The organism is Prevotella sp. P6B1 (assembly GCF_000702825.1).
Lineage (GTDB): Bacteria > Bacteroidota > Bacteroidia > Bacteroidales > Bacteroidaceae > Prevotella.
This window is the reverse complement of the sequence record NZ_JNKF01000012.1, coordinates 57,672-115,342: the sequence shown is the minus strand read 5'-3', so window position 1 is coordinate 115,342 and position 57,671 is coordinate 57,672. Positions and strand designations below refer to the sequence as shown.

The window sequence follows — 57,671 nt, the reverse complement described above, 5'->3', positions numbered from 1 at the left end:
CGGGTGACTTCGGCTATACCGAACCACTTACTGTTACTTTCGGATTCGGAGCCATGATACGTCCGCGTACAAATTCGTGGAATGTAGGCCTCTTCTTCCGTAACTACGACGATTTCTATTATGAGAACTGGAACATCAACTGGGGATTGAACTTTTACGGGCGCCTGAACAAACAGATGTATCTCTTCGGTGAGTTTAATGTGCGTCCAGCAGGTAGTATGAGCCAGTTGGCCAGTAAATATGAGACATCAGGGAAATTAGGACTTAAATACGTATGGTAACCATGAAGACTACACATTATATATTATCAGGAACTGTCCTGCTATTGCTTTCGGCTTGCGATAAAGTGAGTCCGATAGGAGTGTTGGTAAGTGGCACGGGTGTTGAGGACCGTGTCAAAATGTCGAATGCCTATTATCAGGATCATAAGGGTGAAGGTTCTATGCTCGCTGGTTATGATGGGGATGAATACACCTTCTTAGTGGGAGCCGACAGTCATCTGACAACTGACGATGGGCGTATGCGGGAAATGCTGCAGATTGCACTCGATAACAACGATCTGCTGATGGCGCATTTGGGAGATATTGCCGATACCAAAGCAGAATACTATATCACGCTCGAAGACCTGATAGATGAGTATCGATGGAAATATGCCAGGAAAAATTTCGTAGAGCATTTCAAGGGCAATGAAGAAGATTACGAATATCTGAAGGATCTGCCGGATTATTTTGTATATGAAGATACGGTATATCATAAAGACTACCTCCTTAATCAGGTGAAGTATCCTTTTTATCCTGTGGTGGGTAATCACGACATTACACACAACGGGTGGGCTTTGTGGTCGAGTATATTCCACTCATCGTTCTATGATGTTTACGTCTTAGTAAATCTCTATCCTCCTCAGTTGGATCATTTTATTTTCCTTGACTCTGCCAGTGGTACATTGGGACGTGAACAGGTCAAGCTGTTGGAACAAGGTGTATTGAATGATTATCATCATGAATCAGGTGAGCGAATTATCCGTCATACCTTTGTTTTCAGTCATACCAATATCTTCCGTCCACGGTCGGTAGAGTTTGCCTCTACTTTCCCTCGTGAGGAGATGTTCTTCCTGTTGAACAAGTTTACGGAGTGGGAAACGGATATGGTGTTCTTGGGGCATGTGCATAAATGGGACTATCAGAAAGTGGGCAATACAGAGTATCTGACTCTCGACTCGATGTGTGAGGCCAATAATCCCAATCCAGGCGATTATCTGATACGTGTGCATGTGAAGAAAGACGGTACCATCAGCTGGGAGAAGGTCAGAATGAACTATACTAAAAAGTAACGATATGAAAATGAAAACTTTATTTGCTTTGATGGCCATGCTGACAGTATGCAGTCAGGTCAGGGCAGAAAACAGGGATTATACCAATCAGGAACCCCTGAAACTGGTGACTCCATCCATTGATATGAAACTGGATATGAAGGCAGCCTATACCTACCGGCCTGAGTTGGAACTGCCTATGGCGCCCTTGCTATCCGGAAGTCAGAAGTACCAGCTGACATGGATGCGTACCAATTCCGACGTGAAGCCCTATCAGGTGATGGACGACCTGACGTTTGCCGGCGTGCCTTTGTTCCTGGCTGGTATCATAGCCAAGAGTGAGAAGAAATCCTTCCGCCAGAATACGAAGTTGAACCGTCATACACTGGTGACCGATTTCAAGACCGAGATAGATAACTACACCCAGTTCTTTGGTCCTGTATTATCGACAGGCTTGAAGATAGCCGGTGTAGAAGGCCGTAGTGATTGGGGACGTTATCTGGCATCGACAGGTATGTCGTACGGATTTATGGCTTTATTTGTGAACAGTATTAAATATACCGCAAAGGAGATGCGTCCCGACGGTTCGACCCGTAATTCATGGCCCAGCGGACATACTGCAACAGCGTTCGTAGGTGCTACTGTGCTGCATAAGGAGTATGGACTGACCCGTTCGCCCTGGTACTCGGTAGCTGGTTATGGCGTGGCAACGGCCACTGGAGTGATGCGTGTGTTGAACAACCGCCACTGGGTGAGCGATGTACTCTCGGGAGCCGGTATCGGTATCATGTCGGGAGAGTTAGGTTATGCCTTGAGCGACTTGATCTTCAAAGGAAAAGGACTGCTCCGTGGCGATGCCGTGAGCGAGCGTAGTATCATCTACCATCCGTCGTTCTTCTCGATTTCAATGGGACTGGGACTCGGTTCGCGTAATCTGGATTTCGGTGTTGAAACCAACGATGCCCACGATAACTTTAATCTGAAGTTCGGTGCTTCAACCGCTGTATCGGCCGAAGGTGCCTACTTCTTCAATAAGTACATCGGTTTCGGTGGTCGTCTGCGTGTGAACAGCTCGCCTATCAAAGGCTGGGACCGTGTACTCGACTTTGCCGACCAGGATGTGAAGGAGATGTTTGCTGGTCTGTCAAGTGATGCCGATCTGAGTTCTCTGAATGATATCGTGTTCAATACACCAGATAAGAGACCGGAGTTTAATATTGAGAGTGATCACCTGACGGAGTTTGCTGCTGATTTGGGTTTGTACTTCAATCTGCCCCTTTCAAAACGTTTTGCCTTAGGTGCTAAGCTGGTGGCTGGTCGTAGCATCATGCAGGAACTGAATCTGTCGGCGCGTTATCAGGGTAGAGTGAAAGAAGTTGACCTGTTCAGTGACAATATGTTTGTTGATGCTGGTAAGACATACGATACGAAGTGGGATTACTTCACGCTTAGTGCTAATAACAGTAATAAGTGGGGAACAGGTATTTCCTTGACCTATGCCTACAAGGAGAACTATGCCTGGCGTTTGTTTATCGACTACGATATGAGTCGCAAGACCTATACGCTGGAGTATAACCCCGCCCAGTTCATGAAATCAGCGATGCCATCATTCTTTGATTTCCTGGATTTTCTGGATGAGGCATACCAGTCAGATCCAACTGATATGGAGTTGAAGGAGGCTGCTGAGGCAGCAGCGGAAGCTCGTGCCAATTTAGTGCCTCTTACCACACATGTAAAAAAGAACCGCCATACTTTCGTAATTGGCGGCTCTTTAACCATATCGTTCTAAAAAAGACTTCTGCTGACGCTTACTTCTTGAGCAGATTCAGTTTGTGCTGAGGTGCCAAAGCGTTACTGGTCTTTTCGGTATATTCACCCAATTTGAGAGTAGCAGTCGCAGCAATGTTGCGGCTGCTATTTCCTATACGGAAGGTATAGGTGCCTGCCTCGGTGAGCCACTGGCTACCAGCCTCGTCGAAGCTGGCCAGCATGCGAACGGGGATAGTCATGGTGAGTACCTGACTCTCACCGGGCTGCAACTCACGGGTCTTGGCAAAGGCTTTCAGCTCCTGAGCGGGCTTTTCAAGCTTGCCGTTGGGGGCCTGCACGTAAACCTGAGCTACCTCCTTACCGCTGACGCTTCCAGTGTTCTTGACGGTGATGCTGACCTCGACAGCCTCCTTGCCCTTGGCCTTAACCACGGGTTTTGTGAAGGTGAAGGTGGTATAGCTCAGACCGAAGCCGAAGGGGTAGGCAACATCGCGACCAAAGCTGTCGAAATAGCGATAGCCAACGTAGATGTCCTCCTCGTGGTTGGTATAGGCATGTCCGGGGATGGGCGCCTTGCTGCCAATCATCATCTGCAGCGAGTAGTCGTCTATCTGACCAGGGAAGTTCTTGGTCGAAGCATGATCGGTAGCAGCGATAGGCCATGTCATGGTGAGCTTACCCGAAGGATTAACCTTACCGGTCAGCAGGTCGGCAATCGAGTTACCGCCCTCCATACCAGGCTGCCATGCACACAGGATAGCATCGGGGTAGCCACTCCAAGAGGCTGTCTCGATGACACTGCCCGAGTTGATGATGACGATGACGGGCTTACCCTCTGCATGGAAGGCATTGCATACGTCGGTGATGAGTGCGCGCTCCTCGGGGATGAGGTTGAATTCGGTGTTCAGGTCGCGGTCTACACCCTCGCCAGCCTGACGGCCAATGGTGATGATGGCTGCATCGGTAGTCTTCACCTCGTTGTTGATAGCGATAGGATCGATACCGATCTCTGGATATTTCTGCTGTCCGAAGTATTCACGCTGATACCACTTGGCAGGATGACGCTCGGCCTGGAACTTGACACGGGCAAACTCGATGTACTTACGATAGATATCGGTGAGTACGGGTGATGAGCTGATGCCGGCATTCTTCAGACCCTCGAGCATGTCAACCACGTAAGGTGGGTGAACGCAACCAGAACCGGTACCACCCGACAGGAAGTCGTACGAGTTCTCGCCAAACAGGGCAACGGTCTTGATGGCACCGTTCTTCCAGGGCAGCGAGCCATTGTTCTTGAGCAGTACAATACCCTCGTTGGCACTCTGACGGGTGATGGCTGCATGGGCCTTGAAGTCGGGATTGTTAGATGCTGGGTACTGATGGAAGCTGGGGGTCTTGACGATATACTCAAGCATACGGCGCACGTTGCGATCCACATCCTTGATATCGAGTTTGCCACTCTTCACGCCTTCTATGATCTCGTTCACCTGAGCAGGCTGTCCTGGCTCCATCAGGTCGTTGCCGGCATGTACCTCGCTGATAGTGGTCAGACCATCGCGGATGCCAATCCAGTCGGTCATCACAATGCCCTTGAAGCCCCAGTCGTCGCGCAGAATCTTGGTGAGCAGGTCGTGGTTACCCATTGAGTACTGACCGTTCACCTGATTGTATGAAGCCATGATAGTCCAAGGATCGCTCTCACGGACGGCAATCTCGAAACCACGCAGATAGAGTTCGCGAGCAGCGCGCTGGCTGACACGCTCGTCTACAGCAGTACGATCTGTCTCCTGTGAGTTGATGGCATAGTGCTTAGCTGATACGCCGGCACCCTGGCTCTGTACGCCCTGGATATAGGCTGCGGCAATCTTTCCGGTGAGCAGCGGGTCTTCAGAGTAGTACTCGAAGTTACGTCCACACAAGGGATTGCGGTGCAGATTCATGCCAGGACCTAAAATCACGTCGCAGCGGTACTCCTTGGTCTCGTTACCAATGGCCTGACCTACTTTGTTTACCAAGTCGGTGTTCCAGGTTGAAGCCAGACACGAGCCGATAGGGAAGGCTGTGGCATAGTATGTCTTAGTGGTTCCCTTACGGGTGGGATCGATACGTACACCGGCAGGTCCGTCGGTGAGCACAGTTGCAGGAATGCCCAATCGGGGGATGGCAGGCGACGTGCCGGCAGCTCCAGCTACCAGGTCGGCCTCGCCACCAACCACGGCATTGTCACTAAAGAAATTGTTTGCACCGCCAACCAGTAGTTTGGCTTTCTCTTCAAGGGTCATTGCCTTGAGCACCTCGTCGATATTATCGGGACGGAGCTGGGGTTGGGCATTTGTCGTCATTGCGAATGTTGTTGCTAATAAGCAAGTGGTTAGAATTCGTTTCATTGTTATTATTTTGGGGTTCTAAGGGAATATCCTGAACTCGTAGCCTTGGTCCTTGAGCCATTGCAGACTCTCGGGTAGGGCGGTCTTCAGTTTGTCGATACTCTTCAGCGAGTCGTGGAAGGTGATGATCGAACCGTTTCGCGCGTACCTCTTTATATTATAGACCACATCTTCGGCGGTCAGCCACTTGGAGTAGTCGCGTGTCACGAGGTCCCACATCACAATCTTGTATTTCCTGCTCAGCCAGGCATACTGTGCCATACGCATCCAGCCATGTGGCGGACGTACATAATGACTGTGGATATAGGCGTTGGCCTTCTCCACATTATAGCTGTATTCCTTGATGGAGTGACGCAGACCGCCAATATGGTTGTGGGTGTGATTGCCCACCTGATGCCCTTCGGCCAGAATGCGTTGGTAGAGTTCGGGGTATTTGCGTACATTATCGCCTACCATGAAGAAGGTGGCGCGCACACCAAATTCCTTCAGCGTGTCGAGGATAAAAGGCGTAGCCTCTGGGATAGGGCCGTCGTCGAAGGTCAGGTACACTGCCTTCACACGACGGTCCATTCGCCAGTATGCTCTAGGGTAGAGCCAGCGTAGAAATTTTGCCGGTTGCTCTATAAACATATCTTAATTTCCGTAAGTTCCTCCCTTAGCTTCGTAAATCTTGCTGATGCCTTGGAACTGCTGCTCCTTCTCCTTGCCCTTCTTCTCATCTACAACCTGCTGCAGGTTGAGTACCTGATTCAGGATGTACATATGGAGCAGACAATCCTGCTGTGAGCTGGCGAAGCGCTGACCATCGAGCGAACAATAGAAGATCATGTATTCGGCCGACTTCTTCCACAGCTGGTCGATCAGTTCCTGAGCCTTCTTGGTCTGGCCAATCAGGGCATAGGCACGGGCCAGCTCCATCGAACCGCTCTGATAATCGTGAGGGATATTGTAACTTGGCAATTCCTTCTCTGCCTTGTCGAGTACCTCCTTGGCTTGCTTGTCCTTACCCTCCTGAATGAGGTTCATGGCCAGCAGCGACATCAGGCGACGGTGGGTGTAACACATGCGCATCACGGTCTCGTCGAGATAGATGCCGGGCTTATCCACACCACCGAACTTAAACTTCTTCATCACGTTATTATAAGTCTTCTCTGTGTCGAAGTTCTTTGCACCTGGGGCGTTGGTGGTGAAGGGTGAGATACGGTTGGCCAAGCCCTCCTGGATAAAGTTGTCGCCCAGGTTCATGTAGTTCTCAGCACCTACGGTGGTGGCTACGTAGATAGGACGTGTCCAGTTGCACTGATCAATCATCTCGAGCATCATCAGGTCGCCCTTATAGAGCGCGCTCTTGCCTTTCAGTGAGATGACCATCCGGTCAGGGATACTGTCAGCTGCCATCATCATACCGCTCTTGCGTACCGCCTCTTTGTCGATGGTCATGTAGACCGTGTCGGTAGGAATGACGTGGAGCTCCTTATTAGTGTTGCGAACCCAGTACTTCAGGATGTTCTTCAGTTCGAATGGGTGCTCGCCGAAGTTCTTCTTGGCTTCCTCTGGATTCTCGCGGTACAATTTCTCCACTTCGCTCTTCAGTGAGGGATCAATCTGCACATACTCGTTGGTGCCTGCACAATACTCCAGACGGCTCCAGGTGATGGGGACTGAAGGCGACTTAAACGCAGGACGGCGCATCTGGTCGATATACCAGTCGGTCTGCAGGTAAGAGAGGTTGCAGACGCGTGCGTCGGTACGGAATCCCTCAGTATCCTGATTGTACCAGAGCGGGAAGGTATCGTTGTCACCATTGGTGAAGATGATGGGGTTGCCCTCTTCCTGCAGGGTCATGAGGTAGTTCTGTCCGAAGTCGCGACAGCAGTAACGGCCTGAACGGTCGTGGTCGTCCCAGGTCTGTGATGCCATCTGAACAGGAACCAGCAGACAAACGATGCCGACAACGGCAGCTACCACCAGGTTCTCCTTCTTCAGCTTGCGGTTCAGCCAGTCGATGATGGCTGCTACACCCATACCACACCAGATGGCGAAGGCATAGAATGAACCGGCATACGCATAGTCACGCTCACGGGGCTGCATAGGTGTCTGGTTCAGATAGATCACGATGGCCAGTCCTGTCATGAAGAACAGGAAGAATACCACCCAGAACTGCTGGATGCCTATCGGCTCATCGACTAACTTCTCCTGACCATTCACCATCGCCTTACGCTTGCGGGTGTACCATGCCTGCCAGAAAAGACCCAGCAGACCGAGTATCAGAGGCATGCAGTAGAACACATTGTGACCCTTGTTCTCCTTCAGATCGGTAGGAAGCAGACTCTGGTCGCCCAGACGTGCATCGTCGATAAACGAGAAACCGGTAATCCAGTTGCCGTGCTCCAGTTCGCCGTTGCCTTGGATATCATTCTGTCGACCGGCAAAGTTCCACATGAAGTAGCGCCAGTACATGAAGTTGCACTGATAGCTCAGGAAGAAGCGGAGGTTCTCCAGCTGTGTAGGAACCTTCACGGTCATCTGCTCACCACAACGGTCGTAAGGCACTTCTGTGCCATCTACACCGCCCATCCACGACTCATAAGCCTGGGCATGACCGGCATCATACATACGTGGGAAGAGCATGTTCTGAGCATACTTATATTCATCTTTGGTGCGTACAACAAAGTAAGAGTCCTTCTCTTCGGCCGAGGCTTTCTCTTTACGCTGGTAAACGGGCTTACCCTTCGTCATGACGGGTTTGCAGTAGTTGCCTTCCTGCTCCAGAGCTACCTGTGAGGTATAGGCCTGACCATAGAACAGAGGACGCTGACCGTACTGCTCACGTCCCAGGTAGTCGCCCAGTGTGAAGATATCCTCAGGTGAGTTCTGGTCCATAGGCGGGTTGGCCGATGAACGGATCACGATGAGGGCATAGCTTGAATAGCCAATCATCAGCATCAGCATGCAGAGCAACATGGTGTTCTTCATACGGGCAGTGATGAGTGCCTGCTTGTTCACCGTGTACTTCAGCAGGAACCAAAGGGCAGCCAGTACGATGACACCGATGAAGAATGCCGACCATCCCCAACCGTAGAAGGGGATACCCAGCATGCCTACCGACAGCAGGAAGGCTATGTTCTGGATGGTGAGCGAGTGCTGCTGTGTCTGGGTTTCATAAACAGCCCAGATTACACAGGCTACCAACAGGATGAGATAGATGATCTCGCCCGTATTGAATGGCATGCCGAGGGTGTTCACGAAGAACAGCTCGAACCAGCCTCCCACGGTGATGATGCCGGGAACGACACCATAGAGCACGGCGGCCAGGATGACTATCGACACAGCCAATGCAATGAGTGAACCCTTGAGGTTGGCATCGGGGAAACGACGGTAGTAGTAAACCAATACGATGGCTGGTACACAGAGCAGGTTCAACAGGTGAACGCCGATAGACAGACCTGTCATATACATGATCAGGATCAGCCAACGGTCGCTATGAGGCTCGTCGGCGTGATCTTCCCATTTCAGAATCAACCAGAATACCACAGCGGTGAATGCTGAAGAGTAAGCATAGACCTCACCCTCAACAGCCGAGAACCAGAAGGTGTCGCTGAAGGTATAGATGAGTGCTCCAACCAATCCTGAGGCCTCGATGGCAATCGTCTTGGGCCATGTCAACTCGTTCCAGTTGCTGATGAGCAATCGACGCGTCAGATGCGTGATGGTCCAGAACAGGAACAGAATACAAGTGGCCGACAAAAGGGCGCTCATGGTGTTGACCATGCGTGCCACTTGCGTTGGATCGCTTGCAAAGTGTGAGAACAGATTAGCTGTGAGCATGAAGAAAGGTGCCCCTGGTGGGTGACCGATCTCCAATTTATACCCCGTGGTGATAAATTCCGGACAGTCCCAGAAACTGGCTGTCGGTTCAATGGTAGAACAATAGACAATGGCAGCCACTAAAAAAGCGAACCAGCCCAATGCGTTGTCTACTAACCTGAATTGTTTCATTACACAAATATTTTCTTTAACGTTAAAATTCGAGTTTGGTGGTGCAAAGGTACAAATTATAATTGATAATTTACAATCGACAATTGATAATTAACTTACATAAACAATCCTGCACCATAGATTAAGACCACATAACGGAATAACTTGCCTAATGTGATGGCGATAAACGTGATGATGACGTTCGATCGCATCAGTCCCAAGGCTATCGTGATGGCGCTACCCAGTACAGGCAGAAAGGCAAAGAAGCCCATCCAGGCGCCATGTCCTGCCAGAAAACGGTGGGCTTTGTCCAGATCTTCCTTCTTCACGTGCAGATAGGTCTCAATCCACTCCAACTTACCCATTCGGCCCACGCCGTAATTGAATACCGAGCCCAGTACATTTCCTATAGTGCCATAGATCATCAGCAGCCAGGGGTCCAGTCCGGTAGCCATCAGACCAACCATCACGGCCTCGCTTGAGAACGGGAAGAAACTGCCGGCCAGGAATGCTGCCAACAACATGCCCCAATAGCCGTACTGTGTGAGAAAACTGATGATTACATCCATAGGTTCATGCCGGTTAGGAACAGAACAACCGCTGTCACCACGATAAAGAAGATGTTCGACATGCGGGTTCTGGTGAGTGAGATGAAGTGGGCGATAATGGGGCTTACGGTAATGGTGAGCACCTGTATCCACACCTCGTATGCCTGTGGCTGAATGGCCATCATGACAAAGCTGTAGAGAGTGAGCAGGTTCAGACTGGCATAGATATTACGTACACGGATCTTATCCATATAACTGGTCAACCAGAAATGGATGGCTCCTACCACGAACAGCACCACCAGCAGACCGAAATAGATGAGCTGTGGAAGTGTCAGTGCTGTATAGTCCGGACTCCAGCTCATATCCTTGAAATGCGACAGGAAACTCAGCATGGTGCTGGGTTCCTTGATATGAGTGAACAGCTGCCACCCCATGTAGAACCAATAGGGGGTGATCAGGCCTAACACCGTGGCCAGGAAGGAACGGATACTCATGGAGTAGACCGTGGTGCCCATGAGCAGATAGATGATCGGGGTGAATAGCAGGAAGTAAGGCTCAGCCAAGCTCACCAGACTGATGAGCAGGAAGACGTAGTACATCTTTCCGATAGCCCTTGTGTCCTGATAACTGGCAAACAGTAGCAGTAGGATGAGGATGGTGCATACCTGCACAATGCTGGCGTGGACCGAAGAAAAAAGCCATACAGCCGAACAGCCCAGCATGATATAAGCTACTGATACCATGCGGCTATAGACGCGTATCAGCATGTTGATGTTGTTCAGATGAATCATCGCATAGACTGCGGTGAAGAAACAGGCGAACTGAAACCACCAATGGTGCTGTACCATCCCTGACGCCAGCCAGATGCCGATGCCATACAGGATGGCTATCGGCAACGTGCGGCGACTTTCTGCTATTCTATTCTGTAATCTTTTCACTATTTATATCTTACAGATCTGCTCCGATATCACGACGGAAATACTTGTCGGTAAATCCAACCTTCTGAGCCTCCTCGAATGATTTCTGCAGGGCTTCGGCCTTATCCTTACCATATGATGATACGGCAATGACGCGTCCACCATTGGTTACAACCTCACCATCCTTCATCGCGGTGCCTGCGTGGAACACCATAGAGCCTTCTACGTCCTCAATACCCTTGATGGGGTAGCCTTTCTTGTACTCCTGGGGATAACCGCCGGAAACCAGCATCACGCAGACGGCGGCACGCTCATCGAATGCGATGGCACGCTCGTTCAGGTTGCCCTCAGCCACACCTTCAAACAGGTCGACGATGTCGCTCTTCAGGCGCAGCATGACGCTCTCTGTCTCTGGGTCGCCCATACGGCAGTTATACTCGATGACATATGGCTCAGCCTCTTTGCTGGGGGTGTTAGTACGGTTGATGAGTCCGAAGAAAATAAATCCTTTGTAGTCGATGCCATCAGCGGCCAGTCCCTCTACGGTAGGACGGATGATACGGTCCTCTACCTTCTGCATCCACTCCTTGGTGGCAAAAGGCACGGGTGTAACGCTACCCATTCCACCAGTGTTCAAACCAGTGTCGTGCTCACCGATACGCTTGTAGTCCTTGGCCTCGGGCAGAATCTTGTAGTTCTTGCCGTCGGTCAGTACAAATACCGAGCACTCGATACCACTCATGAACTCCTCGATGACCACGCGACTTGAAGCATTGCCAAACATACCGCCTAACATCTCCTTCAGCTCTTTCTTGGCCTCGTCGAGGGTAGGCAGGATCAGTACGCCCTTACCAGCGCAGAGACCATCGGCTTTCAGCACGTAAGGAGCTTCGAGTGTCTCCAGGAACTTCAAGCCTTCTTCCAGATGCTCTCCGTCGAAAGTCTGATAACGTGCGGTAGGGATGTTGTGGCGCTCCATGAAGGCCTTGGCAAAATCCTTCGAGCCTTCAAGTACGGCACCGGCCTTTGACGGACCGATGACAGGGATGTCTTTGGTACGCTCGTCAGTCTTCAGATTGTCGTAGATGCCCTTGACCAATGGATCCTCAGGACCCACCACCACCATGTTGATGCCTTTCTCTACCACGAAAGCCTTGATGGCTTCGAAGTCGTCGGCCTTCATGGCAACGTTCTCGCCACACTGGCCTGTACCGGCATTACCTGGTGCGATGTAGAGTTTCTCGCATTTATCACTCTGAGCAATTTTCCAAGCTAAGGCGTGCTCACGTCCGCCGCTTCCTAACAGTAAGATTTTCATCTTTGAACTTTGAACTTTATGATTACTTTAAATAGTCTTCGAAGTATTGGGTGATGCGCTCATGCAGATGCACTGAGGCATGCCCTCGCATGTTATGCTCCTCGCCGGGGTAGGCAAAGAAGTCGGGCTGGGTACCGGCTTTGATGCAGGCATCGAGGAACGAGAGACAATGCTGTGGTACCACCGTGTTGTCATTATAGCCGGTGATAATCTGCAGCTTGCCTTTCAGGTTCTTGGCCTTGCTGATGAGGCTGCTCTTGGCATAGCCCTCAGGATTGTCCTGTGGGGTGCCCATATAACGCTCGCCGTACATCACCTCGTACCACTTCCAGTCGATGACAGGTCCACCTGCCACACCCACCTTGAACACGTCGGGATAGTTGGTCATCAGCGAGATGGTCATGAATCCGCCGAAGCTCCAGCCATGCACACCCAGGCGGTTCATATCTACATAGGGCTGCTGGCGCAGGAAATCCACACCTTTCATCTGGTCCTGCATCTCAATCTGACCTAACTGGTGCCAGGTGGCCTGCTCAAAGTCACGACCACGGTTTTCCGAACCACGGTTGTCGATGATGAAGCAGATATAACCCTTCTGTGCCATGTAGGTCTCCCATGGACGACTCAGCCAGTGCCATGAGGCATCTACGTTGTGGGCATGAGGACCACCATAGACATAAACCACGGTGGGGTATTTCTTGTTGGGATCGAAATCGTGGGGCTTCACCATTCTATAATAGAGGTCGGTCACGCCATCGGCTGCCTTGATACTGCCGCTGGTATAGATGGGCTGCTGGTAGTCCTTCCAGGGGTCGGGGGCATCCAGCAGATTCAGAGATGACTGTTTGCCGGTTGTCACGATGTCAATCAGACGGGGCTTGTTGGGTGTCGAGAGCGTCAGACAGGCTTTCTGACCTGTGGCCGACAGTTGGGCGCGCTGAATCACACCGATGCCACGGTCCAACAACTGGCGCTTGCCTGTCTTCAGGTTCAGACTCCACAGGTTGCAATAGCGTGGATCTACCTCGTTGCTGGTATAGACAATGCTCTTAGTCTTCTCGTTGAATCCCACCAGCTCCATCATTACCCATGTACCACTGGTCAGCTGTTTCAGCTCCTTGCCGCTCTGATCAAAGAGGTAGAGGTGGTTGTAACCGTCCTTCTGGCTCTGCATGACGAACTTAGAGGCATCCCAGGGCAGGAACACAATGGGGTTCTGAGGCTCCACATATTTGTTCGAGGTCTCACGATACAACTCGGCAGTCTTCTGACCCGTTGCTGCATCATACGCTACCAACCGGCAGTCGTTCTGCTTGCGGTTCAGTTCGAACATGTAAACGGTCTTGGCATCGGGACTCCAGGTGATATTGGTGAAATAGCGGTCAGTAGGATCGCCGGCTTGCAGATAGACGGTCTTGTCTGTCTTCAGGTCGTACACTCCCACCGTCACCTTGTGCGATGTCATGCCTGCCATCGGATATTTGTCAGGCTCGTGCTGGGCATTGCGAGGGAAGATGTTCACCTGTGGATAGTCGGTTACCATGCGCTGGTCCATGCGGTAGAAAGCCAGCTTCTGACCGTCGGGACTCCAGAAGGTACCCTTGCGGATGCCGAACTCATTGCGATGTACGCTCTGACCATAGACGATTTCACGGCTACCGTCAGTTGATAGCTGGTGCTTCTTGCCTTGTCCGTCAACCACGAACAGCTGATCAGCCTCTACGTAGGCTGTGGCGCGCGATGCGGCATGCCAGTCGTTGGCCTGCTGACCAGCGATACTGTCTTGCCATACAATCTTCTTCTGGACAAAGTCTAACAGGATCACCGACTTGCGGTTGCCTAACAGGACCAGCGACTTGTTGGGGTAGGGGAACGAGGCGTTCATCAGGTGGCGTACGTACTTGGTGTCGTTGCTGCCTGCCCATTTGTTGATGTCGTCGAGGGTAAAAAGGGTGCTCTTCTTGCCTGTCTTCGTGTCAATCTTATAGCATGCCTCCACATCGGTCTGAATCAACTGCTCACCCCACCATGTCAACCACATGTTCTGTGGTCGAAGGTTTGCGTAGTTCCTACCGCCGAAGTTAAGGTCCTCCAATGTGAAAAGTTTATCCTGAGCACTCATGGTTATTGCGATTGCCATCATGGCCATGGTGGCCACCATCTGTTTAATCCTCATCATCGTCGAATCTCTTTTTCTTGCCGAAGTCCTTTTTGCCGAATTCTCTTTTGCCGCCGCGTTTGAAGTCCTTACGGTCTCTGCCGCCTTTGCCGAAGTCCTTACGGGCTCTGTTGAACTCCTTGCGGTCCTTGCCGCTGCGGTCAAAGCTCTCGTGTCCACCACGGTTTCTGTTGATATCGTGTTTGTGGAATGTGAAGTTCAGAATGTCGGCCTCTTCATTCTCTTCTTTCTCCTCCAGACGCTTCTTGAACTCGCGCTCCTTCTTGAAACGATGCTTCTCAGCCATCTGGCGCTTCTCTTCTTCGGTCTTCACAACACCACCTTCCGAGCGGAAGTCCTTCAACTTACCGTCAAACATCTGATACTTGCGGAACTCGCACTCCAGACTGCCGTTGTAAAGGGGAATCTTGATACTGGGCTTCAGACCAATCTGGTCGAAACACTCCTCGCGATAGCTCAGAATCCAGGCGTCGTTGCCCTTGAACTGATGCTTCAGACGCTCACCAATCATCTTATAGGTGCCTAACAGGTCGGGCGTTGAGATACGCTCGCCATAGGGGGGATTCGAAATCATGATACTCTTGTTGGCAGGCTGGGTGAAGTTCTTGAAGTCCTGCTCCTCAACCGTGATCACGTCGCTCAGTCCAGCTGCTTTGACGTTCATACGGGCAGTGTTGACAGCCTTGATGTCAATATCGTATCCGTAGATCTTGTGGTTGAACTCACGCTCATGACTCTCGTCGTTGTAGATCTCATCAAACAGGTCGGCATCGAAGTCGGGCCACTTCTCAAAGGCAAACTCCTTGCGGAAGAGTCCTGGTGCCATGTTCTTGGCAATCAGGGCAGCCTCAATCAACAGGGTACCGCTACCACACATCGGGTCGATAAAGTCGGTATCGCCCTGCCAGCCGCTCAACAGGATCATACCTGCAGCCAGCACCTCGTTGAGGGGTGCCTCTACACTCTCCTGTCGGTAACCACGACGATGCAGACTCTCACCGCTCGAGTCCAGACTCAGTGTACACTTGTCCTCGGCAATGTGCATATTCAGACGGATGTCGGGGTTGGCCACCGAGATATTGGGGCGTTTGCCGGTCTTCTCGCGGAACTGGTCCACGATAGCATCCTTTACCTTATACGAAACAAACTTGGAGTGGCGGAATTCTTCTGAGAAGACTACTGAGTCAACGGTGAATGTCTTGTCCGTTCCCAGATATTCGGTCCAGTCAATCTTCTTGATTTCCTCATACACATCGTCAGCGCTTTTCGCTTTAAAGTGACGTATCGGCTTCAGAATCCTGATAGCCGTGTGCAACTGAAAGTTGGCACGATACATCATTTCCTTATCACCCGTAAACGATACCATTCGTCTACCGATCACTACATCATTAGCCCCCAGTTGGGTCAGCTCTTTCGCCAGTACAGGTTCCAGTCCCATAAACGTTTTGGCGATCAATTCATACTTTTGTTCCATTACATTAATGTTTACAGGCTGCAAAGTTAATGCAAATCGGCCTAAAAATGTACTTTTTTTCTGTTAATCTAATAAAAAAGCTTTGTTTTTATGAAAAATCAGCCTAAAAATGTTCGTTTTTTAATTTTTATGGTTACTTTTGCACATGAAATTAAGAACCTATGGTTAGATTGTTGCTCTATACTCAGTCGGATAATCCGTATCTCATTCAGGCGTTGTGGATTGGCAGCGTCTTGGTGGTGTTGTGGCTCATGGTGATGATTGTCTATCAGCGTCGCACACGTCGTCGTTTGCAGACTGAGCTTGAGGAACTGACCAAGGTCCGTCAGAATAATATTGAATCGGAGTTCGTGCTCAAGGCCATGAAACTCAGTACGTGGCATATCGATGTGCCCAGCAGGATACTGTATGTGGATGCCGATTATCGTGAGACCAAGGGTGGTCTGGTAGGCCCTCCCGATTTCCCCCTCGATGTTCTCCCTGAGATTCTTGATAAGAGTGATGGTCAACGTGTCAAGATGGCCCTTGAGAATGTGTGCTTGGGAAAGACACAGTCGTACCACGAGGTCTATCGTGTGTCGTTAGGTAAAGGTGCGCTTTATTATTGGGAGGAGAGTTTCGGTACCATCGCAGCTCGCGATGAGGAAGGTCTGCCTTTGCGTGTTGTGGGCACTTCCATGCGTATCGATGCCCAGAAGGAGATGGAGGCGGCACTGATTACTGCACGTAATAAGGCTGAGGAGAGCGACCGCTTGAAGACGGCTTTCTTGGCAAATATGGGTCATGAGATTCGTACGCCGCTCAACGCCATCGTGGGCTTTGCCGATTTGTTACCGATGATTGAGGATGCCGAGGAACGTAATCAGATTATCACCGAAATCCAGAAGAACAACTATAAGCTGCTTAATATTATCGATGGTCTGGTAAGCATGTCGAAGGTTGAGGCTGAGGCTAAGAGTCTGGTTAAGTCGCAGACCGATGTGGTGCCTGTGCTTCGTCAGATTGCCGACTCCTTTGCACCGATGGTCGATTCGTCGGCTGTCACACTGGTCACCCAGTTCCCGATTCCCGAGCTGATGATGAATACCGATATAGGCAAGCTCAAGGAGATTATGTCCAATCTCGTTCAGAATGCTGTCAAGTTCACCACGCAAGGTTCTATCACCCTTGGCTTCGATCTGCCTCAAGGCGATCGTCTCTGTCTGTGGGTTCTCGATACCGGTAAGGGTATTGCCGAGGCCGACCGTCAGCGTATCTTCGAGCGTTTCGTCAAGGTCGATGAGTATATTCCTGGTACGGGTCTGGGCTTGTCGGTGGCCAAGAGTCATGCAGAGAGCTTAGGTGGCTCTATTGGTGTCGACTCTATCCTGGGCGAGGGCTCTCGTTTCTGGGTTGAACTGCCGTTAGGTTGATTTTTTTAGGTTGTGTTTGCAACTTTTTCCTGTTTGTTTGCGTCTAACGGGTATAAGTTGAAACATATAAAGCGTATTTACTGTTATGAAAATGAAGTTATTTCTATCGATGTGTGTGCTGTTGGGTATCACCTCGTGTGCTTGTAATACCAATGGGTTTAATGGTTCCATCCAACTGAGTGGCGAGCAGGCCATGGAGTCGCGTTCGCTCAAGGGGTTCGAACGTGTTGAGATCAATGGTTCGCCCACGGTCTATTATACCCAGGCCGATTCGTTCTCTGTACGTGTCAGTGGTCCTAAGGAACTGGTTTCTGATATTCTCACCGAAATGTCGGGGAACACCCTTACAATCCGTAACCGTGGCAAACATGGATTGTTCAATGTGCGCTTTGGTGGCGATGACGAACTCTGTGTCCGTATTTCTTCACCCGATCTGATTGGTGTGACGCTCAATGGCTCTGGCGATTTCTTGAGTGAGGGCCGTGTTGATACCGATGTGATGACGATTCGCCTGAAAGGTTCCGGTAATATTGATTTCGCTGACCTCCTTTGCGACCGTGCCGACATTGAATTAGTAGGTTCTGGCGATGTGGATATCGAGCGCCTTGAAGGACGCCGGACCGATGTCAGTCTGGTTGGATCAGGCGACGTGGATATCCGTCAGCACCAGGTCGATACTACTAATCTCTCGCTCCGTGGTTCGGGTGATATTGTAGTGGATTTTCGCGATGGCTGTGGCTTTGTGAATGCCGAACTGATGGGTTCGGGCGATATCTCGCTCAAAGGCAGTGTACGTACGATGAGTAAGCACAAACGTGGTTCGGGCGATATCGACACCGATGGCTTAAAAATAGTTGCCCCATGAGTCGTGATGTAGCCTTGGTGCTGTCCAGTGGCGGCGCCCGTGGATTGGCGCATATCGGTGCTATCCAGGAACTGCTGTCGCAGGATTACCGCATCACCTCTGTTGCCGGTTGTTCTATGGGCGCCCTCATTGGGGGCGTCTATGCTGCTGGTAAACTCGATGATTTCCGCGAGTGGATGAAGACTATCGACCGTAAGAAAATGCTCGAGCTGACAGATTTCTCGTTCAGTCTTAACCACTTGGTCAAGGGCTCCCGCATTATTGAGGCCATCATGGAGTTTGTGCCCGATGTGCCCATCGAACAGCTACCCATTCCTTATTGTGCCGTGGCTACCGACTATCTGTCGGGGCAGGAAGTGGTCATCCGTGAAGGCAGTCTGTTCGAGGCTATCCGTGCCTCTATCTCGTTGCCTACCTTCTACGAGCCCGTGCGTCGTGGCGATATGCTCCTGATCGATGGTGGTGTCACCAATCCCATTCCCCTCAATCGGGTCGTGCGCCAGGAAGGCGACCTGTTGATTGGTATCGATGTGAGTGGGCATGATTACAAGGCGCAATGGCTGATGCATCAGGAACTCCATGAGAAGCGCAAGCGCAGCACCTCGCTGTCGCAGCAGATCCTGAACCGTTTATTACCTGATAACCTCGATTTCAACTATTACACCATGCTCTCGCGCACCAGCTCCATCATGATTCGTCAGAACTCGTTGCTGATGGCGCAGCTGACCCATCCTGATGTCCTGGTCGATATCCAGATGAGTCGTTTTAGTGGATTCGACTACGATAAGTCAGAAAAAATTATCGCTGTCGGTCACCAGAAAACCCATCAGGCATTGATGGCTTATACCACCCAGTGAAGGGTCTTTTTAAGCAAATAAAACCTAAATATATAGCCGAAGTTTCCGTACTTTCAACAAAAATGCGTAATTTTGCAGCCAGAAATGGGACAAAAACAGGAAAATCAGGTTAGGATATTTAAGTATGAAGTATGCGATAATAGCAGCGGGCGAGGGCTCGCGACTGGCTCAGGAGGGCGTAGCTGCGCCGAAACCACTGGTGAAAGTGGGGGGTGAACAGCTGATCGACCGCCTGATTCGTGTGTTTATGGCGCAAGGTGCCAGCGAGATATGTGTGATATGTAATGAACAGATGACCGATGTGGCTGCTCACCTGAAGGCTGTTGCCGAGGCAGGGCAGGTACCCTTGAGATATAAGGTGAAGAGCACCCCCAGCTCAATGCATAGCATGTGGGAACTGAGTGCTTGGTTGAAGGATGAGCCTTTTGTACTGACTACCGTGGATACCATCTTCCGTGAAAAGGAATTCTCAACGTATGTAAAGACATTCGAACAGCTGGTCGATACCAACGAGGTAGATGGCCTGATGGGCGTGACCGACTATATCGACGACGAGAAACCACTTCATGTGGCTGTTGATGAGGCGCAGCGCATCACCGCGTTCCTGGATAGTTGCGACCATCCACAGTATATCAGCGGCGGCATCTATGGACTCACCCCTAAGGCTATCCCTGTACTGGAGCGCTGCATAGCCCGTGGCGAGAGTCGTATGCGTAACTTCCAGCGTGCCTTGGTGAACGAAGGCCTGCAGCTGAAGGCCTATGCCTTCTCGAAGGTGCTCGACATCGACCATGCCAGCGATATTGAGAAAGCGGAAGACTTTTTGAAATGAAGATACTGTTGATATATAGAGCAGAGCAGTTCTCTCCTAACTCTGTAGAGAAGGACCGGGCGATACTGGATGCTGTGGGTACTAAGCTCGTGGCAGCCGGGCATCAGGTGGATGCCATTGGTGAACAGCAACTCACCCATGTCGATGGCTACGACTGGGTGCTGACCATGGGGCGCTTGCCTGAGACACTGGAGAAACTGCAGAGCAAAGCTGGCGTGATCAACACCTCTGCGGCTATCCGTAACTGCGGGCGTTGTCAGCTGGCAACCATCATGCAACTGTCCGATACGCCTGTACCTCCACAGGAGGGCAGCCATGGCTACTGGCTGAAGCGTGGCGATGCAGCTGCACAGAGCAAGGATGATGTGCAGTATGTGGCCGATAAAACAGAACTGGCTGCGAAGATAGCTGCTTTCGAACAGCGTGGCATCACGGCCTATACGGTGAGTGCGCATGTACCTGGCGATCTGGTGAAGTTCTATGGAGTGAGCGGTTCCGGTTTCTTCCGCTATTACTATCCCACCGACGATGGTGATACCAAATTCGGCGATGAGGCGCGTAATGGCTCAGCCCGTCACTATCCGTTCCAGGAGGTTGTGCTGCAGCATACGGCTGAGACCCTCGCTCAGGCTGTGGGTATCCAGGTGTATGGAGGCGACTGTATCGTACGTGAGGATGGCTCGTTCTGTGTCATCGACTTTAACGACTGGCCCAGTTTTTCGCGTTGTCGTGACGAAGCCGCTGAAGCTATCGCGGGGTTAGTGAATAGTGATTAGTTCTATACGAAGTATTAAATTGCAAACTAAAATAATGTCAAGTTTTAAGGAATTACTAAAATTATCATTTAAGTCAGAGGATACTGAAGAGTGGTTGGACGTGCACTTTACACGTCCTATAGGATTGGTGTTTGCCCTGTTGTGGAACAAACTGGACATCCACCCCAATGTCATTACCATCGTATCCATCTTCTTAGGCGTGGGCGCTGGTTGGATGTTCCATTACACCGACCTGCTGCATAACATCTATGGTGTACTGTTGCTGATGTTTGCCAACTTCTGCGATAGTACCGACGGTCAGATGGCACGTATCACCGGCAAGAAGACCCTGATTGGTCGTATGCTGGATGGTTTCTCAGGCGATCTGTGGTTCACCAGTATCTATATCGGTATCATCGCCCGTCTGTGGAACCAGCACATCCCGGGAACGGATATCGAGTGGGGCTTCTGGGCTTTTGTGCTCTGTGCGATTGCAGGTATTGGCTTGCATGCCAAACAGAGTTCGCTGGCCGATTACTACCGTCAGATCCACCTCTTCTTCCTGTTGGGTAAGGAGGGTAGCGAACTCGATAACTACAAGCAGCAGCGTGCCCACTACGAGTCGTTGCCCAAGAGCGACTGGCTGTCGCGTTTGTTCTTCTACAACTACGCCAACTACTGTAAGAGTCAGGAACAGCGCACCCCGCAGTTTCAGCAGTTCTTCGCCCGTTGGAAGGCACAGCCCTCTGAGGAGGTCCGTCAGCGCTTGTTGGCAGGCAGTCGTCCGTTGATGAAGTACACCAATCTGCTCACGTTCAATACGCGCGCCATCACCATCTATGTCACCTGTCTGCTGGATTGCCCCTGGGTATATCCTCTGGTGGAGATCACGGTCTTCCAGGCCATGTATATGTACATGCACAGCAAGCACGAGGCCCTCTGTAAGGAGATTAGTGATTAGTGAAGAGTGAATAGTGATGATAAAGGGTTATATATTTGATTACGGTGGGACCTTGGATACCGGTGGACACCACTGGGGTAAGGTCATCTGGCACGCCTACGAGCGTCAGCAGGTACCTGTAAGCGAGTCGGAGTTCCGTGATGCTTACGTGGTAGGTGAGCGTACTTTGGGCAAGAATCCCATTATCAAGTCCGATTTCACGTTCCGTCGGACGCTGGAGGAGAAAATCCGCATTCAGTTCGAGTGCTTCCGCGACAAGTGGAGTGAAGCTTGTGGCAAGGCCTATGAGCAGGCGGTAGTGGATGATCTCTATGCTCGGACACTTGCAGAGACCGACAAGAGTCGCGAGGTGCTGTTACAGCTGAAGCAGCAGTTCCCCCTGGTGCTGGTGAGCAATTTCTATGGTAATATCGCCACTGTACTGAAGGAGTTTAAGCTCGATGGCATTTTTGAATCGATTATTGAGAGTGCCGTCGTAGGTGTGCGCAAGCCCGACCCGCAGATTTTTACCTTAGGCGTCGAGGCCTTGGGGCTGCAGCCCGACGAGGTGGTGGTCGTAGGCGACAGCATGGATAAGGATATCATCCCAGCTGGTAAGGCGGGATGTCACACGATATGGTTTAAAGGCGAAGGCTGGACGGACGATCCCGTCGATGAGTCAGCCGCCGGGAAAGTAATAACAGACTTGCGTCAGATAGTGAATAGTGAAGGCCTCGATTAAGCGAGGGCAGAGCCAAGCTCGCTTGGGCTATGCCGAGCGTGAGAGGGCTCGATACAAAGTATCAATAATGAATAGTGATGAAGAGAAATATTGATTGGAAAACGCAGTGGATGCTGAGGGTGATAGTGATACTATTCACTATTCACTGTTCACTGTTCACTGCACATGCACAGCATGTGATCAGCGGTCAGATCGTGGATGCGAAGACCGGTGAACCGATACCATTTGCCAGTGCCCAGTATCTGGGTCACGGGGTAGGAGTGGCATCGGATATCGATGGTAATTTCTCCATAGCCCGTCATAACGGTTGGCAACTGACGTTCACCTCCGTGGGTTACGTAGCCCATACCATACAGGTGAACTCGGGCATCAAGAGTGTCATCAAGATTGCCCTGAAAACGGATAACCGTATGCTGAAGGAGGTGACCATCAAGACCAAGCGTGGCCGCTATAGTCGTAAGAACAACCCGGCGGTCGAGATGATGCGCAAGGTGATTGCCGCTAAGAAGAAGACCGATCTGGATAATCGCGACTTCTATCAGTACAACAAATATCAGAAGATTACCCTGGCACTCAACGATTTCCGTCCGGAGGTCCTCGACTCGCCTAAGTTCAAGAAGAAACAGTGGCTGATCGACCAGATAGAGGCTTGCCCGTATAACAACAAGCTCATCCTGCCTATCAGTGTGGATGAGACGGTGTCGCAGAAGATCTACCGTAAGAAACCGCACGACGAGAAGACCATCATCAAAGGCATGAACTCGCAGGGTATCAACGACCTGTTCCAGACAGGTGACATCCTGAATACGGTGATGAAGGAGGTGTTTACCGATGTGAACATCTACGACGACCAGATCCGTTTGTTGCAGTACCCCTTCACGTCGCCTATCGGTAAGGATGCCATCGGGTTCTACCGCTATTATATCGAGGACACGCTGATGGTCGACCGCGATCTGTGCTACCATCTGCATTTCCTGCCCAACAACCAGCAGGACTTTGGTTTCCGTGGCGACTTGTATATCCTGGCCGACTCAAGCTGGCAGGTGAAGCGTTGCGAGATGACCATCCCCAAGAAGAGCGATGTGAACTGGGTGGAGAACATGCAGGTGGTGCAGGAGTTCACGCAGTTGCCCGATGGCGAGTGGGTGCTCAGTGTCGATGACATGTTCACCGAGCTCAAGCTGGCCAGCTTCCTGCAGAAGTTCGCGGTCATCCGTAATACCCGTATCAATGATTATGCCTTCGACGAACTGCCCCGACAACTGTTCAAGGGCTCGAAGAAGGAGGTGAAGGATGTGAATGCCATGATGCGAAGCGATGAGTTCTGGAATCAGTATCGTCAGGTGGAGCTGACTAAGGGCGAGAGTCAGATGGACTCGTTTATCAGCGGATTGCAGAATATTAAGGGCTTCAAGTGGATTATCTTCGGTCTGAAGGCTTTTGTCGAGAACTTTGTGGAGACAGGTAGCAAGGGCCATCCGAGCAAGGTGGATATTGGTCCTATCAACACCATGATCACCAAGAATTTCATCGATGGTATCCGTACCCGTATCTCGGCGCAGACCACCGCCAACCTGGATTCAAACCTCTTCCTGAGTGGTTACGTGGCCCGTGGCTGGGACTCTCATAAGTGGTATTATAAAGGTGATGTCATCTGGTCGTTCAATAAGAAGGAGTATCTGCCACGCGAGTTCCCCAAGCGCACGCTCACCTTCTCATCGACCTACGATGTGATGTCGCCTTCGGATAAGTTCATGCATACCGATAAGGATAATGTGTTCACCGGTATCAAGTGGTCGAAAGTCGATAAGATGATGTTCTACAACCGTCAGTCGCTCACCTTCGAACGCGAGGAGGACTGGGGCTTCCGCACCACCTTGTCAATGAAAGTCGAAGAGAACGAGGCGGCTGGTAATCTGTTCTTCGTTCCCATGACGATGTCCGCGAATCCTGACGATTGGACCAACTGGTCTCATCCTCTTCCGCGCATCAACGACTCGGAATATCGTTTTGTCACTCCTGCTCCCTCGCAGAAGATCCGTACCACCGAGCTCCGCGCAGAACTGCGTTTCGCGCCTGGTGAGACCTTTATCAACACCAAGCAGCGCCGACTGCCCATCAACCTCGATGCACCGGTGCTGACAGTGAGTCATACCTTGGGATTGAAGGGCGTGCTGGGTGGTCAGTATAGCTATAACTACACCGAGGCGTCGCTCTATAAGCGCTTCTGGCTGAAGTCATGGGGTAAGATGGACTGGTATGTAAAGGGTGGCATCCAGTGGGAGAAAGTACCATTCCCATTGCTCATCATGCCCGAGACTAACCTCTCCTATATCATCCAGGACAACACCTTCGAGCTCATCAACAATATGGAGTTCCCCACCGACCGTATGCTGTGGGGACAGGTGAGCTGGGATATGAACGGTAAGATCCTGAACCGCATCCCGCTGATCCGTAAGCTGAAGTGGCGCGAGTGGGTGGCCTTCCGTGTACTCTGGGGTGAGTTGAGCGATAAGAACAATCCTTATCTGGCACACAACGTGGGCAATTCCATCGTGATGTACTTCCCCGAGGGCTGCTATGTCATCGATAAGAACCGTCCCTACATGGAGCTGAGCTTAGGTGTGCATAACATCTTCAAGATTGTGCATGTGGAATATGTGCGTCGCCTCAATTACAACGAGTTGCCGACGGCAAACAAGTGGGGCATCAGGTTCATGGTGCGTGCCACCTTCTAAGTGGGAAAACATAAAAAAGATAGGCTGTCATCACGACAGCCTACCCCTCATTTTCTAACTAACTTATTATCAACTATTCATTACTCATTTCTGATTTTGCTGCTGCAAAGGTACGACGATTTTGTTTGAAATCAGTGGTTTATAGTGAAAAAACACACGTAAACGTTTGCAAATTTCAAAAAAAGATGTACCTTTGCATCGTCACTTTTTTACTATTAACAATATGGGTACTACTAAACGTCGGACATCGTTGAAAGATCTCGCTCTGAAACTGGGTGTCAGTATAGCTACTGTCAGCAGGGCACTGCGCAGTTCGCCCGAGATAGGACAGGAGATGCAGAAGAAGGTGAAGGCCTTGGCTAAGGAGATGAACTACCGTCCCAACCCCTTTGCTCAGAGCTTGCGTAAAGAGGCTCCGAGGGTGATTGGTGTGGTGGTGCCTAACCTGGTGACTCATTACTATGCAGCCGTTCTCGATGGTATCGAGGATGAGGCGCGTAAGGCTGGCTATTCGGTGATTAGTGCCAATACCCACGAAGATAGTGAGGCAGAAGTGAAGGCCATCGACAATTTTATCAATCTGCATGTGGAGGGCATCATCGCCTGCCTGTCGCAGAACACCCGCGATTATAGTCATTTCGAAGAACTGTCAAGCATGTCTATTCCCTTGGTGTTCTTCGGTCGTACCTGTTTGTCTGACCGTTTCTCTTGTGTGACTGCCAATGGCGATGTGGCTGCTCAGATGGCCACCCAGCACCTGATTGATACGGGCAGCAAACGTATTGCCTTTATCGGTGGTCCTAACCACCTCGACATGGTCATCCGTCGTAAGCACGGCTATCTCGAGGCGCTCCGCGAGAACCGCATGCCCATTGAGCGTGAACTCGTGGTCTGCGAGAAGATTGATTACGACTGGGCGTTGGAGGCTACCACCCGATTGCTGCAGATGGAGAACCGCCCCGATGCCATCCTGGCCTTCAATGATATCATCACTTTTGCTGCCTTCACGGCTATCAAGCAGTTAGGACTGCGTATCCCGGAGGATGTGGCGCTCATCGGTTTCACCGACGATGTACACGCCGGCTACGTGACGCCTCGGCTCTCTGCCATCGTGGATCAGAGCCATGAGATGGGTATCGAGGCCTGTCGCCTGTTGATGAATACGATCAATGGCGACACCAAGGTTTACAAGAAAATCGTGCCGCAGAAACTCGTGATTCGTGAGACTTCGGCTAAGAAATAAAAACACAGGCATATGAGACAACTGATTGCTTCTATCATTTGTATGTGCTGCCTCACCGTGAGTGCAGCCACGGCAGTGATTCCTGATATGAAATTCCGCAGGTTGGATGCACGCGATGGTTTGTCCAACTCGCAGATCAACTATATGTTCCAGGATTCGCATGGCTTCGTCTGGATTGGTACTTCCTACGGTCTGAACCGCTACGACGGTTACCGCTTCCGTACCTATTACTCCGATCCTAACGATACCACCACCCTCCGCAACAACTATGTCGATCAGATATGGGAGGATGGCGAAGGTAAGCTGTGGCTGAAACAGGGCATGAACTACAGCGTGTTCGATCCTGTCACCGAGCGTGTCAACCGCAATCCGTCCAACATCTTGTCAAAATGGGGCATCAAGGGCAATATCGACCGTTTCTATATCGACTCGCAGAAACGTTTCTGGATCAAGACCTACGACGAGGGCTTGTATTGCTATAATCCTCGTAAGAAGACCTATAAGCTGATCAAATACGGCTATGAACAGAATCAGATTCCCAAGGAGTACAACTTCTCCAACTTTGCCGAGTGGAACGATAAACTGTTGGTGACATCGAGCGATGGCGACCTGATGGCACTCGATGGCGACAATGGTAAGGTGCTGTGGCGCGAGGACTTTATGAAGCGCAGTGGCGCCCAGAGCAGTCAGGGCTATGATATCTATGTCGATAAACATTGCAACTACTGGGTGCTCACCACTGGTCATGTGTTTGTGTTCAGTCAGAAGGACAAGACCTGGTATGGCTCGCTGAATGACTATCTGGCTTCTTGCGGCATAGCCCCGTTACCAGCCGACATACAGGTATGGGATGTGTGCATGGACCAGCGAGGCTGGATATGGCTGGCTACCGACCACATGGGACTCTATGTGATTGATACCAAGGGCGGTCAGGTCAGGAACTTCGTCAACAATAAGTTCGATGCCACCTCCGTGAGCGAGAATACCCAGAAACGCCTGATGCTCGACAAGTCGGGCAACATGTGGATTGGCTGCTACCGCAACGGCTTGAACCAGTATATCGAGAAGCTCTTAGGCTTCAATACTTTGGAGTTGGGCGATATCAATACCGCCACGGTCGATGCCAGTGGCAACTACTGGTTCGGTACCGATAACCGTGGTATTATCAAATATCTGAAGGATACTGGTGAGACTGAGACTTACGATAGGGCCCGTTGTGGCTTCGCATCTGATATCATGGTGTCGAGCTATGGTGCCAAGGATGGCTCGGTATGGTTCGGTACGTATAATGGTGGTCTGATCCATATTGCCAACGGAAAGGTTAAGAACTACCTCATGTCGAACACCAATGGGCAGTTGCTGAACAATAACATCTGGTCGGTTACCGAGGATAAGTGGGGCGATATCTGGTTGGGCACATTGGGTAGCGGCGTACAGCGCTTCTCACCTAAGACGGGCAAGTTCCGTTCCATCAACTCACATAACTCCTCACTGCCAGGGGACTTCGTGACCTCTGCCAGCTGGACTGCTAAAGGCTGGCTGATGGTTGGTCACTCGCAGTTCTATTCGCTCATAAACCCCGTTAGCGGCAAGGTGGCAACGATGACCATCCCTGTGGTCAACGGCCAGGTTGCCGCTATGGCTACCACCACCTGTGTGATGGAGGATAGTCGTGGACTGGTATGGCATGGCTCTACATCAGGCTGTTGCGTGGTCGATTGGAAAGCCAACAAACAGACCATGCTCGATATGAACAGCGGTCTGATTGGCTCCAGTGTCGTTGGTCTGGTTGAGGATCAGCTGCACAACATGTGGGTCATCACCGAACATGGCGTGTCGAATGTGGTTCCCAAGAAGGATGCGCAGGGCAACTGGACCTTTAATGTGCGCAGCTTCACCAGTAAGGATGGTCTGCAACAGGGACCCTACAACCAGCGCTCTGCTTGCCTCACACCTGATGGTTTGATCCTGATAGGCGGTGTTGGTGGCGTGGATGTGATCAATCCGAAACTCGTGACCAGTGGTGATAATAACGAGACCCCCGTATTCAGCGGTCTGAAGTTGTTCGGTCATCAGTTAGGTGTGGGTGAGGCTTACGACGGTCGTGTCATTATGACCGAGGATCTCAACACCAGCAAGGAACTGGTGCTGCGCTATTACGAGAATCAGTTCACCATTCAGTTGGCAACCGATAAGGGCGAGATGCATAACACCTCACGCTTCGTTTACCAGCTGGAAGGTTCAAGCGATAAGTGGATCCGTACCGAGGAGAACGATCCTAACATCACGTATATGTCGCTCAAGCATGGTGAGTACATCCTCCATGTGCGTATGCTGAACGAGGATGGTACGATGGGTCAGAACGAGGCTGTCCTGAAGATTACCGTCACCCCACCGTTGTTGCGTAACCGTTGGATCATGCTCGTCTTCCTGTCGTTGGTAGCCTTAGGCGTCTTCTTCTGGCGCAGGAAATTCCTGAAACAGCAGGCCGAGAAGACCGAGCGCGACTATCTGCGTATGGAGGTGATGAAGAAACAGTGGATGGCCGAGATGCGCGCCGAGCTGCAGAAACAGCAGGAGAGCGACCAGAAGGCACAGGCCGAGGAGCTCTATAATGCCGCCTGGAGCATCGAGGCCACGGTCAAGAAGCCGCACGACCTCCAGCACTTCATGAAGGAGCAGTGCGCCCAGTTCAAGGCGCCGCTTGGCAAGCATGTCAAGTTCTCGTTCTTCCCGCTGGCACAGGATCTCACCGTCGACTTCGACCACGAGCAGATGGCACAGGCTGTGCAGATGCTGCTCAACAGCTGTGCGCTGTTCTCACCCACCGAGTGTAAGATCAAGGTGTTTGTCGATAAGACCTCTACCTCGGGCTCTATCCGTATCTCCGACAATGGTGTCGGCATCCCTGAGGGTGGCGAAGACACCATCTTCGACCCCATGGTGAGCGATGACGACTCTGGTATCAGTCTGTTCTTCGTAAAGGCCATCGTCGAGATGCATGGTGGTACCATCACGGCCGAGAACAACCCGAGTGGCGGTTCGGTATTCACCATCACCCTGCCCGTTGAGGCAGCTGCCGAAGAGGCAGTGATGCTGGATGAAGATTGATTAGTGAATAGTGAAGAGTTCAACCAATAATATAAACAATGAAACGAATAAAGATTTTAGTGTCAGCCTTGCTGCTATCTTCAACCATGCTGGCAGCCGAGGTGCAGACAAATGGGAACTACGTAACCATCCGTCCTGATGGTGGTCAGGCCAAGGTTATCCGTTTAGAGGTGATGAACAACCAGATTATCCGTGTGCGTGCCACTAGTAAGGAGGCCCTCCCTGAGAAGCCGGCCTCACTGATGATTGTCCCTCAGAAGGCTCCACAGAAGGGTAGCTACACCATTACCGACGAAGGGGCCGCCATCGTGGTCAAGACCGCTAAGGTCAAGGCCGTGGTCGCCAAGGCCACTGGCGCCATCACGTTCTTCGATGCCGCTGGCAAGCAGTTGCTCAAAGAGGCACAGGACGGCAAGAAGTTCTGGGACTTCACCGTGCCAGAGCGCGAATTAGGTATGAAGACAGGCTATACCGTTCCCGAGGAACAGAAACATGGCTTGTCATGGCAGATGAAGTTCGACTCTCCCGATGATGAGGCTTTCTATGGCTTGGGTCAGCACCAGAGCGAGGAGTTCAACATGAAGGGAAAGAACGAGGACCTCTTCCAGTATAACACCAAGGTGAGCATTCCTTTCGTGCTCTCCAACAAGAACTACGGTCTGCTGTGGGACTCTTACAGCTACTGTCGTTTTGGTAATCCTAACGACTATCTCCAACTCAACCGGGCTTTTAAACTCTACGATAAACAGGGACGTGCAGGTCATCTCACGGGTACTTATGTCGATGCCCGTGGTAAGAAGTTGGTGCGCGATGAGGATAGCATCTATTATGAATATGGTACGCCTGAGAAATCGGCGATTGCCCTGAAGACCGACAATGGCGGTATCAAGAATTTCCCCAAAGGCTTCCAGCTCGCCGGTGCCAGCGTAGTCTATGAGGGGTTCATTGAACCCCGAACATTCAATGTTCAATGTTCAATGTTCAATGCTCAATTTATATTGTACTATTCAGGTTATGTAAAAGTGTATATCGATGGTCAGGAGGTGGTGCCCGAGCGTTGGCGCACAGCCTGGAACCCCAACACCTATAAGTTCTCAACCGAACTGCAGAAGGGCAAACGTGTACAGTTGCGTATCGAGTGGCGCCCCGATGGTGGCGAGGCATATTGCGGTCTGCGTGTATCGGAACCCCGCAGCAAGCAGGAGCGTGAACAACTGAGCGTATGGAGCGAGATGGCCAAGGATATGGACTACTACTTCATCGCAGGTGAGAACCTCGACCAGGTGGTCAGCGGTTATCGCACTCTCACGGGTAAGGCTTCGCTCTATCCCAAATGGGTGTTAGGCTTCTGGCAGAGTCGTGAGCGTTATAAGACACAGGACGAGATTGAGGGCACCCTCGCTGAGTTCCGTAAGCGTCATATCCCTATCGACAATATCGTACAGGACTGGAACTACTGGCCCGAGGACCAGTGGGGCTCTCACCAGTTCGAGGCTTCACGCTATCCTAATCCCCAGCAGATGCTCGACAATGTGCACCAGATGCATGGTCGCTTCATGATCAGTGTATGGCCAAAGTTCTATTGCAATACCGACAACTACAAGGAACTCGATGCCAAGGGCTGGATGTATATCCAGAGTCCCACCGACGATATCCACGATTGGGTTGGTCCTGGTTATACAAATGGTTTCTATGATGCCTACGATCCCGGTGCCCGCAAGATGTTCTGGCGCCAGATGGATGAGAATCTCTATTCCGCCCTCGGTAAGGGCGTCGATGCCTGGTGGATGGATGCCTCGGAGCCCAACGTACGCGACTGTACCCCTATGTGGTATCGCAAGGCTCTCTCTGGCCCAACTGCTTTAGGCACATCTACTGAATACTTTAATGCTTATAGTACCATGAATGCTGATGCCATCTACAATGGTCAGCGTTCAGTATGGAAGGGTAAGCTCAATGAGCCACGTGTATTCTTGCTCACTCGTAGCGGCTTCGCTGGTGAGCAGCGCTTCTCTACCGCCACCTGGAGTGGTGATATCGGTACCCGTTGGGAGGATATGCGTGCCCAGATGACGGCTGGTCTGAATTACTCTATCTCTGGTATTCCTTTCTGGGGTATGGACCAGGGCGGCTTCTGTGTAGAGAACCGTTATGTGGCTGCCCAACAGCTCTTCGACAAGAGTGGGGTAGAGAACGAGGACCTGAAGGAGTGGCGTGAGCTGCAGACCCGTTGGAACCAGTTCGGCACCTTCATTCCGTTGTTCCGCTCGCATGGTCAGTGGCCATTGCGCGAAATCTGGAACATCGCTCCCGATGAGCATCCTGCCTACAAGTCGTTCGTCTATTACGATAAACTGCGCTATCGCCTCATGCCATACCTCTACTCGTTAGCAGGATGGGCACACTTCAAGGATTACACCCTGATGCGCCCCTTGGTGATGGACTTCAATGGCGATCGTGAGGTAGAGAATATCGGTAACCAGTGGATGTTCGGTCCAGCCCTCATGGCTTGTCCCGTAGGCTACTACAAAGCCCGCAACCGCTCGGTTTACTTCCCCGCCCAGTGCGGCTGGTACAACCTCTACACAGGTGAATATACCGAGGGTGGCCAGCGCCTCATCGTAGAGGCTCCATACGAGCAGATCCCGGTATTCGTTCGCGAGGGTGCCATCATCCCATTCGGTCCTGAGATGGAGTGGAGCGACGAGAAACCCGCTGAGCTCATCCACCTCTATGTCTATGCTGGTCAGAATGGCAGCTTCCAACTCTATGAGGACGAAGGTACCAACTATAACTACGAGAAGGGCAAATATGCCACCATCGATATCACCTACGATGACGCCACCCGCACCATCTCGTTCGGTGCCCGTAAGGGTCAGTTCGCTGGTATGCTCAAGAACCGCCGCTTCAATGTGGTGCTGATCTCGAAGGACAACGCCCAGCCGCTGAATCTCGATACCCCCGCAGGCAAACTGGTTCAGTATAACGGCAAGGCGGTATCTGTTAAGTTGTAATCCATCCACATAACGACTATAGCGATGAGAAAACTATTGCTCGCCGTGATGGCCATACTCAGCTCTCTGGCTTGTTCAGCCAGGGAGCGTGTTTGTTTTGATAGTGACTGGCGTTTCCGTCTGGGCGATGATGCTAAGATGGCTTTGGTGGATTACGACGATAGTCAGTGGCGCCGCCTCGATGTGCCCCACGACTGGGCGATCGAGGGCGACTTCTATGCCAGTAACCCCAGTGGTGCCGGTGGAGGTGCCTTACCCGGTGGCATCGGCTGGTACCGCAAGCACTTCGATATCCCTGATCTGCAGTCGGCCGATCTGTCCAACTTCTTCTTAGCGTTCGATGGCGTCTATATGAATGCCACCGTGTATGTCAATGGTCAGAAGGTAGGCTTCCGCCCCTATGGCTACTCCAGTTTCGAATATGATATCACGCCTTATGTGCATGAGGGCACCAACGTGGTGGCGGTCCGTGTGGATAACTCCGACCAGCCCAACTCGCGTTGGTATTCCGGTTGCGGCATCTATCGTCACGTGTGGCTCACCCGTACCAACCCCATCCACATCAAACACTGGGGTGTGTATGTTCACGATGGTAAGGTGGAGGTCGATTACGTGAATCCCACCCGTCAGAAGGTCACCGTTCGCAATACATGGTTGGATGCCCAGGGGCGCCCCACCTCCATCCGGAAACCCCGTAAATGGAGTTGTGAGGATCCTTATATATATAAGGTACGCACGCAACTGCTTGTCAAGGGTCAGGTGGTGGATGAGGTAGAGACCACCACGGGCTTCCGCGACTTTAAGTTCGATGCCAAGACGGGCTTCTGGCTCAATGGCAAGAACTTCAAGCTCAATGGTGTGTGCGAGCATCACGACTTCGGTTGCTTAGGAGCAGCCTTGTACGAGGATGCCTTGCATCGCAAACTCACCAAACTCAAGGCCATGGGTGTGAACGCCATCCGCAGTTCGCATAACCCACCGGCACCCGAACTCCTGAACATGTGCGACACCATGGGACTCATCGTGATGGATGAGAGCTTCGATATGTGGCGCCGCAAGAAGACCCAGAACGACTATGCCCGCTTCTTCGATGAGTGGCATGAGCGCGATCTCACCGATCTGGTGCTGCGCGACCGCAATCATCCCAGCATCCTCATGTGGTCTATCGGCAACGAGGTACTCGAGCAGTGGTCTTCGGCTGAGGCCGACACGCTGACCCTCGAACAGGCTAACCTCATCCTGAATGCCGGTCATGATGCCTCGACCCTCGCCAAGGATGGCGAACTGTCGGTACAGAGCCTGCTCACCCGGCATCTGGCTGAAATCGTGAAGCGTTATGATACCACCCGTCCTATTACAGCCGGTTGTAATGAGCCTTCGCCCAATAACCACCTCTTCAAGAGTGGGGCTATCGACCTGATTGGCTTCAACTATCACCACGAGCATGTGGCCGACGTGCCCAGGAACTTCCCCGGCAAGCCCTTCATCTTCTCCGAGAGTGTGTCGGCGCTCCAGTCGCGCGGCTATTATATGATGCCTTCCGACAGTATCTATAAGGCGCCCAAACAGTGGTGGCTGCCCTATACCGACCCGTCGTTCAAATGCTCTGCCTACGATAACATGCATGCCTCGTGGTCGAGCACCCACGAACAGCTGTGGGATGTGGTCAAGCACCATGCCTTCGTGGGTGGACAGTTCATCTGGACCGGTTTCGACTATATCGGCGAACCCACGCCCTATGGCTTCCCGGCACGTAGTAGCTATTTCGGTCTCATCGATCTGGCGGGCTTCCCCAAGGACAGCTATTATATGTACCAGAGCGAGTGGACCGCCAAACCCATGCTCCATCTCTTTCCCCATTGGAACTGGCTCCCTGGTCAGACCATCGATCTCTGGGCCTACTATAACCAGGCCGACGAGGTGGAACTCTTCATCAATGGCCGTAGTCAGGGCATCCGTCGTAAGGGTGAACACGATTACCATGTGATGTGGCGCGTACAGTTCGAACCAGGCGAGATCAAGGCTGTCACCCGTAAGAACGGCCAACCCGTCTGCACACAGACGATACATACTGCCAGTCAACCCGATCACCTCCGCCTCTCTGTCGACTATGCCGGTCAGGAACTCACCTTCGTCACCGTTGAGGTGGTGGATGAGGAGGGACATCTCTGTCCGTGGGCAGAGAACCAGGTTGAGTTCTCTACCACAGGCGATGCACAGATCATCGGAACCGATAATGGCTGTCAGACGTCGATGGAACGTTTCCAGGCGCCGCGCCGCAAAGCCTTCTCCGGCAAGTGCATGGTGGTGGTACGTGGAAATGGCGTTTTAAAGGCCGAGGCGATTGATTTGAAGCCCGCTTCTCTGAGAATGTAGTCAAAGGTTGTTAAAATACACTAAAAAGACGATGCGTTGATTGCAACGTATCGTTTTTTTTAGTACTTTTGCACACTTTTTCAGAGTAACGATAGAAATATGAGGCAATTAAAGATTCAAAAAAGTATTACCAACCGATCAAGTGAGGCACTGGATAAGTATCTTGTTGAGATTGGTCGTCAACCCCTTGTCACAATTGATGAAGAGATTGAGCTGGCTCAGGCCATCCGTCGTGGTGGTCCAGAGGGCGAAAAGGCTAAGGAACGCTTAGTAACAGCCAATCTGCGTTTTGTGGTGTCTGTAGCGAAACAGTACCAGCATCAGGGTTTGACACTGACCGACTTGATCGACGAAGGCAATATTGGCCTGGTGAAAGCAGCAGAGAAGTTTGATGAGACCCGCGGATTTAAGTTTATCTCTTACGCCGTATGGTGGATTCGTCAGAGCATCCTGCAGGCTATTGCCGAGCAGAGTCGTATTGTGCGCTTGCCCCTGAACCAGAGTGGTGCTCTGAGCAAGATCAATCAGGAGATCAATAAGTTCGAGCAGCAGCACCAGCGTCGTCCATCTGTGAGCGAGTTGGCTGAGCTCACCCAGATTGAGGAGTCGAAGATTGAGCAGACCGCCAAGGCCGACAGTCACCACATGAGTATCGATGCCCCCTTCGGTGAGGACGACGACAACTCAATGGCCGACATGCTGAGCAGTGGTGAGGATACCCGTACCGATAAATTAGTGGATTACGAGTCGCTCACCTCCGACCTGGATAATGTATTGCGCAATGTGCTGAAGGATCGCGAACTGAAGATTGTCAAGGAGTGCTTTGGCATCGGCTGTCAGGAGCGTGGCCTTGAGGAGATTGGCGCCGAGATGGGTCTCACCCGTGAGCGTGTCCGTCAGATCCGTGAAAAGAGCATCACCAAACTGCACGACAGCGGTTATGCTCGCATCTTGATGAAATACTTAGGCTAATAGGCTTATTCGCTTATTGGCAGTGTAACGATAAACCGGGCACCATCTGTATAGGTGGTGTCCAGTTCTACTTTTCCACCTAACTGTTCTGCCAGCTTGCGACTTAACGGCAGTCCCAGGCCGATACCTTCCTTAAAGTTGTCGAGCTTCACGAAACGGTCGAAGATATGTTCTGCTTCTTCGGCAGGAATACCGCTACCCGTATCTTCCACCGTCAGCTCCAGCGTGCTGTCGGTCTGGCGGGCACGCAGGGTGATATGGCCCGCCGTGGTATATTTCACTGCATTGTCGAGCAGACAGCTCACCAGGCGGCGCAGCATGTTCTCATTGGTGCGCAGCGTCAGGTCGTCGGGTAGGGTGGTGTCCAACTGCAGCGTCACCCCGTCTCCCGTCAGGTTGCGGTATTCTTCCTGCATCGTGCGCAACTGGTCGTTCACGCGGCACAGGTCGTCCTTGGGCCACTGCTCCGTCGAGTCGATGAGCGACAGCCCCAGTATCTCGTCGATGAGCATCGTCACCTGTCGGGTGCTGCGCTGCATCATCAGGGCGATATGGCTGCGCTCGTCCGGGTTGGCGTCCAACTGCGGGTCGGAGATCACCTGGGCAAACCCGGTGATGATGTTCAGCGGCGTGCGCACCTCATGACTCACGTTCTGGATAAAGGCGGTCTTCATCTTGTCCGACTCCAGCGCCTTGTTATAGGCTTTCGTCAGCTCCTGCAGGTGTCTCTTGCGACTGCGCACGATATAGAAGCTCAGACCCAGCAGCAGCGTCAGCAGGAAGATGGCGCCTAACAGGCCATAGGTACGGTCGGTAGCGGCTTTCTTTTCGGTTTCATACAGCTTCAACTGGTCCTGAATACCCTGCATGCTGTTGGTCAGCACCACATTGTCGATCGAGTCGCTGATGAGCGACTCTTTCTTGAACGACTCGTAGGCCTCCTTCCAGCGGCCCGCGCGCTCGTAGATCAGCGGGATAGCTTCAGCACCCTCGTCGCCCAGTTCGCGCTTGGCATAGGCGATGGCCTCGTCCACCTGTCCCATGCACGCCAGATAGTAGGCCTCCATGCTACGGCCGTGAACGGATGAGAGCCCTTTCTTCTCGCCCTCCTTGTACACCTTGTAGCCCTCTAAGAACTGCTGGATGTCCCCACTGTTATAGTAGGTCAGGGTCTTGCGGGTCTCGATGTCGAACACCCGTTCGGGCGAGTATTTCTCGGCAATCTCCTTGGCCTTATCCATCAGGTCTAATGCCTCCTGAGCGTCATCGTCTAAGGCCACATTGATGATATTCATGTAGATGGGCGGGATACTCTCGAAGTAGCCGTTCTTCTCCATCATCTCTACTACCTCGTACCAACATTTCTTGGCAGCCTCCTTGTTACCACAGTAGCGGTTGATATGCCCCATCATGTTCACGGCCATATACATCTCCTTGGTCAACTTCTTTTCGCGCAACTCCTTCGACAGCTCCTGGGCTTTGGTATAAGCCTCGAAGATATGCTGACGGTTCATCTCAAACACGATGTCGTTGCACCGCTGCGTGTAGTAGCCGTGCAGGTCGTTGTGGTCCAACAGGTATTGCTGCAGGTTTTTCAGGTGCGTGTAAAAGCGGGCACTGTCGCCGTCGTTAAACGCATGACTCATCGAGTCGCGAAGTTCTATGTATTTCGCGTCTTTCTTAAAATCTATATTTGCGTGGCTGGCACTCGTTCCAAGTAATAGCGCTGTAGCCAAAAGGATTCGTCCTATATTCATAAATCTTAGGTTAGTCGGTATTCTTTTCTGCAAAAGTACAAATTATTTCATAATTACCAAATATTTTTCGAAAAAAATAGTATCTTTGCAGCAAATTTAAGAAAGCGAGATGAATAAGAAAGTATTTTTAGCCCTTATAGCAGTGCCCTGTTTATTGGCAAGCTGCGGTCAGAAGAAACAACACGATGACATCATCGTACAGCATACCGAGGCTCCCAAGCCTCAGGCTCCCATCCGTATGCAGGATTATCAGGATGTAAAGGATGTGCAGTGGTTGGGTAAGCAGTATCAGATTGAGGTATCGCGAACAGCCGATGACTCTTTGCGTATGGTAAAGGACGAGAACGGTCAGAAGTTTGTCGATAACCGCATCACGCTGAAGGTCATCCGTACCGATGGTAGTGTGTTCTGTAGCAAGACCTTCACCAAGGCTGCTTTCGATGGTTGCTTGGATGATGATTATCGTAAGACGGGTATACTCGAAGGCTTTGTGTTCGATAAGGCTGAGGGCAACCAGTTGATCTTTGCCGCCAGCGTATGTCATCCCCAGACCGATGAGTATATTCCCCTCATTGTGACGGTGAGCAACTTTGGTGAGGTAGGCATTTCGCGCGATCAGGATTTGGAGTAAGCGGTATGAAACAGCGTCGTAGCATTCTCGTTGCAAGTGGTGTGTTGGTGTTGCTGCTGTTGTTGCTCGGCATCATCCGTTGCTCCCTGCCAGGGGACAGGTCCCTGGCATCCGATTCCGGTGCCAGGGACCTGTCTCCCGCCACGGGCATCGATACCGTGCCCATGCTCATCATGCAGGTGCAGAAGTGCTCTAAACTTTATACGGCCGAATATCGCGTGCATAAGATTATTACTCACGATGATGCTTTGCGCCTCAAGGGACAGCTCATGAGTAAGCAGTTCAACCTCAAGGTGCCTTTGGCGGACCGTAAAATTGCCATCCCCATGGATGCTAAAATCAAGGCATATATCGATTTCTCTGAGTTTTCTGAGAAGAATATCGAGCGTAGTGGTGATAAGATTACCATCATCCTGCCCGATCCACAGGTAGTGATGACCAGTTCTAAGATTGATCAGCAGAACGTGAAGCAGTATGTAGGCTTGACGCGTGCACACTTTAGCGATGAGGAACTTGCTAATTATCAGCAACAGGGTAGGGAGGCCATCCTGCAAAGTATTCCTGATATGGGTATCGAAGAAACAGCCCGTGCCAATGCGGCTAAGGTGCTCGTGCCCATGCTTACCCAGTTGGGCTACGAGGAGCAGAATATCACCATTGCTTTCCGAAAAGATTTGGATTTCAAGCATAAGTTCCAAGGCTTAACACGCATGGAGGATTAAAGTCATGAAGAAGATTCATATCATCATAGGTGTAGTTGTAGTCATCGCTGTTATAGCGGTTTTCTTCTGGGTCAAGAGTGCCCTGAAGAGCAACTATATCGAGATTGGTTCCAATGAGAATATTGAGCCCACCCCTACACAGATTCAGTCCATCAGGGATATTGGTGAGTGGGAGTTTCTGTCCATCTCTGCCGAGGAAATGGTTGATACCGTCCGTAAGGGATTCTTCTCAGATGATGAGTTGGTGCGTATCTATTACGGAACGCTTCGTTTAGGCATCAACATGCAAAACCTAAGCGAGGACGCGATACGCGTCCAAAGCGACACCCTCCAGGTAACCTTACCCAAGGTCACCCTCCTGGACAAAGACTTCATCGACGAAGCCAAAACCAAGTCGTTCTACGAGAGTGGCAAATGGCCCCCCCAAGCCCACCAGGCCCTTTACCAAAAGGCCCACCGCCAGATGCTCCACCACTGCCTCACCAAAGAAAACCTCACCACCGCCCAATCCAACGCCGAGTCCCAACTCCGCAACCTCTTCACCCAATTGGGCTACAAAACCATCACCCTTACCTTCGAGTAGTGTCCTCTTATATCAACTGCAAGGGCTATATCCCTAATAAAACGTCCTGAGCTCAGAGGCCGGATGTAATATTATCGTAATCATTCGATGCGCTCGGCTTTGCCGCTTTGCTTGCAAAGAACTCGCTCCGCTCAAACAGCTTCTCATGTCGATTTGCTTGTCTCGCTTACGCGACACAAGAATCGAAGACGATTCCGATAATAGTACATCCTATAAATGCCTCCTCGTGCGGAATGTTTTCTTAGGGATACAGCCCTTGAAAATTTATTTGTTTTATCTTTGCTTCACTTAAGATGCCTTTGATGGCAGTCGGTAGTTGTGAGGACGAATGGGGAAAGGTGGTCATCAGCAATAGTGAGTAGGGGACGGTGTTGAGTGTTCAGACACAAAAACATTCCGCACGAAGAGGTCTTTAGAGGAATGCAAATTCTTTGAATCAACATTGAGTTTCGGATTGCGGAATGCAATCTGAACAACGAAATACGAAAAGCTGTTTGAGCGCAGCGAGTTCTTTGAGTGATTTAAAGAATTTGTGTTCCGGCCTCTGAGCTCAGGACGTTTTTGGGTTGAACGCTCAACACCGTGGGGGAGCATCCCCCATTGGTCGAAAGACCAAAAAAAATTAGAATTTAGAAAGCAAATCTTTCCAAGCTTCACTTAACGAAATCATGGTAGGAAAAAGAATGCTAGCCCCGGCATCAAGGAGCACCTTGTCTGCTAACGGACCAGTATTTACCGCTATGGTATAGATACCGGCAGCTATGCCAGCGCGAACACCGAGTGGCGCGTTTTCTACGACTATCGCTTCGCTCGGTTGCAGATGACCTGCCTTCTCAAGGCCCATGAGATAGGGATCGGGGTTGGGCTTGCCTCGTTTCACATCGTAGGCGGTGGTGATATTATCGATACTCACGTATTTGCCGAAATCGCGCAGGATGCGGTTGATGAGGGGGCGCTGACCACTGCCAGTCACCACGCCAATGGTGATGCCAGCTGCGTGTATCTGCTCCATGAGCGATAAGATTCCCGGCATGATGGGCGCCTCTGGCATTGAGTGAAAGATACGTGTCTTCTCATCGTACATCAGCTGCGATTCTGCTTCGGTGATGTCGCGACCTTGTTGTTGCTTTACCATATAACGGATGGTGTCTACGCCACGAGCTCCCTCAGTGGCGTAGGCATCATCGGTTGTCATATTGATACCGAACTTCTGCATCGACTGGACCCAGGCCACTGCATGATTCCCCATGGAATCATACAGCACCCCGTCCATGTCAAACAACACCGCTCTTATCATATGTTTTTTGCAACAATTTTATTTCGCGAGGCGGGCTTTGATAGCAGCGCTCTCTGCCTCGTATCCGGGCTTGTCGAGGAGGGCGAACATGTTCTTCTTGTAGGCCTCTACACCAGGCTGGTTGAATGGGTTCACACCCAGCACGTTGCCGCTGATGCCGCAGGCAATCTCGAAGAAGTAGATGAGCTGTCCGATGTAGTACTCGTTCAACTTAGGCACGCTGATGCGCATGTTGGGCACACCACCATCCACGTGAGCCAGCTGTGTACCCAGCTCAGCCATCTTGTTCACCTCGTCCACACGCTTGCCAGCCAGGAAGTTCAGGCCGTCCAGGTTCTCTTCGTCGTTGGGGAAGAGCAGCTTCTTCTCGGGCTCCTCAACGCTGATCACGGTCTCGAAGATAGTGCGCTCACCTTCCTGAATCCACTGACCCATTGAGTGCAGGTCGGTAGTGAAGTCAACGCTGGCAGGGAAGATACCCTTCAGGTCCTTACCCTCGCTCTCGCCGTAGAGCTGCTTCCACCACTCAGAGAAGAAGTGCAGCTTGGGCTGGAAGTTCACCATGATCTCAATCTTCTTACCGCTCTGGTAGAGACCGTTACGTACGGCAGCATACTGGGCAGCGGGGTTCTCGGCAAATGGTACGGTTGGGGCGCAAGCCTTCTCCATGTCCTGGGCACCGGCTACCAGATCCTTGATGCTGAAACCAGCGCAGGCGATAGGCAGCAAGCCTACTGGTGTAAGAACAGAGAAACGACCACCCACGTTATCGGGGATGATAAAGCTCTTATAACCCTCCTTGTCGGCGCAGGTACGTGCAGCACCCTTCTTGGCGTCGGTCACAGCTACGATCACCTTCTTTGCCTCTTCCTTGCCACGCTGGGCCTCGCACTGCTTCTTCAGCAGACGGAAGGTGAGGGCAGTCTCGGTGGTGGTACCACTCTTCGAGATGTTGATCACACCGAACTTCTTACCCTTCAGGTACTCGGTCAGTTCGAACAGATAGTCCTCACCGATGTTGTTACCAGCAAACAGGATGGTGGGGTTCTTAGGATCGTTAACCAACCAGCTGAAAGCGTTGCTCAGTGCCTCGATCACGGCACGTGCACCTAAGTACGAACCACCAATACCAGCTACGACGATAGCCTCGCAGTTGGCGCGCAGGGTGTCGGCGCAAGCCTGCAACTCATCGAGGAAAGCAGGTGTGATGCTGCTGGGCAGGTGCAGCCAACCCAGGAAATCGTTACCAGGGCATGTACCAGCCTCAAGTGCCTTCTGTGCCTCAGCAACCTTTGGTTCAAAACTCTCCACTGCGCCTTCCTTCAGGAAGCATGCAGCCTTCGTAATGTCAAGCTTAATCATTTCCATAATCAGTTAAAATTATAAATGTTTAATGTTCAATATTCAAAGTTCAATGTCCTCAGCATCTCTTCGCATCTCGCCTTGAGCTTACTGCAATCCTTCAGCCGTGCCATCGCCTTGATGAGTCGCTCCTGGCATGGTTCAATGTCTTCGTTGATGATGACAGCCGCCATATACAAGGGCAGTGCCAACTCAGCCTCGGTAGCAGGCGTAAACCCCTTGATGGGCAGCAGTCTGGCGCGACAGCGCTTCAGTTCCGACAGCAGCAGAAAGTACTCTGCGCTCTCTTTATAAGGTCCTGTGATGTCGAACAGCAACCGATGCGCTGTGTCGTACAGGAACTTCTTGTCAGTGTCAATATTCTTCGAGGGTTTCTCATCGATGATCTCCTGCTGCTGCGCTTTCAACTCAATCAGCTCGGGTGCCATCTCTACGGCAGCCACCAACAGTCCTGGTATCTGTACCACCAACTGCTTGTTGCGCTTGCCTTTGATACGCATGATGATTCCCTCCTTACCGTCGTAGATACCGCCTTTCACACGGATCTGGTCGCCAGCCTGGAGCTTGATCTCATCGGGTCTGTAATAAGTGATATGCTGCTCGTTGTTCTCGGTCACCGCAATAAATGCCTCCATGGCCTTGCAGGGCACGGTGAGATAATCCTCTTTGTTCGAAAAAGTGGACTTACGCATATATACCTGGAAGTGGCTTCTGTCAACATACGCTTTCACCTCCTCCTCGGTACCCTTCACAAACAGCAGCCCCGAGATGGCAGGCACCAGGATGCGCTGCTTCTGTTTCAGACTGGTTCTGATCTGGTATTTCAGGGGTACAAACGCCTCTAACCCGTAGTTTCGGGCATCGTCGCGCACCTTCAGTTCCTTCAGGCTACTGAGGCATCCTATGCTGTACCACTGCTGTATGTCGCTCACTTGATCCATTTTCTTTTATTTGGCTGCAAAGGTACTTTTTTTTTTTGAGATATTGTACGTTTTTGGGTGTTTTCTTCATTTTTATGCCTTTTTCTTTGGATGTTTCATTTATTTGTGTTACTTTTGCGCAAGAAAAAGAGTGGAACCGGTTCAATCAATTGTTCCATGTTACGGTGATATTACGCTAATAAAATGTCTAATGTTCTGGTAATCAATGTTTTGCGCTGAACGTTAGGAAGACGTTTTTTATGTATGTATGAAAGATCTATAATTAAATATGAGAAAATTCGTTCTTTTTTGGATGATGTTACTGTCAGTGCATCTGGCGGTAGCACAGACCTTGTCTGATCAGGAGGTTGTGAAGTATGCTCTTGAGTTGAGAAATTCGGGTGTTTCAAATGCCGATATGGCGAAGCAACTGATCCAGCGTGGCGCGACTGTTGAACAGATTCAGCGCCTGCGCCAGCAGTATGCCAAACAGATCACTGAGCGTGGTCTTGATAACAGTGTCGATAACTCTATCGACCGTGCGAAGGAGCGCATGCGTGTGAACAATGAGGTGAAAGCCGACAGAACCGTGCGCCCCAACCAGACCGCTGGCAGTCAGACCGCTCTGCAGGAGAGTGCTTTCGCTTCTATGCCCGAGCCTGCCAATCAGGCATCCATGGGTAAGAAAGTGTTTGGTCGCGACATCTTCAACAGCACCAACCTGTCGTTCGAACCCCAGATGAATATCGCCACCCCCCAGAACTATGTGCTGGGTCCTGGCGACCAGCTTATTATCGATATCTATGGCGCCACACAGGAGAGCAATTCACTCACGGTGAGCCCCGATGGCGATGTCACCGTGCCTGATTTCGGTCCCATCCATGTGAGCGGTCTTTCGGTGACTGCAGCCCAGAAGCGCATCCGCAACAAGTTGGGTGGCTACTACCAGAGCTCGGATATCAAGGTCACCGTCGGACAGACGCGCACCATCATGGTCAATGTGATGGGCGAGGTGAAGGTGCCCGGCACCTATACCCTGAGTGCCTTTGCCACGGTGTTCCATGCCCTGTATATGGCAGGCGGTATCAGCGACTTGGGTACGCTGCGTGCCATCAAGGTGTTCCGTCAGGGTCGCTTGGTGACCACGGTCGATGTCTATGAGTTCATCCTCAATGGTCGCTTGGCTGGTAACATCCGTTTGCAGGACAACGATGTGGTACAGGTAGGCGCTTACGACTGCTTAGTGGATATCACCGGTCGTGTAAAACGTCCGATGGCTTACGAGATGAAGGCCAACGAGAGTCTCGCCACCCTGTTGAAGTACAGTGGCGGTTTCGCTGGCGATGCCTATAAGAAGCAGGTCCGTGTGCTCCGTAAGAGCGAGGACCTGAAGAGTGTATATAATGTCGAGGAGTTTGATCTGTCGAGCTTCAAGATGACCGATGGCGACTCAGTGATTGTTGATTCCGTGTACGACCGCTATAAGAACATGGTCGAGATCAAGGGTGCTGTCTGGCGTCCCGGCATGTACCAGTTGGGCGATAAGGTGAGCACTGTCCGCACATTGATTGAGACCGCTGCCGGTCTGACCGAAGAGGCGATGACCTCACGCGCGGTGATGCGCCGTATGAAGCCCAACCGCACCCAGGAGGTCATCTCGCTGAATATCGAGGGCATCCTCAATGGTTCCGAGGCTGATATGCCTTTGAAGAACGAGGATGTGATTTTCATTCCGACCCTGGCCGAACATCAGAACCTGCGCACCCTCACCATCGATGGCGAGGTGATCTTCCCCGGCACCTACGAGTATGCTGAGAATATGACCATTGAGGATTTCATCCTGTTGGCAGGTGGTCTGACCGATGCGGCTTCTACGCTGAAGGTCGATGTGTCGCGCCGCATCTACGACCCCAACGCCTCTGAGGCAGGCATGGAGATAGCCAAGACCTTCAGCTTCCCGCTGAAGGATCAGTTCAAGGTCGATGGCGACCGCAGCTTCGTGCTCGAGCCCTACGATATCGTGCAGATCCGTAAGAGCCCGGTCTTCCAGAAGCCCGTTCGTGTCAGTGTCGAGGGCGAGGTAGCCTTCCAGGGAACCTATACCATGGAGACCAAGAACCAGCGCCTCTCCGATGTCATCAAGGCGGCTGGCGGTGCTATCCCCGGCAGCGATGTACGTGGCGCCCGTCTGGTACGTAAGATGACCGATGATGAGAAGGCTCGTATGCAGGCTGTGCTGCGCATGGCGCGCCAGAGTGCCGATGGTAAGGACTCGATTGCTATCGACAAGATTGCCCAGTCTGATAACTATACCGTGGGTATCCATCTCGATGAGGCCCTGGCTAATCCTGGATGTACACAGGATATCGAGCTGATGGATGGCGACCGCCTCATTGTGCCTCGTTTCAACCATACCGTCCGTATCAGTGGCGATGTGCAGGCGCCCAATACCGTTGCCTACAACGAAGGTCAGGGCTACAAGTACTACGTGAAGCAGGCAGGTGGCTTTGGCAACCGTGCCAAGAAGAGCCACACCTATATCGTGTATCAGAACGGCACCATGGCTATCGCCAAGAAGGGTGGCAAGATTGAGCCGGGCTGCGAGGTCGTTGTGCCCTCTAAGGCACCCCGCGACAACAACGCCATCTCCCGCTGGTTAGGCATCGGCACCAGCGCCGCCAGCCTCGCCACCATGTTTGCCACCATTGCTAACATACTGAAATAAGATTATGACAGAGAATAAGACTGTAACTCCGAAAAGAAAACCAATAGATTTTGGTAAGATTTACCGTGATCTGTTGAAGCATAAACGACTGTATTATATCGTTTTACCGTTGGCATTTGCACTGTCAGCATTATATATGCTTTCCATTCCCAACTATTATACCTGTACTGTCAAGTTGAGCCCGGAACTCTCCAATCGCTCTACTTCAACCAGTAGCTTAGCCTCTTTGGCGAGTAGCTTCGGTGTCAAGTTAGGTTCTGGAATGGGTAACTCATCCGAGGCCCTGTTCCCCACACTCTATCCCGACCTGATGACTTCGGTAGATTTTAAGGCCGATCTCTTTAAAATCAAGGTTCGTCCAGAGGATGCTACACAGGAATATTCTTATTATGATTATAAGAAAAATATAGAGAAGAAGCCTTGGTGGAGTCAGGCAGTCAAATCTCTCATGGCTTTGTTCAAAAGCGATGAAGAGGACGCCGATACGATTAATCCTCGCCAGCTGACTAAGAAACAGTATGTCATGGCCAAAGCCATTGAGGATAATGTGACGTGCCTTGTCGATAAGAAGACGATGGTTATCTCGCTCAGTGTCAAGGACCATGATCCTCTTGTTTGTACCACCATGGCAGATTCAACCATGGCCCTGCTCCAACGATATATTACGGACTATCGTACCAGCAAAGCCCGTGTTGATTTGGAGTATAATAAAAAGCTCCTTGCTGAAGCCAAACGGAACTATGAGAAAGCCAGTCGTGCTTATGCATCATTTTCAGATGCTAACTTGCATTCTTTCCAGGAGCGTATCCTGCAGAGGAAGGCTGAGCTGGAAACCGAGATGATGCTGCAGCGCACCGTTTATCAGCAGGTGGTAGCCCAGTACCAGCAGGCAGAGATGAAACTCCAGGAGGATACACCAGCCTTTGCAGTGATTCAGGCATCTACTATTCCTGCAAAAAAAACAGGCCCAAAGCGTGCGTCCTCTTGTGTGATATGCCTCTTTCTTGCTTTTATCTGCGTTTCTATCTATGCGCTTTACAAAGAAGATGACCTTAAGAACCTTTTCGGTTTATAGTCATGTTGTAGTTGTAAAAATATAGTGTCATCTTTTTGTAATATTGTAGTGAAGGATAAAAGAACTACTTTCATTTTAGGCGTTTTTTGGAATGCCTTGTTAGCTGTAGGCCGGCAAGGATTGAATTTCCTGGCTACTATCATTCTGGCGCGACTTTTGCAGCCAGAAGATTATGGCTTGATAGGTATGATGGCTGTTATTATATCTGTTTCTGAGTCATTGATAGACGCTGGACTTGCAGGTGCTTTGATAAAAAAGAAAAATGTTAGTAAAGAGGACTTTTCTACGCTATCTTTATATAACATTAGTTTTTCATTTGTTTTATACATTATTATTTTTATATCAGCGCCCTATATAGGTTTGTTTTATAAAACTCCTATTTTATCAAATCTGTTGAGGGTATATGCATTAATTGTTGTTATAGAATCGTTTTCTATTGTGCCTAAAACGATTCTTATCAGAAATCTTGAATTTAAGAAGTATTCATTAGTAACACTGATATCAGGTTTTATGGGCTTGGCAACGGCGATAGTTATGGCGGTTTATGGGATGGGTGTGTACAGCCTGATAGGTCAATATATTGTTTCTTCGGCTATTTTGACAGTTTTGTTATATTGCATAACAAGATATAAATTGAATTTTACTTTCTCCAAGAAGTCCTTTAATGAAATGTTTGGATTTGGCTTTAACACAACGATGGCTAATGTCTTAAAAGGAGGAAGTGAGAATATTTTTATTAATGTTGTTGCAAAAATAGCATCCTTGACAATTACTGGCTTCTTTAATCAAAGTTATAAACTTCAGAGTGTTATAACCTCAATTTCTAATACGGTTATCGATGGAGCATTATTCCCATTATTAAGTAAAGAAGATGATAATTCAATTATAAATCATTCAATGAAAATATCTTCATTTTCGTTCACTCTTATGTCTGCTTTTGTTTTTTTATTAATTATAAATGCAGATATAATAGTATACCTTGTTTTAGGTGAAAAATGGATGGATACTACCCCGTATCTGAAAATACTATTGTGCTGGGGATTAATCCAGATGGGTACATCCCTTAATAGAAATCTGTTGAAGAGTTTGGCATATACATCATCAATCCTTAGGTTTGAAATTGTAAGCACACTCATTTGTTTTGTGATGCTTTTATTGGTTTTGTTTGGTTTGGGGATAAACTATTTGCTCTTTGCCCTTCTCATGTATTCATTAATACGCTTTGTTTTTTCTTTGATGGAAATGAAATGGAAATGTGATATATCTTTTTGGGGTAGTTTAAAAGTGTATGTACAAGCTTTTTTGCCAGCATTTTTATCTTGTATAGTATGCTTGATGATGAGTGAGTTTGATATAGCTAATCATATGATCTTCATGAATTTGGTTTTTATTATATTAGCTATTATTCTGAACAGATATTTGAATACGACTACTTATTTGTATTTGAAGGATTATTCATTAAAATATTTAAGAAAATCATCATATGCAAAATGATAGATTGCAAATATTTTCAGAGCGAATATTCTATATATTTGGTTTGATATATTTGACATTTGTTTTATTGATGTTGTTTTTCTTTGAAAAAGATGATAACGTCTCTTATCCTTTCCTTTTTGGAGGGGTCCTCATATTGTTGATGTCTTTCATCTTTAAGGAGTATGTATCCGATCCTCAATTATTTAGGTCGTGGGTAAAACCATCAAATATCTTTTTATTATCTTTCGTTATCGTAAATTTCCAAGTCATTATTAGTTCATGGTTAGAATACGATACAATTGATGCGTATTTAGAAACGACGGAATACTCGGGCTATATTGGTAAGGTCCTTTATTGTAGTTTAATTGGGCTTGTCTTTTATTTGTTTGGATATTCTTTTGTAAAAGAATCATCTTTACTGAAACATATATTTAATAAGCATATTTATAAGCTCTCTCAGCTAAGTATAGAGAAATGGGCATTATTATCATGCGTTGCTTTTGTTCTATTTGTAATCAATATTGATCTTGTCAGTTTTTTAACAGGCGTGGATTATGAAGGTTCTGGCGCATCTGATAGAGAAACAACACCTTTTGCTATTTGGGAGACGCTTTTTGATACTTTTATGACTATAACTGTAGCCTTGACAACTGAAAAGTGTCTTAATAATAACAAACCTTCTACTCTATTACGGTATTTTCTTTCTTTTCCGTTTTATTTTCTCATATCGGTCCTTTTGTATATTGTATTGCGTTTAGTTAGTGGCGATAGAGGTCCGGTAATATATACGGCACTTATGTTCTTTTATTCATATTTGCTGGTGTCAAAAAGAAAATTTAAACTATCAGTCATAGTACTTTTAGTTGCAGTAGGAGCGTTTTCTATGACTATTTTAAATACTGTCCGTAATTATAGAAATCCTAACGAAACTTTTGTTGAAAAAGTTTCTCGAAGTTTTAATGATCTGGGAGATGATTCTGAGGTGAAATCAATAAGCCCACTAACTTACGAATTGTCTAAATCGGTGAATTGTAATTTTATAGCTATTCATGATATTGATGAGCATAAGACGGAATATAAATATGGTCTTTATAATTTGTGTGAAATACTATCTGCGATTCCAGCTATGAATCGAGTTACAACAAGCTTATTCGATTTGAATCTATATAGGACAGCGACAAATGAGTATGTTACTATTTCCTTTTTTGGTAAGGATTACATGATTGGACTTGGTACGACTGTGTTGGTGGATTTTTACTTGGATTTTGGTATTTTAGGTATAATGGCTGGTATGTTTTTGGTAGGTTGGGTGTATCGTCGAATTGATGAAAAACTTGTGTATGGGTCGATTTCTTCATTTTTAGTTATGATTACTTTCTTAAAGTATGCCTCAATGTCAGTCTATATACCCAGGGCATCCTTTTCTTTCGTCTTATGTCGAATCTTATATATAGTGATTATTTATATAGTGCTGAATTTGTTGTTTTCTTTGTTTAAGTCTTGTATATCCCCCAAAAGCGTTGAATAATGAATATTTGTATCTGTACGGATGGTTATCCATCAAAAGGGTTGCCCTATTCAGCTTTTATTCAGGTTCTTGCGCATGAAATGACTCGAAAAGGCTGCAAGATTGTGGTGATTGCACCCCAGTCTATAACTAAATATCTGTTAAGAGGTGGTAAACTTGCTCCCTGTTATTTCGAGGATCAGGTAGATGTATCTGGTGATATGAGAATCATAAAGGTATATAGACCAATTACTTTCACTTTCGGTGAAGGTTTGTTGGGTAAATGGACAGCTCGTTTTAATAAATGGGCGACAGAGTTCACTTTTAAGAGGAACCGCATGAAGCCAGATTTGTTTTATTCGCATTTTTGGGTTAATGGCTTCAATGCAGAAAGAATAGCACATAAGGAGGGGAAACCGCTATTTATAGCTACGGGTGAAGACAAAATAACCATTCATAATTATATTTCTGCAGGAGATATCAGCAGGCTAAAATATGGAGTGTCAGGTGTGATATGTGTTTCTACTAAAAATAAGAAAGAAAGTATACAGCAAGGGCTTGCTACCGCCGACAAGTGTGTTGTACTCCCCAATGCATACGATCCCAAAGAGTTTTATCCAATTGATAAGATGGAAGCCAGGAAATCGTTGGGATTCCCTCCTGATGCATTCATTGTGGGTTTTTGTGGACGGTTTAACCAACGTAAGGGTGCTATGCGAGTAGCAGAAGCCCTTGCTCAGTTGAACGACCCTCGAATTAAATCAATCTTCATCGGCAGTGTCGCTGATAACGAGACAGCCCAGCCGGACTGTGAAGGCATATTATTCAAGGGAACCTTGCCTCATGCGGAAATAGTGAGATATTTAAATTGTGCTGATGTTTTTGTTCTCCCTTCTTTAGCTGAAGGTTGTCCGAATTCAGTTATTGAAGCAATGGCATGCGGCCTTCCCATTATCTCTTCAGATCTGCCATTTAATTATGACATTCTTGACTCATCAAATTCTATGTTGGTTAGTCCTATGAGTGTACAGGAGATAGCTGATGCAATAGTTAAACTTAAAAATGATGAGCCTCTGAGGCAGAATTTGAGGGAAGGGGCTTTAAAGAAAGCTTCAGAATTGACCATAGAGAAGAGAGTGACTAAGATATTGGATTTTATTAGAGAAAGATGCAGACAAGTAGAATAGAGTATTTCGATATAGCGAAAGGATGGGCAATCTTTTCAGTTATTGTTTATCATGTTGCTGCTATACATGGAAATGAGGAGATTAGGTCTTTTATAAACACCTATTTTCTTTCTTTATTTTTTTTCATAAGTGGTTTTTTTTCAATAGGAAAATCTTTCAATGATTTACCTATAAAGGAGTATCTGTTAAAGCAGGCGAAACATCTGTTAATACCTTTCTTTTTTGTCGGGTGCTTATATAACCTTTATCAAAATCTACTTTCAGGAACACCTCCAGGATTTACTTTTGTTTTTCAGGACCCTAAAGGAGGGTATTGGTTCTTGTTTGTTTTGTTTTTATTTATAATATCCTTACTATTGCTAAAAAAATATATAAACAAGGGGAACCTTGCAAAAGTATTGTTAATTCTATTGCTACCTTTTGTCGTTGTTGTGCTTCTAGCTAAGATTCTTAATCAAGATATTATTTATTTTTTTAGTCTTGCAAGTTTCCGAAGGTATTATCTCATATTCGCAAGTGGAGTTTTGCTAAAATTGTTCGGAAATGGAAGAAGTATTGTTGATGGTAAACTATCTATTATTATTTCTGTAGGGTATTTGTTACTTGGTACATATTATATTCTATATATAAAGGATGTAGCTTCAAATTTGGATTTTATAATCTGGTTTGTTACAAACCTGGCAGGATGCGTGTTTTGGCTTGTGATTTCTAACAGGTTGAAAATGACAGTTGGGGGGGCATTTTTAAATAGAATTGGTCAATGCTCTTTAGGTATTTATGTTGTACATTATTTTTTATATAGGATATATTATGAAGCTCATAAATATGTAGAATTAAATGAAGTTCAATCATTGATAATGCTATTTGCAATCAGTTTCTTGATTTTAGTGGTTTCTTATTACCTCGTAAGAGCCATGGAGAAGACTAAATGGGGTTCCTTATTAATATTGGGTAAATGAAGACAATTGGTATAAACTTAATACCCTTATTTTCAGAACAGGGTTCTGGGGCATTTAGATATATAAAGCTTTTGTTGCAGGAGTTGGGCAATTACAAACTGCTTGATAGCAAGCTTATTGTATATAAGCAGCAATGCATATCAAAAGAGTATATTGGTATTCCCGAGTCTTTAAATGTTGAATTTGTGGATGTTCCGAATGTGGGTCGTGGTTTCAAGCGTATTTTATTCGAACAAACAAAATTCTACAAATATATAAAACCTTGTGATGTGTTTTACAGTTATTGTTCTTCGATGCCCTTTTTTCTGAGGTCGAAGAAGATTTTTACACTCCACGATGTTTATTTTCTGACAGAGAAAGAACGCTATGGCTTTGTACAGAGAAATTACCTGAAATTGATCACTGCTCTTTATCTTAAATTGTGTGATAAGGTGTTGACCGTATCTGAATATAGCAAGAGGGAAATCATCCGGCATTTCCATGTGAAGCCCGAAAATATTACGATTACATACAATTTCTTGAATAGTGAAAAAAGGGCTGATAGCCTGGAACGGCCGCTACTATCTGGTATAGGTGGCGAAGAGATTGATTTGAATATGCCTTTCTTCCTATACGTGGGGAATATACACCCTGGCAAGAATATTGTCAGAATGGTAGAAGGATTTAGAATATTTAATCAAAATAGTGATATTAAATATAATCTGCTAATTAGTGGCAAACTTGCTAATAGTGGGGAAGAGATTATTGAAAGAATAAATGGAAATAACAATGTTCATTATTTAGGCTATCAGTCGAGAGAGAATGTTGAGTGGATGATGCAAAATTGTCAAGCTGTAGTTTTATTATCTCTTTGTGAGGGATTTGGTATTCCTCCGTTAGAAGGATTTGCATACAATAAGCCTGCACTTGTCTCTAATACTACAAGTCTTCCGGAAGTGGTGGGGGCAGCAGGTGTTTGTGTTAATCCTCTTGACGAAGATGAAATAGCAGGTGGTTTTAAAAGAATTGAGAAACAAAAAGTTGAATTGTCTCATCATTGCTGGGCACAGATTAATAAGTTTTCTGCACAGGAGTCAGTTGAGACATTTATGAAGGAATTAGGAATCGAATATAAAAAGAAAAGAGAATGAGAGATAGAGTAGCTGTGCTTCTTCCTGTATATAAGAAGGATAGGGTTGATTATTTGAGAAAAGCGATAGAGAGTATCGTGATGCAGACATACAAGGATTATCACATCTATGTAGGTGTGGATGGTCCTGTTGGCGATGATATTAATTTATTCTTCCAACAGATTGAAAACTCAAAACAAACTACTATTGTAAGGTTTAACGAGAATCGCGGTTTGGCTTGTGTGCTTAATGATTTGCTTGATATATGTTTCAAAGACGGGTATGAATATATAGCACGAATGGATGCAGATGATATTTCGGAACCATCACGATTTGAAAAACAGGTGAAGTTTCTTGATAGCCACCCGGAGATAGATGTTGTCGGTGGTGCTATTGAAGAAATAGACGAGAGGGGCAATAGTCGCAAGAAGAGGATTGTTTATCCTGAAACGCCTTCGGAATGCAGGACTTTTTTTGCAAAAAGAAATCCCCATGCACATCCGGCAGTGATGTTCCGAAAGAGTTTCTTTGATAAATTGAAGGGAAGGAAATACAGACCAGAATACCGGCAGAACCAAGATACGATGTTGTGGCTTGATGGACTGATGGCTGGTACTCTGCAGGCTAATATCCCTGATGTAGTACTATATTTCCGTATGACTGATGCTATGTTTAAGGAACGACGCTGTGGGTGGGCTTTTGCGAAAAAACAATTCAAGGACAGATTAATGATTAATAAATGTCTTGGATATAGTTGGAAAGCTGATATTTATGGATTTGCCATGTTCTGTATGCTTGTTTCTCCTTCGTGGATAAAGAAGTTGGCATATCAATTTTTAAGATAAGATATGATAATAAAATTTATTTTTGACAGGCTGGTGTCACTGATTGGTCTATTGTTTTTATGGCCGGTATTGCTGATTGTTGCGTTACTGGTGAAAATAAAAATGCCAGGTGGTCCTGCTGTCTTTGTACAGATAAGAGTGGGTAAAGATGGTAGATTATTCAAATGCCATAAGTTTCGTACTATGACGCCGGATCACGGTGGTAGTACAATAAGTGTTGCTGGAGAAAGCCGCATAACCCCACTTGGGGCCAAGCTTCGTCACTTCAAATTGGATGAATTACCCGGTTTGTGGGATGTGCTTATTGGCAATATGAGTTTTGTTGGTCCTCGCCCGGATGTTCCAGGGTATGCGGACAAACTTGAAGGTGATGCCCGCGTCGTATTGAAATTACGTCCAGGGATTACGGGCCCGGCAACTTTAAAATATCGATTGGAGGACGAAATGATTGCTGATTATGTTTCACAGAAGCAGGCAGAGGGCGACCCCCGAGTAACACAGGAGATAGCCAAAGAGTATAATGATAATGTCATTTATCCGGATAAGGTACGACTAAACTGTTATTATTACCATCATTACTCCTTTATTAAGGATTTGCAGCTACTGGTCTGTACGGTATTGGGTAAACACATGAAGTATAATAATGAAATAATATAATTATGGTAAATAAGAGAATCTATTTGTGTCTCGCTCATATGAGTGAGGAGGGATTGGAACAAAAGTACATTAAGGAAGCTTTCGATACTAATTGGGTGGTGCCATTGGGTCCCAACGTAAATGCTTTTGAGGAAGACTTAGCTACATTTGTTGGTAAAGATAAAAAGGTCGTAGCTTTAAGTTCAGGTACTGCAGCAGTACATCTGGCCTTGATTGCTTGTGGTGTCGGACCTGGCGATGAGGTGATTGTGCAGAGCTTTACGTTCTGTGCATCGAGTCATCCAGTAACTTACCTGGGGGCAACGCCTGTGTTTGTTGACTCTGAGCGTGATACTTGGAATATGGACCCGGATTTGATGGAAGAGGCCATCAAGGATCGTATTGCAAAGACGGGTAAGAAACCCAAGGCAATTGTACCTGTAGCCCTGTATGGAATGCCTTATCAGATAGATCGTATCATGGAGATTGCTGATAAGTATGATATTCCCGTGATTGAGGATGCTGCTGAAGGATTCGGATCTCGTTATGATGGTAAGGTGCTGGGTACATATGGTGAGTATGGCGTTCTGAGTTTTAATGGTAATAAGATGATTACCACATCAGGTGGTGGCGCGCTGATCTGTCCTGACAAAAAGGAGTGGGACAAGGTGATGTGGCTGGCTACTCAGGCTCGTGAGAGCTATCCTTATTATCAGCATGATGCTATTGGCTACAACTATCGCATGAGTAACATCTGTGCAGGTATAGGTCGCGGTCAGATGACAGTGGCTAATGATCATATTGCTCACCATCATCATGTGCAGGCTCTGTATGAAGAGCTGCTGAAGGACGTGAAGGGGGTAACTGTACACAAGCAGCCTGCTGGAAAATATGATTCCAACTTCTGGTTGAGCACCATTACCCTGGATCCCGATTTGAAAGTGAAGGGTGAGGAGAATGCATATAAGACTATTGTACGTGGTGCTATCGGAGGTGCTGCAGGTGTGATACATGTAGCATCAACCGCTGTTACTGATTGTCAGCCCAACAATAATGTTGAGGCTATGCGTATGGCTCTGAATGATGCAGGTATTGAGGCACGTCCAGTATGGAAACCTATGCACAAGCAGCCTGTATATAAGGACGCTCCTGCTTATGTGAATGGGGTTAGCGAGGATGTCTTCAAGATAGGTCTGTGCTTGCCTACAGGTCCATACGTTAGCGATGAGGATGTTCGTTATATAGTGGATTGTATCAAAGAATCGATTCAATAAATATGAGTAATTTTGTCGATAAGATATTAAACTGGTACTTCTCAAAGAATGCGCTGCCTTATTGGTGCATATTCTTGATTGACTGTGCCATCGTGATGGTGAGTGGAGCACTTACGTACTGGATGTTTAACAGTACGCAGGCACTCTACGATAACACATTGCGTGTGTTTAATACGATGGCTATCGTGGCGTTACTAAGTACGCCCGGATTCATATTGTTCCATACATATTCGGGCTTTATGCGTTTTGCGGGTTTCGTCGACCTGATGCGAGTGGTGTATGGTAACCTGGTGTCGCTGGGAATAGTCACACTGGCTCACTTTGTTAATGATCAGCTGCCCGAAGAGTGGTTTATACACTTCCGACTTGCGGGTATTTTCCTGATCTACCTGTTGGCCACACTGATGATGTGGTGTGTTCGTGTATTCGTGAAGACACTCTATGAAGTGGCTTTCTCAGATAAGCGAGCCATGCGCATCATGATATATGGTGCAATGCAGGGTGGCGTAGGACTTGCTAAGAGTATCCGAAATCAGCGTCCACGAAAATATGTGGTTAAGGGATTTATCACCCATATGAAGAAGACAAAACATCAGGAGATTCTGGGTGAGCCTGTATATTCGGTGTGTGATGATTTGCAGGATGTTATCCGTAAAAGGGATATCGAGGCAGTGATGGTGGCACCATACAGAGTAAAGGAGTTCCGTGAGAATCAGGAGATGCAGGATGTTATCATTGGTGCAGGCGCAAAAATCCTGATGTCGCAGAATGCCATTGAGATGAGTGATGACAGTCAGGTCGATGAGAATGTCAATGTTGCTGGCCTGCAGATGCGCGAGGTGAGTGTAGAGGAATTGCTGCCGCGCACTGAAATCCGTGTCGACCTGAAATCTGTCGAAGAGTTGCTTAAGGGCAAGCGTGTTCTGATTACTGGTAGTGCTGGCTCTATCGGTTCAGAGATGGTGAATCAGGTGGCTAAGTTCAGCCCTGCAGCTATGATGCTGATTGACCAGGCAGAGACGCCTGAACATGATATCCGCTTGATGATGGCCAAGAACTATCCGGATATTCCTGCGGAGACCATCGTTACCAGCATTTGCAATCAGGCACGTATGGAGGATATTTTTAGCCGCTTTAAGCCCGACTATGTGTTCCATGCTGCGGCATACAAGCATGTGCCGATGATGGAGAACAACCCAAGCGAAGCGGTAAATAATAATATTTATGGTACAAAGGTGATAGCCGACCTGAGTGTGAAGTATGGCGTCAAGAAGTTTGTGATGGTGTCTACTGATAAAGCTGTGAATCCTACTAACGTGATGGGCTGCTCAAAGCGTATCTGTGAGATTTATGTGCAGAGCCTGGATCGCAAGCTCAAACTGGAGCACCTGCAGGAGTTCCGTAAACTTGATCGCAACTACGCTAAGACTCAGTTCGTGACCACCCGTTTCGGAAATGTGCTTGGCTCTAATGGCAGTGTGATACCCCTGTTCCGCAAGCAGATTATGGAGGGCGGTCCTGTCACCGTGACCGATGAGAATATCGTGCGCTACTTTATGTTGATACCCGAGGCCTGTAAGTTGGTGCTCGAGGCTGGTACTAAGGGTAACGGAGGCGAGATATTCGTGTTCGACATGGGTAAACCGGTGCGAATATACGATTTGGCTAAGCGCATGATAAGTCTCTCGCGCGCTAAGGGTGTGGAGATCGTTTGTACAGGCCTTCGTGCTGGTGAGAAACTCTACGAGGAGGTGCTTAACGATCAAGAGAACACCAAACCTACTTTCCACGAGAAGATTCGAATAGCCGAAGTCCGTGAATATGACTACGATCAGGTTTGCAAAGATATCGATGAATTGGTTGACATTG

At 48.9% G+C, this 57,671-nt stretch carries 42 protein-coding genes (2 of these 42 cut by a window edge); 30 read left to right on the top strand and 12 right to left on the bottom strand.

Features of this window, described 5'->3' with window-relative positions; genetic code table 11:
• The 3 genes in view from T495_RS0107395 to T495_RS0107385 are tightly spaced (at most 10 nt apart) and all read left to right on the top strand, a layout consistent with a single transcriptional unit that may run on beyond the window.
• Nucleotides 1–281 carry the 3' end of a hypothetical protein gene (locus T495_RS0107395; RefSeq protein WP_028902224.1) on the top strand. It extends 430 nt beyond the left edge of the window, so 281 of the gene's 711 nt are visible here — the last part of the coding sequence; its start codon lies off the left edge, out of view; the stop codon is at nucleotides 279–281.
• Nucleotides 275–1,330 (top strand): metallophosphoesterase, encoded by a 1,056-nt coding sequence (locus tag T495_RS0107390; RefSeq protein WP_155993514.1) that lies wholly within the window; start codon nucleotides 275–277, stop codon nucleotides 1,328–1,330. The genes T495_RS0107395 and T495_RS0107390 overlap by 7 nt, the downstream gene beginning before the upstream one ends.
• 10 nt (nucleotides 1,331–1,340) lie before the next feature.
• Entirely contained in the window at nucleotides 1,341–3,098 is a 1,758-nt protein-coding gene (locus T495_RS0107385; protein ID WP_197020359.1) for a phosphatase PAP2 family protein, read from the top strand.
• Nucleotides 3,099–3,117: 19 nt separating this feature from the next.
• Here the strand turns inward: T495_RS0107385 and T495_RS0107380 are convergent, their stop codons facing one another.
• From T495_RS0107380 to T495_RS0107345, 8 genes are all read right to left on the bottom strand, one after another.
• Nucleotides 3,118–5,466, bottom strand: a complete 2,349-nt coding sequence (locus T495_RS0107380; RefSeq protein WP_033148189.1) for a glycosyl hydrolase — start codon at nucleotides 5,464–5,466, stop codon at nucleotides 3,118–3,120.
• An 18-nt stretch (nucleotides 5,467–5,484) separates the two neighbouring features.
• A complete protein-coding gene (locus tag T495_RS0107375; RefSeq protein WP_028902227.1) occupies nucleotides 5,485–6,096 on the bottom strand; it encodes a polysaccharide deacetylase family protein in 612 nt (203 codons plus the stop codon).
• 3 nt (nucleotides 6,097–6,099) lie between these two features.
• Complete coding sequence (locus T495_RS0107370) at nucleotides 6,100–9,465, bottom strand: DUF2723 domain-containing protein (RefSeq protein ID WP_033148188.1); 3,366 nt, start codon at nucleotides 9,463–9,465, stop codon at nucleotides 6,100–6,102.
• A 95-nt stretch (nucleotides 9,466–9,560) separates the two neighbouring features.
• Complete coding sequence (locus T495_RS0107365; RefSeq protein ID WP_028902229.1) at nucleotides 9,561–10,013, bottom strand: YqaA family protein; 453 nt, start codon at nucleotides 10,011–10,013, stop codon at nucleotides 9,561–9,563.
• A complete protein-coding gene (locus T495_RS0107360; protein WP_155993512.1) occupies nucleotides 10,004–10,930 on the bottom strand; it encodes a hypothetical protein in 927 nt (308 codons plus the stop codon). Before T495_RS0107360 ends, T495_RS0107365 begins: the two co-directional genes overlap by 10 nt.
• Before the next feature lie 10 nt (nucleotides 10,931–10,940).
• Nucleotides 10,941–12,227 (bottom strand): phosphoribosylamine--glycine ligase, encoded by a 1,287-nt coding sequence (gene purD / locus T495_RS0107355; RefSeq protein ID WP_033148186.1) that lies wholly within the window; start codon nucleotides 12,225–12,227, stop codon nucleotides 10,941–10,943.
• Between the two features lie 22 nt (nucleotides 12,228–12,249).
• Nucleotides 12,250–14,403, bottom strand: coding sequence for a S9 family peptidase (locus T495_RS0107350; RefSeq protein WP_033148413.1), 2,154 nt, complete (start codon nucleotides 14,401–14,403; stop codon nucleotides 12,250–12,252).
• The gene (locus tag T495_RS0107345; protein WP_033148185.1) at nucleotides 14,393–15,880 is read right to left on the bottom strand and encodes a class I SAM-dependent RNA methyltransferase; all 1,488 of its coding nucleotides are present in this window, start codon (nucleotides 15,878–15,880) and stop codon (nucleotides 14,393–14,395) included. The genes T495_RS0107350 and T495_RS0107345 overlap by 11 nt, the downstream gene beginning before the upstream one ends.
• Nucleotides 15,881–16,041: 161 nt before the next feature.
• On the opposite strand from T495_RS0107345, the gene T495_RS0107340 reads away from it, so the two are divergent.
• The 13 genes from T495_RS0107340 (at nucleotide 16,042) to T495_RS0107280 (ending at nucleotide 35,737) form a co-directional block, all read left to right on the top strand.
• On the top strand, nucleotides 16,042–17,292 hold the full coding sequence (locus T495_RS0107340; RefSeq protein ID WP_051651917.1) for a sensor histidine kinase KdpD: 1,251 nt from the start codon (nucleotides 16,042–16,044) through the stop codon (nucleotides 17,290–17,292).
• Nucleotides 17,293–17,383: 91 nt separating this feature from the next.
• Nucleotides 17,384–18,157, top strand: a complete 774-nt coding sequence (locus T495_RS0107335) for a head GIN domain-containing protein (protein ID WP_197018765.1) — start codon at nucleotides 17,384–17,386, stop codon at nucleotides 18,155–18,157.
• Entirely contained in the window at nucleotides 18,154–19,014 is an 861-nt protein-coding gene (locus T495_RS0107330; RefSeq protein WP_051522894.1) for a patatin-like phospholipase family protein, read from the top strand. Before T495_RS0107335 ends, T495_RS0107330 begins: the two co-directional genes overlap by 4 nt.
• A gap of 124 nt (nucleotides 19,015–19,138) precedes the next feature.
• The gene (locus tag T495_RS0107325; protein WP_028902234.1) at nucleotides 19,139–19,846 is read left to right on the top strand and encodes a sugar phosphate nucleotidyltransferase; all 708 of its coding nucleotides are present in this window, start codon (nucleotides 19,139–19,141) and stop codon (nucleotides 19,844–19,846) included.
• On the top strand, nucleotides 19,843–20,622 hold the full coding sequence (locus T495_RS0107320; protein WP_028902235.1) for a hypothetical protein: 780 nt from the start codon (nucleotides 19,843–19,845) through the stop codon (nucleotides 20,620–20,622). The genes T495_RS0107325 and T495_RS0107320 overlap by 4 nt, the downstream gene beginning before the upstream one ends.
• Nucleotides 20,623–20,656: 34 nt before the next feature.
• Nucleotides 20,657–21,562 carry a CDP-alcohol phosphatidyltransferase family protein gene (locus tag T495_RS0107315; RefSeq protein WP_033148184.1) on the top strand — a complete coding sequence of 302 codons (906 nt, stop codon included), beginning with the start codon at nucleotides 20,657–20,659 and terminating at the stop codon, nucleotides 21,560–21,562.
• A gap of 16 nt (nucleotides 21,563–21,578) precedes the next feature.
• Nucleotides 21,579–22,283 carry an HAD family hydrolase gene (locus T495_RS0107310; protein WP_033148183.1) on the top strand — a complete coding sequence of 235 codons (705 nt, stop codon included), beginning with the start codon at nucleotides 21,579–21,581 and terminating at the stop codon, nucleotides 22,281–22,283.
• A gap of 77 nt (nucleotides 22,284–22,360) precedes the next feature.
• Nucleotides 22,361–25,021, top strand: coding sequence for a DUF5686 and carboxypeptidase-like regulatory domain-containing protein (locus T495_RS0107305; RefSeq protein WP_081832050.1), 2,661 nt, complete (start codon nucleotides 22,361–22,363; stop codon nucleotides 25,019–25,021).
• 223 nt (nucleotides 25,022–25,244) lie between these two features.
• A complete protein-coding gene (locus T495_RS0107300) occupies nucleotides 25,245–26,264 on the top strand; it encodes a LacI family DNA-binding transcriptional regulator (RefSeq protein WP_033148182.1) in 1,020 nt (339 codons plus the stop codon).
• 12 nt (nucleotides 26,265–26,276) lie between these two features.
• Nucleotides 26,277–29,375, top strand: coding sequence for a two-component regulator propeller domain-containing protein (locus T495_RS0107295; protein ID WP_081832049.1), 3,099 nt, complete (start codon nucleotides 26,277–26,279; stop codon nucleotides 29,373–29,375).
• A 38-nt stretch (nucleotides 29,376–29,413) separates the two neighbouring features.
• Nucleotides 29,414–32,389, top strand: coding sequence for a TIM-barrel domain-containing protein (locus tag T495_RS0107290; protein WP_033148180.1), 2,976 nt, complete (start codon nucleotides 29,414–29,416; stop codon nucleotides 32,387–32,389).
• Between the two features lie 24 nt (nucleotides 32,390–32,413).
• A complete protein-coding gene (locus tag T495_RS0107285) occupies nucleotides 32,414–34,765 on the top strand; it encodes a glycoside hydrolase family 2 TIM barrel-domain containing protein (RefSeq protein ID WP_033148179.1) in 2,352 nt (783 codons plus the stop codon).
• A 99-nt stretch (nucleotides 34,766–34,864) separates the two neighbouring features.
• Nucleotides 34,865–35,737, top strand: a complete 873-nt coding sequence (locus T495_RS0107280; protein ID WP_028902243.1) for an RNA polymerase sigma factor RpoD/SigA — start codon at nucleotides 34,865–34,867, stop codon at nucleotides 35,735–35,737.
• Between the two features lie 5 nt (nucleotides 35,738–35,742).
• On the opposite strand, the gene T495_RS15185 is transcribed toward T495_RS0107280, so the two are convergent.
• Complete coding sequence (locus T495_RS15185) at nucleotides 35,743–37,494, bottom strand: sensor histidine kinase KdpD (protein ID WP_081832048.1); 1,752 nt, start codon at nucleotides 37,492–37,494, stop codon at nucleotides 35,743–35,745.
• 109 nt (nucleotides 37,495–37,603) lie between these two features.
• On the opposite strand from T495_RS15185, the gene T495_RS0107270 reads away from it, so the two are divergent.
• From T495_RS0107270 to T495_RS0107260, 3 genes are read left to right on the top strand one after another with little or no spacing between them, the layout of a single operon-like run.
• Entirely contained in the window at nucleotides 37,604–38,125 is a 522-nt protein-coding gene (locus tag T495_RS0107270; protein ID WP_051522895.1) for a DUF4738 domain-containing protein, read from the top strand.
• Nucleotides 38,126–38,130: 5 nt separating this feature from the next.
• Nucleotides 38,131–38,847, top strand: a complete 717-nt coding sequence (locus tag T495_RS0107265; protein ID WP_051651914.1) for a DUF4230 domain-containing protein — start codon at nucleotides 38,131–38,133, stop codon at nucleotides 38,845–38,847.
• A gap of 4 nt (nucleotides 38,848–38,851) precedes the next feature.
• Nucleotides 38,852–39,430 carry a DUF4230 domain-containing protein gene (locus T495_RS0107260; protein ID WP_033148178.1) on the top strand — a complete coding sequence of 193 codons (579 nt, stop codon included), beginning with the start codon at nucleotides 38,852–38,854 and terminating at the stop codon, nucleotides 39,428–39,430.
• Between the two features lie 622 nt (nucleotides 39,431–40,052).
• Here T495_RS0107260 and T495_RS0107255 read toward each other — a convergent pair.
• The 3 genes from T495_RS0107255 to T495_RS0107245 are packed head-to-tail and all read right to left on the bottom strand — an operon-like array spanning nucleotide 40,053 to nucleotide 43,030.
• A complete protein-coding gene (locus T495_RS0107255) occupies nucleotides 40,053–40,727 on the bottom strand; it encodes an HAD family phosphatase (RefSeq protein ID WP_033148177.1) in 675 nt (224 codons plus the stop codon).
• Nucleotides 40,728–40,745: 18 nt separating this feature from the next.
• Nucleotides 40,746–42,095 carry a glucose-6-phosphate isomerase gene (locus T495_RS0107250; protein WP_033148176.1) on the bottom strand — a complete coding sequence of 450 codons (1,350 nt, stop codon included), beginning with the start codon at nucleotides 42,093–42,095 and terminating at the stop codon, nucleotides 40,746–40,748.
• A 29-nt stretch (nucleotides 42,096–42,124) separates the two neighbouring features.
• Nucleotides 42,125–43,030 carry a UpxY family transcription antiterminator gene (locus T495_RS0107245; protein WP_033148175.1) on the bottom strand — a complete coding sequence of 302 codons (906 nt, stop codon included), beginning with the start codon at nucleotides 43,028–43,030 and terminating at the stop codon, nucleotides 42,125–42,127.
• Nucleotides 43,031–43,322: 292 nt separating this feature from the next.
• On the opposite strand from T495_RS0107245, the gene T495_RS0107240 reads away from it, so the two are divergent.
• The 11 genes in view from T495_RS0107240 to T495_RS0107190 are tightly spaced (at most 48 nt apart) and all read left to right on the top strand, a layout consistent with a single transcriptional unit that may run on beyond the window.
• Nucleotides 43,323–45,734 carry an SLBB domain-containing protein gene (locus tag T495_RS0107240; protein WP_231495064.1) on the top strand — a complete coding sequence of 804 codons (2,412 nt, stop codon included), beginning with the start codon at nucleotides 43,323–43,325 and terminating at the stop codon, nucleotides 45,732–45,734.
• Between the two features lie 4 nt (nucleotides 45,735–45,738).
• A complete protein-coding gene (locus T495_RS0107235) occupies nucleotides 45,739–46,809 on the top strand; it encodes a hypothetical protein (RefSeq protein WP_033148173.1) in 1,071 nt (356 codons plus the stop codon).
• A gap of 48 nt (nucleotides 46,810–46,857) precedes the next feature.
• The gene (locus tag T495_RS0107230) at nucleotides 46,858–48,303 is read left to right on the top strand and encodes a lipopolysaccharide biosynthesis protein (RefSeq protein WP_028902251.1); all 1,446 of its coding nucleotides are present in this window, start codon (nucleotides 46,858–46,860) and stop codon (nucleotides 48,301–48,303) included.
• The gene (wzy, locus tag T495_RS0107225; protein ID WP_028902252.1) at nucleotides 48,293–49,813 is read left to right on the top strand and encodes an O-antigen polysaccharide polymerase Wzy; all 1,521 of its coding nucleotides are present in this window, start codon (nucleotides 48,293–48,295) and stop codon (nucleotides 49,811–49,813) included. Before T495_RS0107230 ends, wzy begins: the two co-directional genes overlap by 11 nt.
• Entirely contained in the window at nucleotides 49,813–50,979 is a 1,167-nt protein-coding gene (locus tag T495_RS0107220; protein ID WP_028902253.1) for a glycosyltransferase, read from the top strand. Before wzy ends, T495_RS0107220 begins: the two co-directional genes overlap by 1 nt.
• Complete coding sequence (locus T495_RS0107215; RefSeq protein ID WP_033148172.1) at nucleotides 50,961–51,938, top strand: acyltransferase; 978 nt, start codon at nucleotides 50,961–50,963, stop codon at nucleotides 51,936–51,938. The genes T495_RS0107220 and T495_RS0107215 overlap by 19 nt, the downstream gene beginning before the upstream one ends.
• The gene (locus tag T495_RS0107210) at nucleotides 51,935–53,068 is read left to right on the top strand and encodes a glycosyltransferase family 1 protein (RefSeq protein WP_028902255.1); all 1,134 of its coding nucleotides are present in this window, start codon (nucleotides 51,935–51,937) and stop codon (nucleotides 53,066–53,068) included. Before T495_RS0107215 ends, T495_RS0107210 begins: the two co-directional genes overlap by 4 nt.
• Nucleotides 53,065–53,892 (top strand): glycosyltransferase, encoded by an 828-nt coding sequence (locus tag T495_RS0107205; protein ID WP_033148171.1) that lies wholly within the window; start codon nucleotides 53,065–53,067, stop codon nucleotides 53,890–53,892. Before T495_RS0107210 ends, T495_RS0107205 begins: the two co-directional genes overlap by 4 nt.
• A gap of 3 nt (nucleotides 53,893–53,895) precedes the next feature.
• The gene (locus T495_RS0107200) at nucleotides 53,896–54,549 is read left to right on the top strand and encodes a sugar transferase (RefSeq protein WP_033148170.1); all 654 of its coding nucleotides are present in this window, start codon (nucleotides 53,896–53,898) and stop codon (nucleotides 54,547–54,549) included.
• A gap of 2 nt (nucleotides 54,550–54,551) precedes the next feature.
• The gene (locus T495_RS0107195; RefSeq protein ID WP_033148169.1) at nucleotides 54,552–55,802 is read left to right on the top strand and encodes a DegT/DnrJ/EryC1/StrS aminotransferase family protein; all 1,251 of its coding nucleotides are present in this window, start codon (nucleotides 54,552–54,554) and stop codon (nucleotides 55,800–55,802) included.
• A 2-nt stretch (nucleotides 55,803–55,804) separates the two neighbouring features.
• On the top strand, nucleotides 55,805–57,671 hold the 5' portion of the coding sequence (locus T495_RS0107190; RefSeq protein WP_033148168.1) for a nucleoside-diphosphate sugar epimerase/dehydratase. It continues 95 nt past the right edge of the window; only the first 1,867 of its 1,962 coding nucleotides appear in the window; its start codon is at nucleotides 55,805–55,807; the stop codon falls past the right edge of the window.

Coding starts and splice junctions, on each gene's coding strand:
- T495_RS0107390 (WP_155993514.1), top strand. CDS start 275: ATGGTAACCATGAAGACTACACATTATATATTATCAGGAACTGTCCTG.
- T495_RS0107385 (WP_197020359.1), top strand. CDS start 1,341: ATGAAAACTTTATTTGCTTTGATGGCCATGCTGACAGTATGCAGTCAG.
- T495_RS0107380 (WP_033148189.1), bottom strand. CDS start 5,466: ATGAAACGAATTCTAACCACTTGCTTATTAGCAACAACATTCGCAATG.
- T495_RS0107375 (WP_028902227.1), bottom strand. CDS start 6,096: ATGTTTATAGAGCAACCGGCAAAATTTCTACGCTGGCTCTACCCTAGA.
- T495_RS0107370 (WP_033148188.1), bottom strand. CDS start 9,465: ATGAAACAATTCAGGTTAGTAGACAACGCATTGGGCTGGTTCGCTTTT.
- T495_RS0107365 (WP_028902229.1), bottom strand. CDS start 10,013: ATGGATGTAATCATCAGTTTTCTCACACAGTACGGCTATTGGGGCATG.
- purD (WP_033148186.1), bottom strand. CDS start 12,227: ATGAAAATCTTACTGTTAGGAAGCGGCGGACGTGAGCACGCCTTAGCT.
- T495_RS0107350 (WP_033148413.1), bottom strand. CDS start 14,403: ATGAGGATTAAACAGATGGTGGCCACCATGGCCATGATGGCAATCGCA.
- T495_RS0107345 (WP_033148185.1), bottom strand. CDS start 15,880: ATGGAACAAAAGTATGAATTGATCGCCAAAACGTTTATGGGACTGGAA.
- T495_RS0107340 (WP_051651917.1), top strand. CDS start 16,042: ATGGTTAGATTGTTGCTCTATACTCAGTCGGATAATCCGTATCTCATT.
- T495_RS0107335 (WP_197018765.1), top strand. CDS start 17,384: ATGAAGTTATTTCTATCGATGTGTGTGCTGTTGGGTATCACCTCGTGT.
- T495_RS0107330 (WP_051522894.1), top strand. CDS start 18,154: ATGAGTCGTGATGTAGCCTTGGTGCTGTCCAGTGGCGGCGCCCGTGGA.
- T495_RS0107325 (WP_028902234.1), top strand. CDS start 19,139: ATGAAGTATGCGATAATAGCAGCGGGCGAGGGCTCGCGACTGGCTCAG.
- T495_RS0107320 (WP_028902235.1), top strand. CDS start 19,843: ATGAAGATACTGTTGATATATAGAGCAGAGCAGTTCTCTCCTAACTCT.
- T495_RS0107315 (WP_033148184.1), top strand. CDS start 20,657: ATGTCAAGTTTTAAGGAATTACTAAAATTATCATTTAAGTCAGAGGAT.
- T495_RS0107310 (WP_033148183.1), top strand. CDS start 21,579: ATGATAAAGGGTTATATATTTGATTACGGTGGGACCTTGGATACCGGT.
- T495_RS0107305 (WP_081832050.1), top strand. CDS start 22,361: ATGAAGAGAAATATTGATTGGAAAACGCAGTGGATGCTGAGGGTGATA.
- T495_RS0107300 (WP_033148182.1), top strand. CDS start 25,245: ATGGGTACTACTAAACGTCGGACATCGTTGAAAGATCTCGCTCTGAAA.
- T495_RS0107295 (WP_081832049.1), top strand. CDS start 26,277: ATGAGACAACTGATTGCTTCTATCATTTGTATGTGCTGCCTCACCGTG.
- T495_RS0107290 (WP_033148180.1), top strand. CDS start 29,414: ATGAAACGAATAAAGATTTTAGTGTCAGCCTTGCTGCTATCTTCAACC.
- T495_RS0107285 (WP_033148179.1), top strand. CDS start 32,414: ATGAGAAAACTATTGCTCGCCGTGATGGCCATACTCAGCTCTCTGGCT.
- T495_RS0107280 (WP_028902243.1), top strand. CDS start 34,865: ATGAGGCAATTAAAGATTCAAAAAAGTATTACCAACCGATCAAGTGAG.
- T495_RS15185 (WP_081832048.1), bottom strand. CDS start 37,494: ATGAATATAGGACGAATCCTTTTGGCTACAGCGCTATTACTTGGAACG.
- T495_RS0107270 (WP_051522895.1), top strand. CDS start 37,604: ATGAATAAGAAAGTATTTTTAGCCCTTATAGCAGTGCCCTGTTTATTG.
- T495_RS0107265 (WP_051651914.1), top strand. CDS start 38,131: ATGAAACAGCGTCGTAGCATTCTCGTTGCAAGTGGTGTGTTGGTGTTG.
- T495_RS0107260 (WP_033148178.1), top strand. CDS start 38,852: ATGAAGAAGATTCATATCATCATAGGTGTAGTTGTAGTCATCGCTGTT.
- T495_RS0107255 (WP_033148177.1), bottom strand. CDS start 40,727: ATGATAAGAGCGGTGTTGTTTGACATGGACGGGGTGCTGTATGATTCC.
- T495_RS0107250 (WP_033148176.1), bottom strand. CDS start 42,095: ATGGAAATGATTAAGCTTGACATTACGAAGGCTGCATGCTTCCTGAAG.
- T495_RS0107245 (WP_033148175.1), bottom strand. CDS start 43,030: ATGGATCAAGTGAGCGACATACAGCAGTGGTACAGCATAGGATGCCTC.
- T495_RS0107240 (WP_231495064.1), top strand. CDS start 43,323: ATGATGTTACTGTCAGTGCATCTGGCGGTAGCACAGACCTTGTCTGAT.
- T495_RS0107235 (WP_033148173.1), top strand. CDS start 45,739: ATGACAGAGAATAAGACTGTAACTCCGAAAAGAAAACCAATAGATTTT.
- wzy (WP_028902252.1), top strand. CDS start 48,293: ATGCAAAATGATAGATTGCAAATATTTTCAGAGCGAATATTCTATATA.
- T495_RS0107220 (WP_028902253.1), top strand. CDS start 49,813: ATGAATATTTGTATCTGTACGGATGGTTATCCATCAAAAGGGTTGCCC.
- T495_RS0107215 (WP_033148172.1), top strand. CDS start 50,961: ATGCAGACAAGTAGAATAGAGTATTTCGATATAGCGAAAGGATGGGCA.
- T495_RS0107210 (WP_028902255.1), top strand. CDS start 51,935: ATGAAGACAATTGGTATAAACTTAATACCCTTATTTTCAGAACAGGGT.
- T495_RS0107205 (WP_033148171.1), top strand. CDS start 53,065: ATGAGAGATAGAGTAGCTGTGCTTCTTCCTGTATATAAGAAGGATAGG.
- T495_RS0107200 (WP_033148170.1), top strand. CDS start 53,896: ATGATAATAAAATTTATTTTTGACAGGCTGGTGTCACTGATTGGTCTA.
- T495_RS0107195 (WP_033148169.1), top strand. CDS start 54,552: ATGGTAAATAAGAGAATCTATTTGTGTCTCGCTCATATGAGTGAGGAG.